Genomic DNA, 56468 nt, shown 5'->3' on the forward strand with positions numbered 1-56468 from the left:
GCATGGAAGTGAGGTGCAGCACTCGCCTGTGCCTCGTACGGCACGGTGAAACCGCCTGGAATGCAGAGAGGCGTCTGCAGGGACACCTGGACGTACCGCTGAACGAAGTCGGTCACGTCCAGGCGCAGGCGACCGCTGCCAGTCTGGCCGGGCAACACTTCGCCGCGTTCTATAGCAGTGACCTCCGTCGCGCGCAGCAGACCGCTGCCGCGGCGGGGCGCGCACTCGGGCTCGACGCAACGCTCGCACCCGAGTTGCGCGAACGTCACTACGGGGTGTTCCAGGGTCTCACCTACGACGAAGCACGCGAGCGCTTCCCCGTCGAATATGCGCGCTTCGACGCCCGCGACCTCGACTTCGCCTTTCCCGGAAACGGCGAAAGTCTCGGCGAATTCGCCACTCGTATTCATCTCGCCCTGACCGGCATCGCGAATCGCCACGCGGGTCAGCAGACCTTGATCGTCACTCACGGCGGCGTGCTCGACATCGTCCACCGCCTCGCCACCGGCAAATCGCTCGAGGCGCCGCGCGATTTCAAGATTCCCAACGCCGCCCTCAACTGGATCGAGTTCGACGGCCAGTCCTGGCGACTCATCGCCTGGGCCGATCTGCGGCATCTCGAAAACGCCCGCGACGAACTACCGAACGCCTGAGGCGGCGGGCTGCGCCGCCTCTCGCCCCGTAGCTTCGTGCCCGATCGCGGTGCATGCTAATATTCGCCTTTAATCCACCCCCTCGAGACCGTTTCATGTTCTCTGCGCAAGACACCCTCGCCAAGGTCGATCCCGAACTGTGGTCCGCAATCCAGTCGGAAAACCGCCGCCAGGAAGACCACATCGAACTCATCGCCTCGGAAAACTACGTTTCCCACGCCGTGATGGAAGCGCAGGGCTCCCAGCTCACCAACAAGTACGCCGAAGGCTATCCCGGCAAGCGCTATTACGGCGGTTGCGAGTACGTCGACATCGCCGAGCAGATCGCCATCGACCGCCTCAAGAAGCTGTTTGGCGCCGAAGCCGCCAACGTCCAGCCGAACTCCGGCTCGCAAGCCAACCAGGCAGTGCTGATGGCCTTCGCCAAGCCCGGCGACACCATCATGGGCATGAGCCTCGCCGAAGGTGGACACCTCACCCACGGCATGCCGCTGAACATGTCGGGCAAGTGGTTCAACGTCGTCGCCTATGGCCTGAACGAGAAGGAAGAAATCGACTACGACGCGATGGAGCGCCTCGCACGCGAGCACAAGCCGCGCATCATCATCGCCGGCGCGTCCGCGTACTCGCTGCGCATCGATTTCGAACGTTTCGCGAAAATCGCCAAGGAAGTCGGCGCGACCTTCTGGGTCGATATGGCCCACTACGCCGGCCTCATCGCTGCGGGCTACTACCCGAATCCGGTCCCGCACGCCGACGTCGTCACGTCGACCACCCACAAGACGCTGCGCGGCCCGCGCGGCGGCATCATCCTGATGAAGGCCGAGCACGAAAAGGCCATCAACTCGGCGATCTTCCCCGGCCTGCAAGGCGGCCCGCTGATGCACGTCATCGCCGCCAAGGCGGTGGCATTCAAGGAAGCGCTCACCCCGCAGTTCCGTAACTATCAGGAACAAGTCATCGCCAACGCCCGCGTCATGGCGCGCGTACTCGGCGAAGAGCGCGGCCTGCGCATCATCTCCGGCCGCACCGAGAGCCACGTATTCCTCGTCGATCTGCGCTCCAAGAACATCACCGGCAAGGCGGCCGAGGCCGTACTGGGCACCGCGCACATCACGATCAACAAGAACTCCATCCCGAAGGATCCGGAAAAGCCCTTCGTCACCTCGGGCATCCGTATCGGTTCGCCGGCGATGACCACCCGCGGCTTTACCGAAATCGAAGCGGAACAGGTCGCGCACCTGATTGCCGACGTGCTCGATGCCCCGCAGGACGAAGCCGTCCTGACACGCGTCCGTAGCAAGGTTGCCGAGTTGTGTGCACGTCACCCGGTGTATGGGAAATAAGTGAGCAGAGGGCTGACGCGCTTCAGCAGCCGGGGCATGCCGACAGCGTGCGGCACGCCCCGGTTTTTTGCTTGCGCGCCTGAACCTGTCAGGCCCTTGTAGCGATGAAATGCCCCTTCTGCGGCGACCCGAACACACAGGTCACCGACACACGTGAAAACGAAGACGGCGAGGTCGTTCGCCGCCGTCGCCGCTGCGCCAGCTGCGACAAGCGCTTTACGACCTATGAGCGCATCGATCTGAAGATGCCACACATCATCAAGCGCAACGGCATCCGCAGCGAATTCGATCACGACAAGCTCACCAGTAGCATGAAGCTCGCGCTGCGCAAACGGCCGGTCACGCTTGAAGCGCTCGAAGCCTCCGTCGACCGCATCGAAGCGAAACTGCTGTCGATGGGCGAACCGGAAGTGTCGAGCGAAAAAATCGGCGAACTGGTGATGCGTGAGCTGAAAAAGCTCGACAAGGTCGCGTACATCCGTTTTGCTTCCGTCTATCGGAACTTCGCCGACGTCGACGAATTTTCGGAAGTCATCCGCGAAGTGCAAGCCCGCCCCAAACGCAGCCGCAATGCCGAACCCGGCGACACCAGCACTGAAAATGACCTGTTCGGCAACTGACCACCGCGCGATGGCGCGCGCGCTGCAGCTAGCCGCACGGGGACTCGCAAGCACTACCCCGAATCCACGGGTTGGCTGCGTGCTCGTCAAGGACAGCCAGATCGTCGGCGAAGGCTGGCACCGCCGTGCCGGCGAAGCCCACGCCGAAGTCGAAGCCCTGCGCGCAGCCGGCGAGGCCGCGCGCGGCGCGACGGCCTATGTCACGCTCGAACCTTGTGTCCATCACGGGCGCACCCCGCCTTGCGCCGATGCATTGATCCAGGCCGGGGTCACGCGCGTTGTGGCCGCCATGGAAGACCCCAATCCGCTGGTCGCCGGCCAAGGGCTGGCCCGACTGCGGGACGCGGGCATTGCGGTGAGTACCGGCCTGATGGAAGACGAAGCCCGCGAACTCAACGTCGGCTTCGTGTCGCGCATGACCCGCGGTCGCCCGTGGCTGCGCCTCAAGGCAGCCAGCACCCTCGACGGCAAGACGGCCCTGAGCAACGGCGTCAGCCAGTGGATCACTGGCGAGGCTGCGCGCCGTGACGGGCATCGCTGGCGCGCCCGCGCGTGTGCGGTGCTCACCGGGATCGGTACGGTGCGCGAAGACGACCCGCAGCTCACGGTGCGCGCCGTGCCCTGCGAACGACAACCGATGCGGGTACTCATCGACGCCCGGCTCGATGTATCGCTGTCAGCAAGGCTGCTGCAGGATGGCAAGTGCCTGGTCGCCGCCGCGGTCGCAGATACTGAAAAAATCGCAGCCCTCGCTGATCGTGGCGTCGATGTCGTGCTGCTACCGAACGCTCACGGCAAGGTCGACCTGCCGGCACTGATGCTGGAACTGGGCCGCCGGGGCCTCAACGAAGTGCATGCCGAAGCCGGCTTCAAGCTCAACGGCTCACTGCTGCGCGAAGGCTGCGTGGATGAGTTCCTGCTCTACATGGCACCCATGCTGGTGGGAGATGCCGCGCAGGGGCTCTTCAACCTGCCGGAACTGAGCCAACTCGACAGGGCTGTGAGGCTCGATCTGCGCGACGTTCGCCGCATCGGCAGCGATCTGCGGCTGATCGCACGTCCCGTCCCGGCCTGAACCACCAAGCTGCCCGGGTCTGCCCACAACGGGCCCCGACCCGACGCTCAGTCGTCGCGCTGAGCGCAGACGACGCATGCGGGGTCACGCCCGAGCATCACACTGCGCCACTCCATCGCCAGTCCATCCAGCAGCAGCAGGCGCCCGTCGAGCGAAACGCCACATCCGACCAGCAACTTAAGCGCTTCGGCAGCCTGCGTCGCGCCGATAATGCCGGTCAATGGCGCAAACACTCCCATAACCGCGCAACGAATCTCCTCGACCTCCTGCCCCTCGGGAAACAGGCAGTGGTAGCACGGGCTCTCGGCCTGACGCAGGTCGAACACCGACACCTGCCCGTCGAAACGGATTGCCGCGCCAGACACCAGGGGTTTGCGATAACGCACGCAGGCACGATTGATCGCGTGCCGCGTTGCGAAGTTATCCGAACAATCGAGCACGACATCGGCGGCGGCCACCTGCTCATCGAGCGCCGCACCCTCAAGCCGCTCGGGAAGTGTTTCCACGCGCGCCTGTGGATTGAGGCGCAGCAGGGTATCACGTCCCGAGTCGACCTTCAGGCGCCCGACACCCTCGGCACTATGCAGAATCTGGCGCTGCAGGTTTGTCAGATCGACCGTATCACCATCGCACAGAACGAGCGTACCGACACCGGCTGCCGCCAGGTACATTGCCGCCGGTGAGCCCAGGCCACCAGCCCCGACCACCAGCACGCGTGACGCAAGAATTGCTTCCTGCCCCTCGACACCGATTTCGGGGAGCAGGATGTGTCGGCTATACCGGAGAAGCTGGTCGTCATTCATCGAAAAAATTCCACACCGCGCCGGGGGTAGTGCCAGCGCATCACCGCCCGACCCGTGCCGGGCTCACTTGTATTCGCGGAATTCGATCGGGGTATCGTCGTGATCACCGTGCAGGTGGTGCTCATACACCTGCACATAGACCTCGTTGGATTTCTTGATGAGCCGCTCGGGCGATTCAAGGTTGTGCCGCTGCGTTTCCTCGCAGAAATACACGACAGCACGGTAGATCTTCACGTAGAGAGAATTGTCGAGGTGAAACCCCGCCTCATGCAGGGCCCCCTCAATGATCTCGAGTGAGAAATCGAGTACCGAATACGACACGACCAGGACATCCAGGCGCTCGACATGCGGGGCGACATGCAACCCCTTGAGCATCCGCAGCGACTGGAGTGCTTGCCGGGCCTGGCGCGGAGGATACGCAGCAAAGCGGATCTCCCGCTCCTTGTGCAGGCCGGCACCGACCACGGGGTGATCGTGATGCCTGCCGGCCAGCTTGTAGGCGGTTTCCCTGCGCATCACGACTTCTCCCTTAGTCGATCATGGTTTTTTATTCTGGACGATTTGAAGGCCTTTGAGAAGGTTGACCGCCTGCCCAAGCTGATAATCATCCTTACCGGCGAATTCGAAGCGATGCGGCGAAGCGCCCTCGTCTTCGCCGACAGGCGCCGCCTTGCCGCCATCGGCGCCCGGCTGCGAGGTCGGCGGCGCAGGCTTGCGCTCGGCATCGGGATCCTTGTCGTTGCCGAGGTGACCATTGAGGTCCGCTTCACGCAGGCGCCGCGAAGAGCCGTTTGCGCTCTCCTCCACGATGATGTCCGGCTCGATCCCCTTGGCCTGGATCGAACGACCGCTCGGCGTGTAGTAGCGCGCAGTAGTCAGCTTGATCGCCGTGCTGCTGTTGAGCGGCAGGATGGTCTGCACCGAGCCCTTGCCAAAGGTCTGGGTGCCCATCACGACGGCGCGCTTGTGATCCTGCAGCGCCCCCGCAACGATCTCCGAAGCCGAGGCCGAGCCCGCATTCACCAGCACAACCATCGGCAGCGTGCGTGCGGCAGCAGGCAGGTTCTTGAGGAAGTCCTCGCGTGACCCGCGCAGATAATCCTCCGTGGCGGCACGATATTCGCGTTTGGCATCGTCGGTGCGTCCGTCGGTCGATACCACGACCGTATTGGTCGGCAGGAAGGCCGCGGCAACGCCTACCGCCCCGTGCAGCAGACCGCCCGGGTCATTACGCAAATCGAGCACCAACCCCTTCAGGTCGCCGCTCTTGGACAACTTGCCGAGGTGTTCGACGACAGACTGCGCTGTATTTTCCTGGAATTGCGCAACGCGGAGATAACCATAGCCCGGCTCGATCACCTTCGACTTGACGCTCTGCACCTTGATCACTTCGCGCGTGAGCTTCAACACGATGGGCTTTTGCTCTCCCTTGCGTGCGATCGTCAGCGTGATGTCGGTCTTGGGTTTACCGCGCATGCGCTTGACAGCGTCGTTGAGGTTCATACCCTTGACCGGCGTCTCATCGAGCTTGACGATCAGATCCCCGGCCTTGACCCCGGCACGATCGGCCGGCGTGTCTTCGATCGGCGAAATCACCTTGACGAAGCCGTCTTCCATGCCGACTTCGATCCCTAGCCCGCCGAACTCGCCGTGCGTACCGACCTGAAGTTCCTTGTAGGCCTCGGCATCAAGATAGGCCGAGTGCGGGTCAAGACCACTCAGCATGCCGCTGATGGCATGGTTGATCAGCTTCTTGTCCTCGACGGGCTCGACATAGCCCTGCTTGATCGCATTGAAAACATCGGCAAACGCGCGCAACTCCTCCACCGGTAGCGGGGCCTGCACGGCCTTGTCGGCGCTAGCGGAAAAATTGAGGCTGATAAGCACACCGGCAAACACGCCGGTCATGATCAGACCTGCTTTCTGAAGCTTGTTGCGCATGACCACTCCATCGAGGAAATATCGCCCGGCCCACGCCGGAAATGCTAATTGAACTGCACCCACTTCAAGGGATCGAGCGGCTGACCCCGGTGACGGATTTCAAAGTATAAACCCGATTCGCTCGCACCTCCGCTGGCACCCACGCTGGCAATCGGATCCCCCCCCGAGATGCTGTCGCCCAGTTCCTTGAGCAACGCATCGTTATTGCCGTAGATCGTCAGGTAGTCGCCACCGTGATCGACGATGATGAGATTGCCGTAACCACGCAGCCAGTCGGAAAACACCACCTCGCCGCCAGCTACCGCGCGAACCTGGGTTCCACCCGCAGCGCGGATGAACACGCCGCGCCACGTTGTACCTCCTTCCGCCCTTGGAGCACCAAAACGGCCGACGAGTTCGCCACGCACGGGAAATCTCATCTTTCCGCGCAGTTGCGTAAAACTCACACCGGTCGGGGTGGGGCCGGCGGCTTGCCGAATCTCCCCGACAACGGGCTCGGACCGCGGGGCGGCGGGCGCTCGTGATACCCCTTTCACGACTTCGGCACGCCTGGACGCCGACTCGGCCCGCGCAGCCTCGTCGCGTGCCGCTTTGGCCGCTGCTGCGGCAGCGGCCGCCCGCGCGGCCTCGCGCTCCGCCGCACGCCGGGCAAGCGCCGCGACCAGACGACCAAGGCGCTCCTGGTCCTGGCGCAAGGTCTGCTCCTCCTTGCGCTGGCTGCGTAACTGCTCCGCGAGACCCGCGACCGCTTCCTTGCGCCTTGCCTGCACGGTTTCGAGTTCCTTGCGCCGCACCTGCTGTTCCGCTTCGAGCGCGACGAGGCGATCGCGGCGCGCAGTAATCGATTCGCTGAGCTGAGCCTTTTCACGCAAGTCAGTGCGCCAGGTCTCGATCAATTCGAGCCGCGCCCTCCCGAGGTGCTCAAGATAGTAGGCATCGCGCGCAAGCTGGTTCGGGTCGCGAGTGGACAGAAACGGCGCGACGCCCCCACCTGCACCGTGCACGTAATGGCGCCGCACCCAGTCGGCCAGTTCGCTCTGGCGACTGCCGATGCGCTCCTCCACCGCCTGCCGCTCGGCCTCGAGCAGGGCGAGATTCCTTTCCGCCCCGACCCTGCCCGCGGAGAGGTGCTGCAGCTCGCGCTGCACCCGCGACACCGCACGCTCCGCCGCCGCCAGTTCGTCAGCTGCGCTGGAGCGAGACTCCTCGGTGTCCGCGATCTCCTTCTGCAGATCGCGGATGCGCTGCCTGACCTCTTCAAGATCGGAGCGCTTCTGCGCCACCTCCCCGTTCTCATTTGCATGCGCGGCAGCACCCGTGAGCAACACCAGTGCTGCCAGCGCATGGAAAAGGCTGCGCGAACCCAGGCAGGCGGACATCGTGACGAGCGCGCTCAGTTCTTGGCCTTGCCCTGCCCCGCAACAGCAGCCTCGGCTGCGCGGATGGTTTCTTCGTCAGCCAGGTAGTAGCTCTTGATCGGACGCAGATTGGCGTCCAGCTCGTACACCAGCGGTTGCGCAGAGGGGATGTTGAGCCCGACGATATCGGCATCGGGAATGTTGTCGAGATACTTGATCAGCGCACGCAGACTGTTCCCATGGGCGGCGATCAGGATGCGGCGACCGGCCAGGACGTTCGGCACGATGACCGTTTCCCAGTAAGGCACAAAGCGCGCCACGGTGTCCTTGAGGCATTCGGTGCGCGGAAACTGCGCACGCGGCAGCGAGGCATAGCGCGGGTCGCCGGTGTTGAGGCGCTCGTCGCCTTCGGCCAGCGGAGGCGGCGGAATATCGTAGGAACGGCGCCAGGTCAGCACCTGATCGTCGCCGAACTTGGCAGCGGTTTCCGCCTTGTTGAGACCTTGCAGGTCACCGTAGTGACGTTCATTCAGGCGCCATGTGTGCTCGACCGGCAGCCACAGCGAATCGAGTTCCTCAAGGACAATATTGAGGGTCTTGTTGGCCCGCTTGAGAACAGAAGTAAAGCCGAGATCGAAGGCATACCCTTCGCTTTTCAGCAACCGGCCGGCGGCCCGCGCCTCTTCGACACCGTATTCGGTGAGATCCACGTCGGTCCACCCGGTAAAGCGGTTTTCCTTGTTCCACGTGGATTCGCCGTGGCGAAGCAGAACGATTCTGTACATGAGCGCTCAGAGGAAATAAATGAAGTTGAAGGGAAGCCCACCGGGTATCAACGCCTCAACCGGAACCCCGCCGCACAAACGGCGGCAGCCAGCCCGCTCGACACAAAGGCGCCAAAGGCGCGCTTTAACGGGCCGGTGTATTTTATACTACTCGCCTGACCTGCACTTCCCGCCCATCGTGGACACCAGAACCATTATCGACCTCATTGACAAGCACGAGCACATTGAGACCGCCGCCCGGGCGCTCAAGGCAATCGCGCATCCGCTGCGATTGAAGATTTTATGTGTACTGGGCGAGCACGAGGTGTGCGTACAGGACATCGTCGAAGCCGTTGGCACCTCGCAGAGCAATATCTCGCAGCATCTCGCGATCCTGCGCGACAAGGGCGTACTGCAAACCCGCAAGGATGCCAATCGGGTTTACTACCGCATCTGCGACCAACGCACGCTGCAGCTGATCGCGCTGATGCGCGAAGTGTTCTGCGACGTCCCGCCGGGCAGGGGCTGAGTCCGCGTGGCGGTCGCCTGCCGCCAGACGCCCATCATCACGACAACAACGGAGCAAGCTTACGTGGAATTCCTGCAGCAAAACTGGTATTGGGCCGCGCTCGCGGTAGCGAGCGGAGGCTGGTTGCTGTTCGACTTTGCGCGCACCCAGGGTGACAAGTCGCAATTGTCTCCGGTCGAGGCAACGCTGCTGATCAACCGCGAGGACGCGGTGCTGGTCGACGTACGCGACCAGGGGGAATATGCAAAGGGGCATATCCCCAACGCCCGGCACATTCCGCTGGCGGATCTCGAGCGCCGCAGCAGCGAGCTCGAAAAATTCAAGGATCGCCCGATCGTCCTGTGCTGCGCCAGCGGCAACCGCTCTGGCGCTGCAGTGAGCGCGCTGAAAAAGGCCGGGTTCGAGAAGCTTTTCCAGCTGCGGGGCGGCCTGTTTGAATGGGAAAAGGCCGGGCAACCGGTCAGCCGCAAGAGGAAATGACGATGCAGCCGACCATTCGCATGTACGCCACCGCCGTATGTCCCTACTGCATCCGTGCCGAGCAGCTGCTCAAGCGCAAGGGCATCCAGGACATCGAGAAGATCCGCATCGACCAGGATCCGGTGCGCCGCGACGAGATGATGAGCCTTACCGGCCGCCGCACCGTGCCACAGATCTTCATCGGCAACGTGCATGTCGGCGGCTGCGACGACCTTTACGAACTCGAGCACCAGGGCAAACTCGACGGCATGCTGCAGCAGCCCTGAGCGCCCTGCTTCCAGACACTTTCATTCATCAATCACCTACCGACCAGGCCCTTACATGTCCGAAAACGCCCAAGCCTCCCAGCCAGTCTTCTCGATCGAAAAGCTCTACGTCAAGGATCTGTCGCTGGAAGTGCCCAACGCCCCACGAATTTTCCTGGATCGCGAGAACCCTCAGATCAACGTGCAACTGCGTACCGACGCCAGCAACGTTGACGAAGGCATTTTCGAAGTCACCCTGACGGTTACGGTTTCGGCCAAGCTCGCCGAGGATCGCACGGTATTCCTGGTCGAAGTGGCGCAGGCGGGCATCTTCCAGATCCGCAATATCCCGGAAGGCGACCTCGAGCCGGTGACGATGATCGGCTGCCCCAACATCCTCTTCCCCTACGCGCGCGAAGCCATCTCGGATGCCATTACCCGTGCCGGCTTCCAGCCGGTGGTGTTGGCTCCGGTGAATTTCGAGGCGCTCTATCAGGGCCAGCAGCAGCAGGCCGCCGCCCGCGAGTCGGGCGAACTGCCGATCCAGTAAAAGCCATGCCTATGAACGTCCGCGTCATCGCGCTTGCCGCCGCACTGGCCCTGCCAGCCGCCTTTGCGCACGCGATCGACTACCGCTCGGTCGCAGAGCCGGCAATCCTGTTCGACTCGCCGTCGGAGAAGGGCAGGCGCCTGTTCATCGTCACGCCGGGCACCCCGGTCGAGGTGGTCGTCAGCCTCGACAAATGGGTCAAGGTGCGCGATGCGGGCGGATCCATCAACTGGATCGAGCGCCGCGTACTCTCCGACAAGCGCACTGTCATGGTGACGAGCGCGCGCGCGATCGTGAAACAGCGTGGCGCCGTCGATGCCCCGCCGGCCTTCGAAGCGGTAAAGGACGTCGTGCTCGAAGTCACCGGCAGTGCTGCGGACGGCTGGCTCCCGGTGCGGCACAAGGACGGCGCGTCGGGATTTGTCCGCGTCACCGAGGTGTGGGGACTTTGATCACCAAGAGGATCGCAGTGTTCGGCGCCGGTGCCTGGGGCACCGCGCTGGCGCTGGCATTCAGTGCCCGGCACAACGTAATCCTGTGGGGGCGCGACGCCCGACACATCGACAGTCTTGTCGCAACACGCAGCAACACACGCTATCTGCCGGATGTTCCGCTGCCCTCAGCCCTCGATCTGACGGCGGATTTCGAGACCGCGGCACGTGGCGCGGACCTGCATCTGGTGGTCACTCCGTTGGCCGGCCTGCGTGACGCGGCGGGGAGACTGCGCCGCACCCGGCCTGATACCGCACTGATCTGGGCATGTAAAGGCCTGGAGGCGGGGAGCGGCAAGCTGCCTCACGAAATCGTCAGCGAAGAGCTCGGCCCGGGCGCCGCCTGCGGCGTACTCACCGGGCCGAGTTTTGCCGCCGAGGTCGCCCGCGGATTGCCCACCGCCGTGACGCTCGCCGCCAGCGACACCGGATTCGCCCAGGATTGGGCACGCATCCTGCACCAGCCGCGGCTGCGCATCTACGCAAACTCGGACGTCGTCGGAGCAGAGATCGGGGGGGCAATCAAGAACGTACTTGCGATCGCCGCGGGCGTTTCCGACGGCATGGGCTTCGGGCTCAACGCCCGAGCAGCGCTCGTCACCCGCGGACTGGCGGAGATCGCCCGCCTCGCCACGGCACTCGGCGGACGCGCGGAAACCCTGATGGGGCTTGCCGGCATGGGGGACCTGATCCTGACCTGCACCGGCGACCTGTCGCGCAACCGGCGCGTGGGCTTGGCACTGGCCCAGGGCAAGACACTGGATGAAATCCTCGGCGAACTCGGCCATGTTGCCGAGGGAGTATCGACGGCACGCGAGGTAGTCACGCTGGCGAGCCGGCATGGTGTGCAGATGCCGCTGTGCGCAGCGGTCGACACGCTATTGCACGGCAACCGCCTTGGACCACGCGAAGTCGTCGAGCAATTGCTGTCACGCGAACCGACACACGAATAGCCGCGCCACCCGGCACGCCGTCCGCTCTCGCCCGAGGCGGGGCGCCGCTGCGCCCACTCAGGCCGCGCCCGAAAATCCCAGCTGCCGCCACGCCTCAAAAACCACCACCGCGACTGCATTGGACAGATTCACACTGCGATTTGACGGGCACATCGGAATCCGCAGAGTGTTTGCCTCGGGCAGGGATGCCAGCACCTCGGCCGGCAGACCGGCGGTCTCGCGACCAAACAGCAGCACATCCCCTTCGCGGTATTCAATGCGATCGTAGCGCCGTGCCCCCCGCGTACTCAGCGCGAACATGCGACGACCCGCCAGCGCGCGCAGGCACGCATCCCAGTCGTCATGCACGCTCACACGCGCCAGGTCATGGTAATCGAGGCCGGCACGCGCCAGCTGCCGATCCGAAAGATCGAAGCCCAGCGGGCGAACCAGATGCAGATGCGCCCCGGTATTGGCCGCGAGGCGGATGGAATTGCCCGTATTGGGCGGAATTTCGGGCTGAAAGAGAACGATATCGAGCATGTCAGACTGGCAAAGGGGTGCGTGCTACCACGCGGTTTTCCACGCGGGCGGCGCCATGGGACTTGAGTGTACGGGCGAGTTCGTCGAGGGTCGCGCCGGTGGTCATCACGTCGTCGATGACCACCACTGTCTTGCCGCGAAAAGACACGTCACAGCGAAAAGCCCCGCGCATATTGACGCGTCGCTCGGTCCACGGCAAGGATGCCTGCGCAGCGGTATCGCGCACCCGGCACACACCGTCCAGTTCAAGCGGCAATTCCCATGCCCGCGCCAGCGGGCGCGCAATCTCCGCCGCCTGATTGAAGCCACGCTGTCGCAAGCGGTTGAAATGCAACGGCATCGGCACGATCACGACCTCACCTTCGGGCGGGCTCAGCGGCTGCAGCGCCTGCGCGAAGAAGCCCGAAACCGCGAGCCGGTGTCGATACTTGAGGGCGCGGACCAGCCGATCGACGGGAAACACATACGACAGGGCCGCAAAAGTCGCATCGAAGGCGGGCGCCTGACGCTGGCAACGCCCGCAGATCAGGCCGCCATCGACGGGAATGGCACATACCGGACAGGACGGCAATTGATGCGGCAAGGCGTCGAGACAGGTCGTGCAGACCAGGCCAGGACCAGCACGGTGGCCGCAAACGAAGCAATCATTGGGCAGCAATTTCTCGGCAAGGAGCCCCGAAGCATCGCGCAGCAGATCGAGCAGGTTTGACAAGATTTCAGCGAATGAAGGAACATGGGAAGCTTCGCATTACATCCCGGAACAGCTTTCATGACAATGACTTCCTCGTGCCAGAAACAAGACATCCCGGCCCCAGGCAAGGCCATTCACCGCAAGAAATGGGCCGTCGCTGAGGTCGAGGCACTGTACGAGCTGCCGTTCATGGACCTGGTGTTCCGCGCCCAGCAGGTGCACCGTGAACATTTCGACGCCAACGCCGTCCAGCGCTCGACGCTGCTATCGATCAAGACAGGAGGCTGCTCGGAAGACTGCAGCTACTGCTCGCAATCCGCACGCCACAAGACCGAACTCGAGCGCGAACAGCTGATGCGCGTTGCGGAAGTCGTCGAGCAGGCCAAGGCCGCGAAGGCCAAGGGCGCGTCACGCTTCTGCATGGGTGCCGCGTGGCGCAGCCCCAAGGAACGCGACATGGCGGCCGTGCTCGCCATGGTGCGCGAGGTGAAGGCGCTCGGGATGGAAACCTGCGTCACGCTCGGCATGCTCAAAGGCGACCAGGCCCTGCAACTGAAGGACGCCGGGCTCGACTACTACAACCACAACATCGACACGGCCCCCGAGTACTACGACAAGGTGATCACCACCCACACGCTCGCAGACCGTCTCGACACCCTTGACCAGGTGCGCAACGCCGGCATCAATGTATGCTCCGGGGGCATCGTCGGCATGGGCGAAGGACGCTCCGGTCGCGCCGGCCTGCTGGCCCAGCTCGCGAACATGGATCCGCCGCCCGAGTCGGTGCCGATCAACAACCTCGTCGCCATCCCGGGCACCCCGCTCGCCGGTGCCGAAAAGCTCGACCCGTTCGAATTCGTGCGCACCGTCGCCGCCGCCCGCATCATGATGCCGACCAGCATGGTGCGCCTGTCCGCCGGCCGCGAGCAGATGAGCGACGAACTGCAGGCGCTGTGCTTCATGGCCGGCGCCAACTCGATCTTCTACGGCGACCGCCTGCTGACCACCGACAACCCCGGCGCCGACCACGACGAGGCACTGTTCGCGCGGCTCGGCCTGCATCCGTTCTGAAAGACTGCGGGCACGCCCGATGGCCGATGACGCCGACTTCGCTCTCGAACGCCGGCTCCTGATCCGGCGCTTCGGCCGGGCCGCCGCGACCTACGACGAGGTCGCGGTGCTCGCCCGCGAGGTCGCGCGGCGCATGGACGAACGGCTCGACTACATCCGCATCGAGCCCAAGCGCATCCTTGACCTGGGCTGCGGCACGGGCACCGATTTCGATATGCTGGGCAAGCGTTTTCCCGCGGCGCAGCGCTTCGGTGCCGATTTTGCGCTGCCAATGCTTGAGCGGGCACGCGGCGAGCGCGGCCTGCTGAGTCGCCTGCGCGCGCTGGGCCGGCCCACACCGCCTGCCCTCGCCTGCGCCGACGCGACAGCGCTGCCGTTCGCACGCGCCAGCATGTCGCTGGTGTGGTCGAACCTGATGCTCAACTGGCTCGCCGACCCCTTGCCGGCGCTGCGCGAAATGCATCGCGTGCTCGAAGTCGACGGCATGCTAATGTTTTCCACGCTGGGCCCCGACACCCTGCGCGAATTGCGCGCCGCGCTGCCTGCCACGCGGGGCGAGCGCGTGCATCGCTTCATCGACATGCATGACCTCGGCGATGCGCTGGTACAGGCCGGCTTTTCGGACCCCGTCATGGACATGGAAGTGCTGACGCTGACCTACCCGGATGTCGATGAACTGCTGCGCGACCTGCGTCAGTCGGGCAGCGCCAACGCCAGCACTGAACGTCCGCGCGGACTGGCCGGAAAGGTCAGCTGGGATGCCGCACGCCAGTCCCTCACTGCGCTACGCCGCGAGGGCAGACTGCCCGCCACCTTCGAAGTGATACAGGGCCATGCATGGAAGGTTCAGCCCAAAACCACTGACGACGGCCGCGCGGTGATCCGTTTCCAGCCCCGCCCGGCAAAGGGGTAAGGGCGGCGTGAGCCACGTACCCGCAGGACCAGTATGGTTGTTCGACCTGGACAACACACTGCACAACGCCAGCGCACATATCTTCCCGCACATCAATCGCAGCATGACGGCCTACCTCGAGCAGCATCTGTCGCTGAGCGGCGAAGAAGCCAATGCGCTGCGCATCCATTACTGGCATCGCTACGGCGCCACGCTCACCGGCCTGGTGCGGCACCACGGCACCAACCCGCATCACTTCCTCGAAGCGACACATCGCTTCGACACGCTGCACGCCATGATGGTGTTCGAACGCGCCTTGGGCGCGCTGCTGCGCCGGCTGCCCGGCCGCAAGATCGTGTTCTCGAACGGCCCGCAGCGCTATGCCGAAGCCGTCCTCGACGCCATGGGCATGCGGCGGCATTTCGATGACGTGTATGGCATCGAACGGATGCGCTTCCAACCCAAGCCAGGCGTCCAGGCTTTCCGCCATCTGCTGCACGACCACCGACTCAAGCCGCAGCGCTGCATCCTGATCGAGGATTCGGCGGACAACCTGCGCACCGCCAGACGCCTCGGCATGAAGACCGTGCTGGTCGGCCGCGGCGCGAAAAGGCCGGCCTACGTCGACGTCAGGATCTCTTCCATTCTCGATCTGCGCCGCGCAGCCGGCCGATTGCTGCCCCGTTGACGGGCCGGGGCGGTGCCCTCAGAGCTCGGCCTTCAGCCAGCGCGCCGCATCCAGTGCGAAATACGTCAGAATCCCGTCTGCCCCGGCACGCTTGAACGCCAGCAAGGCTTCCATCACGCAGGCTTCCTCTGCCAGCCAGCCGTTCGCGATGGCCGCTTTCAGCATCGCATACTCACCACTGACCTGATAGACGTAGGTCGGCACCTGCAGTTCGGACTTCACCCGGCGCACGATGTCGAGATAGGGCATGCCGGGCTTCACCATGAACATGTCGGCCCCCTCGGCGATGTCGAGTGCGACTTCGCGAATCGCTTCATCCGAATTCGCCGGGTCCATCTGATAAGTGTACTTGTTACCTTTGCCGAGATTGCCGGCCGAACCGACTGCGTCGCGGAACGGGCCATAGAAGCTCGACGCGTACTTGGCCGAATATGCGAGGATGCGCGTGTGAATGCGGTTGTCGCCATCCAGCTCGGCGCGGATGCGTGCCACGCGCCCGTCCATCATGTCCGACGGCGCCACCACATCGGCCCCCGCCTGTGCATGGCACAGCGCCTGTTTCGCCAGGGCCTCGAGGGTCTCGTCGTTAAGCACGTAGCCGCGCGGATCGTCGGGGTCGATCAGGCCGTCCTGACCGTGGCTCGTATAGGGATCGAGCGCCACATCGGTAATCACGCCCAGTTCGGGAAAGCGCGCCTTCAGCGCCTGCACCACGCGCGGCACGAGGCCATCGGGATTCCATGCCTCTTCCGCACCCTGCGTCTTGCCCGCCGCGTCGATCACCGGAAACAGCGCCAGCGCCGGCACGCCCAGCGACACGGCCTCTTCGGCCACGCGCAGCAGATTGTCCAGCGACACGCGGGTTACACCCGGCATCGACGGCACGCTCTGGGTGACATTACTGCCCTCGAGCACGAACACGGGGTAGATCAGGTCATCCGCAGAGAGGCGTGATTCGCGCATCAGGCGGCGGGAGAAATCGTCGCGGCGCATCCGCCGCATGCGGGTCACGGGAAAATTTCCGGTAGGGCGCATGTTCAATCCAGTTCCAGTAACGAGTATATGACTAGAAACATCCGGTAACGAAATCAACGGGGAACTTCCCGGGAGGGCATCAACTCTTATTTTCCAGATGGTGATGAGCCATCTCCCGCTTCACCTCCCTGAGCGGGTGCCTTAATCCCGTTAAGGCGTTCGACCCCGGGCTTTATCCCCTTTAGCCCGGGGTTTTTTATTTTCCGGCCGCACGCAACTGCGCAGTGGTCGGGATTGCCGGCAGATCCTCCGTTGGCAAGTTCAGCCAGCCGGCGACCTTGTGCTCAACCTCTTCCATGCCGATCTTCTTCAGGCTCGAAAACAGCTGCACGCTGATTTGCGGCCCCAGTACAGCCACTTCGCGACGCACTGCAGCCAGCGTTGCGGCAGCTTCATTGCGCGATAGCTTGTCCGATTTGGTCAGCAGGGCATGAATCGGACGCCCGCTCGGCACGAACCAGTCGATCATCTGGCGGTCCAGCGGCGTCAACGGATGGCGAGAATCCATGATCAGCACCAGTCCGATCAGGTTTTCGCGCTTGCGTAGATAGTTCTCCAGCAGACCCTGCCACTGCCGACGAATGGCTTCGGGGACCTTGGCGTAGCCGTAGCCCGGCAAGTCCACCAGCACCGCGCCGCAGTCCAGACGGAAGAAGTTGATCAGCTGAGTGCGTCCCGGCGTCTTCGATACGAATGCCAATCGCGTATGATCGGCCAGCGTATTGATGGCACTCGACTTGCCGGCATTCGAACGCCCCGCGAATGCAATTTCAGGGCCGTTCGCAATGGGCAGATCACCTGATTTTGCGATGGAAATTTCAAATTTTGCGTTGCGGAATATGGGCATCGGGGAAACAGTCGGGAACGCGGATTGGTTTGCGGGATGGCCCACATTGCATCGCGCAAAACGGGGTACCTAGTATAGAATACCGCGTTTGCGATAACCACTCACGGCTTTCTGAGGACACCATGATCAAGCGTTCCCTGCTGCTCTCGCTGCTGCTGGTTGCAGGCGGCCTTCACGCCCAAGACCAGACTCCCGACCTCGCCAAGGCGAAACAGACCGCCGAGACTCTCTGCGCGGGATGCCATGGCGCCGACGGCAACAGCCCGATTCCGGTCAACCCTAAACTGGCGGGCCAGCATCCTGACTACCTGTTCAAGCAGCTGAAGAACTTCAAGGGCTGGAACGGCAAACCGGCAGAGCGCGAGAACCCGATCATGGGCGGCATGGTTGCCGCACTTGAAGAGGCCGACATGAAGGCGCTGGCGATCCATTTTTCGTCGCAAACCCTGCAGCCCGACGCGGCGAAGAACGCCGAACTGGCCAAGCTCGGCCAGAATATCTGGCGCGCCGGCATCCCGACCAAGGGCGTCCCCGCCTGTGCCGGCTGCCACGGCCCGGCCGGTGCCGGTTTGCCCGCTCAGTACCCGCGCCTCGCCGGTCAGTATGCCGATTACACTGAAACGCAACTGAAAGCGTTCCGCGACGGCGTGCGCAAGAACGACCCGGCGCAGATGATGCAGACGATCGCGCTGAAGATGACTGACCCGGAAATGAAAGCCGTCGCCGACTACGCTGCGGGCCTGCGTTAAGCGTCACTGACCTCACCAGTGGGAAATCCCGGAAAGGGGTGGTCTGACCACCCCTTTTTCTTTTCCACGAGGCCGCTCGGACCTCACCGTCCGACCCGAACACCTGTTTGCAGTGCAGCCATTCACCCGTAGCAGCAGATGAGACGATAATGGGCGCTCCAAGTACGCGCTCGCCGCGTGGCCACTGGGCCGTCGCATCAAGGAAGGAGAGTCATGGAACAGAAACCCGGGAGTCCTCGCGCCACCCGCTCGCCGAATCTCACTGCCGCCGAGGCACGCCGGGCGATCCTTGAACGCCTGGCGCCGGTCTCGGGCTGGGAGCGCGTCAACGTGCGCGGCGCCTTGGGCCGCGTGCTGGCCGAGGACGTGATCGCACCATGCAACGTTCCGGCGCACGACAACTCGGCCATGGATGGTTATGCCGTGCGCTTCACCGACCTGGACGCCGCGGGCGAAACCACGCTGAGCGTGGTCGGCACCGCGTTCGCGGGCAAACCTTTTTCCGGCATGGTGGGGGCCGGCCAAGCGGTCCGGATCATGACCGGGGCGCCGATCCCGCAAGGAGCCGACACCATCGTGGTACAGGAAGTGACGCGCTCCGATCAGGGCAAGGTCTTCATCCCGGCCGGCCAGCGCGCAGGACAGAACCTGCGGCGCGCGGGCGAGGATCTCGCTCTCGGGAGCGTGGCGCTGCCGTCCGGCAAACGCTGCGGACCGGCCGAACTGGGCGTGGTCGCTTCACTCGGAATCGCCGAAGTAACAGTCCGTCGGCGCCTGCGCGTGGCGTTCTTCTCCACCGGCGATGAACTCGCCTCAATCGGCAAGCCGCTGGCGCCAGGCGAAGTGTACGACAGCAACCGCTACACACTGTTCGGCGCACTCTCGCGTCTCGGCTGCGAATTGCTCGACATGGGCGTGGTGCGCGATGACCCGGCGGCCCTCGAGGCGGCGTTTCGCGAGGCGGCGTGCAGCGCTGATGTGATTCTCACCAGCGGCGGCGTGTCGGTCGGCGAGGCCGACTTCATTCGCGAACTCGTGAATCGACTCGGTGAAGTCGCCTTCTGGAAGATCGACATCAAGCCCGGCCGGCCCATGGCTTTCGGCCGCGTCGGCGACGCCTGGCTGTTCGGCCTGCCGGGAAATCCGGTGGCCGTGCTCGTCACCTTCTACCAGTTCGTGCAGGACGCCCTGCTCGCACTGTCGGGCGTATCCCCGCTGCCTGAAGCCGTGATGCTCGACGCCATATGCCGCGACACCATCCGCAAGCAAGCGGGACGACGCGAGTTTCTGCGCGGCCGGCTCACGTTGACCGATGGCCGCCAGACCGTGCAACTGGCCGGTGCGCAGGGCTCCGGGATTCTAAGATCGATGTCGGAAGCGAACTGCTTCATCGTCTTGGCCGAGGATCGCGGCGACGTGACTGCCGGCGAGGCGGTGCAGGTCCAGGTTTTCGACGGTCTCGTATAACGCAGCCCCCAACAGGACGAACACCCCATGACCCAGGACGAACTGAAGAAAGCCGCGGCCCTTGCGGCGCTTGACTATGTCGAGGATGGCATGATTGTCGGCGTCGGCACCGGCTCCACCGTGAACCACTTCATCGACGGGCTGGCGGCAGTCAAGGAGCGCATCGCCGGTGCGGTATCGAGTTCGGAAGCCAGCGCGCGGCGCCTTCAGGCGCATGGCATCGCGCTGTTCGATTTGAACGACATCACCGATCTGCCCCTATACGTCGACGGTGCCGACGAGATCGATCACGGATTTGCGATGATCAAGGGCGGTGGCGGTGCGCTGACGCGCGAAAAGATCGTCGCGGCGGTGGCCAGGCGCTTCGTCTGCATATGCGATGCGACGAAGCTGGTCAGCTGTCTTGGGGCTTTCCCGCTGCCGGTGGAAGTTGTTCCAATGGCGCGCGCATACGTCGAACGCGAACTCGCGCTTCTTGGCGGCCGCCCAATGCTGCGCGAAGGCTTTGTCACCGACAACGGCAACGTGATTGTCGACGTTCATGGGCTACGGATCACCGAACCACGGCAAGTCGAGAGCGAGATCAATCAAATCACCGGCGTCGTAACCAGCGGACTGTTCGCACGCCGCGGAGCCGATCTGCTGTTGCTGGCGACACCGAACGGCGTCGAGCGGCGCATCGCGATCGAATCGTAATACTCTCGCGCGTCACCGCAACATTAACGTCACATTCAACTGCTAGCCTCGCGCACTCCACCGGACCGGAACGATGACGATGAACAAGCACACGTATTCTCAATTTGATACCGAACTGGAAGCGATCCGGAAACGCCTGCTGGAGATGGGCGGACTGGTGGCGCAGCAGTTGACCCGCGCGATCGACGGCATCGGCACCAACGACATGCAGTTGCTTGAGCGGGTCATCGCGGATGACCGGCACGTGAACGATGAGGAAGTCGCGCTCGACGACGCCTGCATTCACGTGATCGCCCGTCACGCACCGACTGCGGGCGATCTGCGCATGGTGATGACGATGATCCAGATGATTACCGACCTCGAGCGCATCGGCGACGAGGCGAAGAAGATCGCCAAGGCGGGCCGTCAGATCGTCGACTCGGAATCGATCTTCGTGCCAAAGGTCGAATTGCGCCATGTCTCCAACATGGTGGTGGAGATGCTGCACGGGGCTCTTGACGCCTTTGCCCGCATGGACCCGTCCTCGTCGGCCGAGATCGTGCGCAAGGACAAGGAAGTCGACGCGATCTTCAAGGGCATCATGCGCCAGCTGATCACCTACATGATGGAGGACCCACGCCTCATCACCCGTTCGCTCGACGTGCTGTTCATTGCCAAGTCGATCGAACGGATCGGCGACCACGCCAAGAACGTGTCGGAATACGTGGTGTATATGGTCAATGGCCGCGATGTGCGCCACGAAGGCGTCGAAGCCCTGGAGCGGGCGGCCGGACCGCGCTGAAGGCGACGGCGCCGCATAGCCCGGCCAACAGAAAGCAAAAGGGATGGCCGCGGCCATCCCTTTTGCTTTCCCGAGCGGCGTCTCGCTGGGAAAATTCAGTTCGCGGGAGGCACGTAGCCACCGACGCTGTCGGCGCCGCCACCGAAGAAATGCTTTTCCATCTGCTCCGCGAGGTACTTGCGCGCGCGCGCGTCCATCAGGTTGAGCCGGTTCTCGTTAATCAGCATGGTCTGGTACTTGACCCACTGCTGCCAGGCTTCCTTCGAAACATTTTCGAAGATACGCGCACCAAGCGCACCCGGAACCGGGGGCAGATCCAGCCCTTCCGCTTCACGACCAAGCTTGATGCAATTGACCATACGGGCCATCTTTCAATCCCCTCTGCGATTGGGTTCATCGGAATCCGAAGTCCCCATTCTAGCGGATTCATCGCTGCCGCTCGCGGCCATGGTCCATTGATCGCGGCCACTGCTCTTGGAACGGTACATTGCCTGGTCGGCCACTGCGATCAGCTGTTCTGCGGTGCTGGCATGGTGCGGGAAGATCGCAATGCCGAGGCTTGCGGTCAGCCCTACGGAGCGGCCACCAAAGTCGAACCGCAAGGCCTCGATGACTTCGAGAATCCGTCGTGCAAGTTCGCACAGCTGGGTCTCTTCGGTATCCGGCACCAATACGGCAAACTCGTCTCCGCCAAGGCGGCAGAACATCTCGTTGCGCCGGATCACGTCTCCAACCGCACCCGCCAGTCCGACCAGCACCTCGTCCCCGGCCTGGTGACCGAATTCGTCATTGATGGGCTTGAAGCCGTCGAGGTCGATCGCCACCAAACCGACCTGGACACCGCGGCGTGACGCGTCCGCCAGCAGGCGAGTCAGCTCCTCGTGGAAACGCCGGCGATTGAACAGGCCCGTCAACGGATCATGCTCGGCCAGCTCTACCAGGCGCTCGGCCGTGCGGCGCTGCTGCGTCACATCCTCGTAGATCCAGACGCGTCCGATGCCACGCCGCCCCTGCACCGCCTCGACCACCGCGGCGATATCGGTGACGATGCGACCGTCGCGGAAATGCACTTCATAGGGCTCGCTGACGACAAAGGTTCGCAAGACCGCGTCGATGTGTTCGATGTAGGCCTCGGGTTGCTCGATCAGCTCCGCAATGCGGCTCTGCAATACCACGTCGCGCATGCCAATCAGGTTTTCGTCCGGCGGGAAGCCCCAGATATCGAGCATCGCCCTGTTGCAATAAAGCACCCGGTGATCGCGATCCATGAACAGGATGCCGAGTCGGATGACATTCAGCAGTGCGGACAACCGTTGGCGCTCATCATTGGAGCGAGCCAGATAACGTTCGCGCAGGGCCTGCGCACGACGCAGCTCGGTGACGGTTTCGAGCAGTTTGTATTCGGTTTCCTTGCGCGCCTGAATGTCCTCGGCGGACATGCGCAGTCCCGCCGGATGAGCGGAATGCTTGCCCAGCGGACGCCAATGACAGGCCACCCAGCAGATACGTCCATCCTCGCGCAGCAGACGCATCTCGAAGTCTTCGCCCGCACTGCCCTCGGCGACCCGCTGCGCCATGCGCAGGCAGTAGCGGCGATCCGATTCGTGCACCATCAAGGCCAGGGCATCGGGCGCAGCCAGGCAGGTTTCGGGCGTCCAGCCGGTCAGCCGCTCGATTGACGGACTGATCCACATAAGCCGACCGCTGACGTCGAACAGGGCTTCGACGCAGTACACGCCTTCCGCAATTTCACGCAATTGGCACACACCGGTCGTCGCGGCCTCGAGACGCGTCAGGTGGTCACATTCTGCAGTCACGAATGGGGCCTGCGTGAGACTGACGCGCGCATCCAGCGTATCGAGCCGCGAACCGATGGCAGCGGAGTCGCCCGCACGCAGACGGGCGCGATTCACCATGTGGCAGCGCGCGGCAAACCCGACCAGGCCGCCGATGGTCGCCATCACCAAGGCGATGCCAAGCCAGGCGCCAAGCGCGCCGGAATACATTCCCACCACCGCAGCGACCCCGGCGAGCAGGCTCGCGACGATGCCTGCGAGGAGAGGCACCAGTCGTGGGTCGGAGGAATCTTTCATGCTTGCGCTCCGGCGCCCCGGAACGCCGCGCACCATCCGCAAGACAATGCGCAGTAGGCGTTCATAGCGACTTGACGAACACCTTGGAGCGGCGCTGATAGTTGTACAACTCGCGCTTCTGCCGCGGCAATGCTTCGGGCCCGATTTCGCTGAAACCGCGCTCGCGGAACCAGTGTGCCGTGCGTGTCGTCAGGACGAACAGGCGTTCGAGACGCTGCGCGCGCGCGCGTAACTCGATACGGCGCAGGAGCTGGTCACCGAGGCCCGCGCGGCGATATTCGGGCGTCACGGCCAGGCAGGCGAGCTCCGCGGCGCGCTCATCGGAGAACGGATACAGGGCCGCGCAACCGACCAGCACCCCATCGTGCTCGATGACCGAAAAGCGATCGACCTCCTGCTCGAGCAGTTCGCGACCGCGCCGCACCAGCGTTCCGTCGGCCTCCATCGGCGATATCAGCGCAACCAGTGCGGCAACGTCCTCGACACCTGCATCACGCAAGCGGAACAGCGGATCACGCGACACCACCGTGCCAACACCGGCGTGGGTGAAGAACTCGAGCAGCAGGCCGCCGTCCTTATCGTAATCGATCAAATGCACGCGCGACACGCCGCGCCGCACGGCGCGAATCGCGCACGGCAGGTATAGATGCAGGTCCTCGGTCAGCCCTTCACCAGCCTTGAACATGCGCTCGGCTTCGTCCGCGGTCACGGAATCGATCAGACGTTGTTCCGAATCCAGCAGACCGGGCGCATCGCACAGATAGATCAGTTTTTCCGCCTTTACCGCGACAGCGACGGTTTCGGCGACTTCTTCCATGCTCAGGTTGAAGATCTCGCCGGCCGGCGACACGCCCAGCGGCGAGATCAGCACCACGTTCTGCTGATCGAGATCGGCGTTGATCTCCTCCGCGATGATCTTGCGCACCGCCCCGGTGTACTGGTAGTCCACGCCGTCGACCACCCCGACCGGCCGCGCAGTGATGAAGTTGCCACCGGTGACGCGCATGTAGCTGCCCGCCATCGGCGTATTCGGCAGGCCCTGCGACAGCAGGGCCTCGACCTCGATGCGCGTCACCGCCATCGCCGCCTTGACACATTCGAGCGCCGCTGCATCGGTCACCCGCAAGCCGTTGTGAAAGCGCGGCTCGAGACCGCGCCGCGCCACTTCCGCGTCGATCTGCGGACGCGCACCATGCACGAGCACCAGGCGGATACCTAACGCGGCGAGCAGATTGCAGTCATAGGCAAGGCTTTGCGCGCGGGCGCCCCCGGCGACTTCACCGCCAAAGGCAAGGACAAAGGTCCGCCCGCGGAAAGCATGAATATATGGCGCCGCGCCGCGCACCCACGCGACGAACTGTTCGGTCGAGGCGGCCATTTCGGTCGCCGCAGGGTTTGGGTTCGTAGTGCCGTTCAAGTAATCACCGTCTTGAAATCATGTGCCGCCGCGGAGGCTACCCGTGCGACGGTGTATTCGCTCGCCTCATTCTAGCGGAATAGTTTCGGAAACGCGCCGTGGCACCGCGATCCATTACCCGGCACGGGCAAGAGCGGATGCGAAGTCAGCTGCGTAATGCAGCCTCCAGGCGCTCGCACACCGCGCGCAGCACCTTGATGCGAGCGAACAGCTTGTTCTCCGCCTCGACCAGCACCCAGGGGGACGTTTCGGTGCTGGTGCGATCCACCATGTCGCACACGGCACGGGCGTAATCGTCCCAGCGCTCGCGGTTGCGCCAGTCCTCGGTGGTGATCTTGAAGCGCTTGTGCGCCTCGGCTTCGCGTTCCTTGAAACGCGCCAGCTGTTCGTCCTTGCCGATCTGCAGCCAGAACTTGACCACCACCACCCCGGCCCTGGCAAGCTGGTCCTCGAAATCGTTGATTTCGGAGTACGCACGCATCCAGTCCGCCTCGCTGCAGAAGCCCTCGACACGCTCCACGAGCACACGCCCGTACCATGAACGGTCGAAGATCTCGACCTTGCCCAGACGCGGCAGATGACGCCAGAAACGCCATAAGTAGGGCTGCGCTCGCTCCTCCTCGCTGGGGGCCCCGATCGGGATGATGTGATACAGCCGGGCGTCCAGTGCCGCCGTTACGCGCCGGATCGCTCCGCCCTTGCCCGCTGCGTCGGCCCCTTCGAACACCAGCACCAGCGAGCGCTCGCGGAACGCTTCGTCACGCGTCAACAGAGCGAGCCGTCCCTGATAGTGCTCCAGCAGCTCGCTGTATTCCTTCTTTTCCAGCGGCTGCCTGAGGTGCAGACTGTTGAGCAGGTTGCGTTCGTCCGGCGCAGGCGGCAGCGGTGGTGCAGTCTGGCGCGGCGACCAGTGCTTGGCGACAGCGTCCAGCCGCCGGCGCAACGCTTCGAGCAGGGTGCGCGCGACAAAGAGCTCGCGAAAACAGGAGTCCGTACCGTCCACGATCATCCATGGCGCATCGCCACTGCTGGTGTGACGCAAGGTGTGCTCAGCGACGGAGCGATACCGGTCGTATTGCTCGTAATAACGCCAGTCCTGCTCGGTCACGCGCCAGCGGGTGCGTGGATCTTTTTCGAGCGCTTTCAGACGCTTGCGCTGCCCATCCTTCGACAGATGAAACCACAGTTTGATAAGCAGCACGCCTTCGCGCGCCAACATCGCTTCGAAGCGGTTGATCTCGTCAAGTCGCTGGTCGAGATCAGCCTTCTTCGAAATCTTGTCGACACGCTCGCGAATCGGTTCGGTATACCAGTTGCCGAACAGGATGCCGATCCTGCCGCGCGGCGGCAATGCACGCCAGAAGCGCCACATGAAAGGACGCTCGGCCTCTTCCGTGGTGGGCGAATCGAAGGCCAGCGTGTGGATATGGCGCGGGTCCATCCACTCGTTGAGCAAGTTGACCGTTTCGCCCTTGCCGGCGCCGTCGATGCCATTGATCAGCACCACCACCGCGAACGACTTCAGCTCCAGCAGATCGAACTGTGCATCGAGCAATTGCGCACGCAGTTCCGGTTCTGCCGCGTCGTATTCAGCCTTGTCCGTCTTGTGGCCAAGCTCTGCTGATTCGAACATCGCGCGCCCCCGTCAGAAATCGCCCCACAAGGTCTGAAGCGCCGCGAGCGCTGCGAGCCCTGCCGTTTCGGTGCGCAGCACGCGCGGCCCGAGTCCGACACCAATGCAGGCCGCCGTGCGACACGCAGCCAACTCATCCTCCGCCCAACCACCCTCCGGCCCCACCAACAAATGCATCGCATCCACCGGCCGCGGCAGGCTGGCCAGTCGGTGCCCGGCAACGGGGTCGAACACCAGCCGCGGCCCGGCGTGGCCGCGGGCAAGATATTCGCGCAAGCCCGCGACGGGCTCGACCGTCGGTACGCGATTACGCCCGCTCTGTTCGCACGCCGACACGGCAATCTGGCGCCAGTGCTCGATGCGCTTCGCCGCCCGCTCGCCGGACAGCCGCAGCACGGAGCGTTCGGCCTGCACCGGCACGACCGCAGCGACCCCCAGCTCGACCGCCTTCTGAATGATCCAGTCCATCTTGTCGCCGCTTGCCAGTGCCTGCACCAGCACCAGTTGCAGCGGAGATTCGCGCTCCACGGCATGGTGCCCGCCGAGCTCGGCGAAACAGCTCTTGCCGCGCAGGCACAAGATTCCTGAAACCTCACCGCCATGGCCATCGAACAGCACCAAGGGGTCGCCTTCGCGAAGACGCAACACACGTGAAGCATGATGGGCCAGCGCCTCGGGCAACTGGATTTCGCCCGTATGGGGCAGCGGATCGGGAAAAAAGAAGCGCGAAATCATCGTGCTATTATAAGGAAAGCGTGATTCTGAAGAGGCCCGCAATGGTCGCACCGGCCATATTGCTCCACATGTTCGACTGTTCGTTCCGATATCACGAGGTTCCGCGCATTTTTGGCACCCGGCTCCCCGTGAAGGATGCGTCCGGCCGTGCGGTTTCAGTTGACGCCGCACGTGCGCGGCGCAGCGCCTGATGCCGACCGGAACGCAACGGCTGGCGCAGGCGCGGGCACTCGAATCACTGGTGCGCGAAATTGCCCGAGAGGTCATCCTTCCCCGTTATCTGAAGAGCGCGCGCAACCGAAAAGCCGATGGTTCGCTGTTCACCGAAGCAGATATCGAATCGCAGCGGCGTTTTACCGAAGCCCTGCCGCTTCTCGCGCCGGGTCCGGTGCTGGGCGAGGAGATGAGCGCGGCCGAACAGGCACATCTATGGAGTGCCGGACGGCGCGGCCTGTGGTGCATCGACCCGATCGACGGCACCACCAACTTCGCCAACGGCATCCCGTTCTTTGCCGTCTCGATTGCCTATCTGGTGGAACACGAACCGCGCTTCGGCGTCGTGTATAACCCGGTCACGGACGAGTCCTTTTACGCCGCGAAGGGTGCGGGTGCGTTTCTCAACGGCGTCGCCCTGCCCTTGCGTGCCGCTGCTCCCGGCCTGCACGATGCGGTCGCGGGTATCGACTTCAAGCGCATCAGCCATCACCTCGGCGATGAACTGGCGGTTCGTCCCCCCTATTTCTCGCAGCGCAATTTCGGCTCCAGCGCCCTCGAATGGTGTTTCGTCGCCGCCGGGAGGCTCGACGTCTACGTGCACGGCGGCCAGATGCTGTGGGACTACGCGGCGGGACGGCTTATCCTCGCCGAAGCCGGAGGCGAAGCTGCCGCGCTCGACGGTGGTTCGCTGACCGCGGGTCCGGCCGTCAAGCGCGGCATAATCGCGGCGGCCAATCCGACGCTCTTTGCCGAGTGGCGCAAGTGGGTGGCAGCCCACTCCTGAGACAAGCGGACGAGGCGCATCGCCCAACGCCATGCGGGCGCGCGACCCACGCTATTATTTTTCGTTTAGTTTATTTCCATACACTCACATGAACCCGCCCCCCTCGCCTGCAACCGGCATGCATGAGCGCCGCAAATTTCTGCGGGTGCGCGAAATTTTTGAACAGGCGTGCGAGTTGATCGCGCCGTTCTTTGCCAGGGAAAACCGCTGGGGTAATGCGACGCTGGATCACCTTGCCTACCGTGTGGTGCGCGAAAACTATCCGGAACTGTCGTTCGAGGAAGTGCACGTTCTGGTAATTGCCTCACGGCGCGTGTATGCCGAACTCGATGCCGAAAACCGAGTTCCGGGCAGCTAGCGGACTACAGGCCGCCCCCGGACAATTATTGCGCGGAACGCACCATGTCGACGAAGCATCCCATCATTGCCGTTACCGGCTCTTCAGGAGCCGGCACCACGACAGTCAAACACACGTTCGAGGCGATTTTCCACCGCGAGAACGTGAATGCCGCCGTCGTCGAAGGTGACAGCTTCCATCGCTACACACGTGACGAAATGCAGCGCCTGATAGAGAACGCCGAGCGTGCGGGCCAGCGCGGCATCAGCCACTTCGGACCGGAAGCCAACCTCGTCGAAGAGCTTGAAAACCTCTTCCGCGCCTATGGCGAATCGGCCACCGGACGCTGCCGCAGCTACATTCACGACGCCGAAAGCGCGGCGCGCCGCGGCCTGCCGATCGGGAGTTTCAGCGACTGGGAGGATCTCCCGGTCGGTACCGACTGCCTGTTCTATGAAGGTCTTCACGGCGCGGCCGTGACCGAAAAGGTGGATGTCGCCCGCCACGTCGATCTGCTGATCGGGGTCGCGCCAACGATCAACCTCGAGTGGATCCAGAAGTTGCATCGCGACACGCGCGAGCGCGGCTATTCACCGGAAGCAGTGCAGGACACGATCCTGCGCCGCATGCACGACTACGTGCATTACATCGTGCCGCAGTTCTCGCACACCCACATCAACTTCCAGCGCGTGCCGGTCGTGGACACTTCGAACCCTTTCATCGCCCGCGAAGTGCCGACCCTAGACGAATCCATGGTGGTAATCCGCTTCAAGGATCCGCGCGGTGTCGATTTTCCCTACCTGCTGCGCATGATCCACGATGCATTCATGTCACGTGCCAACACCATCGTGATCCCCGGCGGCAAGCTCGATCTGGCGATGCAGCTGATCCTCACGCCGCTGATCTGGAAGCTGATGGAGCGCCGGCGCCAGTGGGTGTAGGCCCAGCCATCCGATTGCGCGCAGCGCAATTGGCCTGAGGCCGCAGGCACTTAGCCCGTTTTGCAGCGCAACAAGCCCTACCCAAGCCCCACCGTTTTCGGCGATAATTCCGCCCTTTCCCCGCCCGCCAAACCCCGAGAAATCCATGCAGCCAGCCCGCAACGAGAATCCGCGCAACGTCCGGCCTCCGGTTTTCAACCCCGTCACCGGCGCGATTCGCGCACTTGCCATGGATGCGGTCCAGCAGGCCAATTCGGGCCATCCGGGCGCCCCGATGGGCATGGCGGAAATTGGGGAGGTACTGTGGCGCCATCACCTGCGCCACAATCCGGCGAACCCGCAGTGGGCCGATCGCGACCGCTTCGTGTTGTCGAACGGCCACGGCTCAATGCTGATCTATGCGCTGCTGCACCTGACCGGCTACGACCTGCCGATCGAGGAACTCAAGCGCTTCCGCCAGCTGCACAGCAAGACCCCGGGCCACCCTGAATACGGCTACACGCCGGGCGTCGAAACCACCACCGGCCCGCTCGGCCAGGGCATCAGCAACGCGGTCGGCATGGCGCTGGCGGAAAAGATGCTGGCGGCCGAATTCAACCAACCCGGCCACGCGATCGTCGATCATCACACCTACACCTTCCTCGGCGACGGCTGCCTGATGGAAGGCATCTCGCACGAAGTGTGCTCGCTCGCCGGCACGCTCGGCCTGGGCAAGCTGATCGCCTTCTACGACGACAACAATATCTCGATCGACGGCCATGTCGATGGCTGGTTTACCGACGATACGCCGAAGCGCTTCGAGGCCTACGGCTGGCAGGTGATCCGCGATGTGCAGGGGCATGACTCGGCGGAAATCGACGCCGCGATCCGTCAGGCCAAGGCCAACATCAGCCAGCCGACGCTGATCTGCTGCAAGACCGTCATCGGCGCCGGCGCGCCGAACAAGCAGGGCAGCCATGACGTGCATGGCGCCCCGCTCGGTGCCGCGGAAATCGCCACGACGCGCGAGCACATCGGCTGGACGCATGCACCGTTCGAAATCCCGAACGACATCTACGCCGCGTGGAATGCACGCGAACAAGGGGCTACGCTCGAAGCGGACTGGAACACCCGTTTCGCCGCCTATGCCAAGGCTTTCCCCCAGCAGGCCGCCGAATTCACCCGCCGCATGCGCGGTGAACTGCCCGCCGACTGGTCCGCGCAGGTCGACGCCGTCATCGCCAAGGTCATCGACAAGGCCGAGACGATTGCCACGCGCAAGGCCAGCCAGAACAGCATCGAAGCCTTTGCACCGGGCCTGCCGGAACTCGTCGGCGGCTCGGCCGACCTTGCTGGTTCGAACCTCACGCTGTGGTCGGGCTCGAAGGGCGTCACGAAGGACGCCGGTGGCAACTACATCTACTACGGCGTGCGCGAATTCGGCATGGCGGCGATCGCCAACGGCATCAGCCTGCACGGCGGCCTGATTCCCTACACCGCCACCTTCCTGATGTTCAGCGAGTACGCGCGCAACGCGCTGCGCATGGCGGCGCTGATGAAACTGCGCCAAATTTTTGTCTTTACCCACGACTCGATCGGCCTCGGCGAAGACGGCCCGACGCACCAGCCGGTCGAACAGACGGCGACGCTGCGCCTGATTCCGAACATGGACGTATGGCGTCCGTGCGATACGGTCGAATCGGCCACCGCCTGGGCCTGCGCGATCGAACGCAGGAACGGCCCGTCGTCGCTGCTGTTCTCGCGCCAGAACCTGCCCTTCCAGACGCGCAGCGCCGAGCAAGTCGCCGCGATCCGCCGCGGCGCCTACGTGCTCGCCGAAGCGCCGGCCACCGTCAATGGCGGCAAGCCGCAGGCGGTCATCATTGCCACGGGCTCGGAAGTCGCGCTCGCCGTCGCGGCGCAGAAAACCCTGGCCGAGTCCGGCATTGCCGCGCGCGTCGTGTCGATGCCCTCGACCAACGTGTTCGACCGCCAGGACAGTGCCTATAAGCTTGAGGTCCTCCCCGCTGGCGTGCCGCGCGTCGCGGTCGAAGCGGGCGTGACCGACGGCTGGCGCAAGTATGTCGGCCTCGAAGGCGCCGTGATCGGCCTCGACCGCTTTGGCGAGTCCGCGCCTGCCGGCGAGCTCTTCAAGTTCTTCGGCATCACTGCGGAAGCGGTGGCCGAAGCCGTGAAGCAGCTCGTGAATTAAAGCGTCGGCGCCCGCGATCCCGGCGCGGTCGGCGCCGCAGTCACGGGCGCCGGCGTTGCCGATTAAGTTGTGATGTTCGTATCCATGCTCCGGGAGAATCCTCGATGACCATCAAAATCGCCATCAACGGCTACGGCCGCATCGGTCGCTGCACGCTGCGCGCTGTCTACGAACTTGGTCTGCGCGACCAGTTCGAAGTCGTTGCGATCAACGCCTCCGGCGACCTGGCGACCAATGCCCACCTGACGAAGTACGACACCACCCATGGTCGCTTCGCCTTCCCGGTCGAAACCGAAGGCGACAACGTCATGATCGTCAATGGCGACCGCATTCCCTTCTTCTCCACCAAGGATCCGCTGGGGGTCAACTGGGGCGACCTGGGGGTCGACGTGCTGCTCGAATGCACCGGCGCCTATACCGCCAAGGCCAAGGCCGAAGTGCTGCTCAAGCAGGGCGCGAAGAAGGTCCTGATCTCGGCCCCCGGCGGCGACGACGTAGACGCGACCATCGTCTATGGCGTGAACCACGACATCCTGACCGCCGCGATGACCGTGGTTTCAAACGCCTCGTGCACGACCAACTGTCTCGCGCCGGTCGCCAAGGTACTGCAGGACAACATCGGCATCGAGAAGGGGCTGATGACGACCGTGCACGCCTACACCAACGACCAGGTGCTGGTCGACGTGCGCCACAAGGATCTGCGCCGTGCGCGTGCCGCAGCACAGAACATCATCCCGACCAAGACCGGCGCCGCGAAGGCCGTCGGCTTGGTGCTGCCGGCGCTGAAGGGCAAGTTCGACGGCTTTGCGCTGCGCGTGCCGGTGATGAACGTGTCGCTGGTCGACCTGACCTTCACCGCCAGCCGTGCGACCTCGAAGGAAGAGATCAACGCGCTGATGAAGGAAGCCTCGAAGGGCGCGCTGAAGGGCGTGCTGGCGGTCAATGAGGAATCCCTGGTGTCGATGGACTTCAATCACGACTCGCACTCGTCGGTGTTCGACGCGACTCAGACGCGCGTCATGGACGGCAACCTGGTCAAGGTGCTGGCGTGGTACGACAACGAATGGGGCTACTCTTGCCGCATGCTCGACGCCGCGCGCGTCCTGCATCAGGCCAAGTAAGCTCGCAACCCGACGCCCTGCCCTTCGCGCGGGGCGTTTTTTCATCTGGATGAAATCCATGCAAGTCAAGAAACTCGCCGATCTCGCCGTTTCCGGCAAACGCGTCTTCATTCGTGCGGACCTCAACGTGCCGCAGGACGAAGCCGGCAACATCGTCGAGGACACCCGCATCCGCGCTTCGTTGCCCTCCATCAAGTACTGCCTCGACAACGGCGCTGCAGTGATGGTGACCTCGCACCTGGGCCGTCCGACCGAAGGCGAATGTCGCGCCGAAGACACGCTGGCGCCGATCGCCGTGCGCCTGGGCGAACTGCTCGGCAAGCCGGTGCGCCTGATCCGCGACTGGGTCGACGGCGGCGTCGACGTCAAGCCGGGCGAAGTCGTACTGCTCGAGAACTGCCGCTGCAACAAGGGCGAAAAGAAGGACAGCGAGGAACTGGCGAGAAAGATGGCCGCGCTGTGTGACATCTACGTCAATGATGCCTTCGGTACCGCCCACCGCGCGGAAGCCACCACGCATGGCATCGCACGCTTCGCCCCGGTGGCCTGCGCCGGGATGCTGATGGGCGCGGAGATCGACGCGCTCACCAAGGCTACCGAGAATCCGGCCCGTCCGCTGGTGGCAATCGTCGGCGGAGCGAAGGTGTCGACCAAGCTCACGATTCTCAAGACGCTGGCCGAGAAGGTCGATCAGCTGATCGTCGGCGGCGGCATCGCCAACACTTTCCTGCTCGCGTCCGGCAAGCGCATCGGCGAGTCGCTCGCCGAACCGGAACTGGTCAAGGAAGCCCAGGCGATCATGGACCTGATGAAAGCGCGTGGCGCCGAAGTGCCGCTGCCTGTCGACGTCGTCGTCGCCGACGAAGTCTCCGCCCTCGCCCGCGCCAACCGCATCCCGGTGGACGAAGTCGGCCCCCACGACCGCATCCTCGACGTCGGCGCGAAAACCTCGGCCAAACTCACGGACATCATCGCCCACGCCGGCACCATCGTCTGGAACGGCCCGGTAGGCGTGTTCGAGCACAACCAGTTTGCCGGCGGCACCAAGATGATGGCATCGGCGATCGCCCACTCCGAGGCCTTCTGCATCGCCGGCGGTGGCGACACCTTGGCGGCGATCGCCAAGTTTCACATCGCCCAGGACGTCGGCTACATCTCGACCGGCGGCGGCGCCTTTCTGGAGTTCCTCGAAGGCAAGACACTGCCCGCCATCGAGGCGCTGGAAGCCCGCTTCAGGGACTGACACACGTCGCTGCAGCCCGATCGCACGATCGGGAGAAATGACGAACGGCCACCCGAGGGTGGCCGTTCATTTTGTTGCTCCGGGCGTACTCAGCCGCAGCGGCAGGTACCGCAACCGCCGCACTTTTGCTTGCGCGTAAGCAGATATTCCGCAATCTGCTCGCGATCGAACTCGAAATGGTCACTGCTCTCGTAGCCGATACCCGGCTGAAACGCCTGACCGTCAATCATGATGGTCAGTGCGTGCATGTCACTTGCAGGGTCATGGGCAACTGACAAATCGTAGCTGCCGCCACGCGGCAGGTTGTCGAGCAGGGAACGGGTAACGTCGTCGATCATTGGTGCTTTTCCTTCAGGGTCTCAAACAGCCATCGGGCACGCGTAAGCGCAATACCCGAACCGGCATGAATTTTCAGGGATTCAGGGCGCGCAGATATTGTCCGATGTCAACCCTCTGCATCTCAGCGCGTGTAATACCCCACCCCCACCAGCATGTCACCGACCTTGCGCAGGAAGGAGTGCTTGGTCTCGACCTTGTCTGTGACCGGGTTGCGCCATGCGTATTCGAGTTCGCCCTCGCCCTTGCGACCGACAATGTTGAGCATGTCCGCGACAATCGGCTTGCCTTTCGGATCACGCAGCAAGCGCCCGTCACTGCCGACCATCTTCGGGGTCGCGCCATGCGCGAGGAAGCGCTGCGTGTTGAAGTCGATCACGAACACGTACAGGTCATCCTGAATGTACCCGCCGTCGATCGCATTGAACGCCCCGATCGCTGCCTCGCCCCTTTCCTTCAACGCGGCCACCGCGCGGTCCAGCAGTTCCCTGGCCTGCGCGGGCGTCGCGCGCGGCACGTAGTAGCCAACCGCGATAATCCGCTCGCCGACCTTGCGGAACAGCGTGACTTTGGGTTCCTCGCGCTTGTCGACACGGTTGAGCCAGCGGTACTCCACCCGCCCCGATTCGGCCTGCGCCGCGGTGTCGAGCATTTCACGGAAGAACGCCTTGCCTGCGGCGTCCTTCATCGTCGCAACATTGCGCCCCACCAGGGCCACCGATGATCCGCCGCTGGCGAGCATCGTGCCGTCCAGCGCAAGGGCATAGACGTAGAGTTCGCGGTCGACAAAATCCGGGGAGCGGTTGAATTCCTCGAGCGCGGCATCGCCCACCGCGCGAAAACGCGCCACGGCCCTGTCGAGCAAGTGCTGGCTGCGCTTTTCGTCGGCGCGCTGCACGAGACTCGCCTGCCCCGCGGAGAACGCGGATTCGGCCGCTTGGGCGGGCAACAGCGCCATGCCGAGCAGGCACAGCGAAAAAATGCGAAGCGTTTTCATGGCGATTGAAAGTCCCGGTTGAATTGCTGCAGGCAAAACTATCGGAACTTGGAGTATTTGTCGAGAAGCACAACAGTGGCGAGCAATCCCGCTTCCCACTACAACCACTCATCCTGCACATTAGCCGGACTCCGCTGCATGTGTGGGACACGCATCCCGCACGGGTAGAATTGGCGCCACGACACGCGAACCGCTACGGAGACAGCATGCCCCGCCACACCAAGATCGTCGCGACTCTCGGCCCTGCCTCATCCGACCCGCAAGTGCTCGAACGCATGGTCCATTCCGGGATCGACGTCGTGCGGATGAATTTTTCGCACGGCAAGGCGGAAGACCATGTCGCCCGTGCGACGGCAATTCGCGATGCGTCCGCGCGCACCGGACGACCGGTCGGCATTCTCGCCGACCTCCAGGGCCCGAAAATCCGTGTCGGAAAATTTGCAGGTGACCGCGTGCACCTGCAGAAGGACGCGGAGTTCATCCTCGACGCGCGCTGCGAACTGGGCGACAGCGGGCGCGTCGGCTTGGATTACAAGAACCTGCCGAAGGACGTGAAGTCCGGCGACGTGCTGCTACTCGACGACGGGCGCCTCAAGCTGATTGTGACTCGCGTGGTCGGCGCGGAAATCCATACCCTGGTGCGCGTCGGCGGCGAGCTGTCCAACAACAAGGGCATCAATCGCCAGGGCGGCGGCCTGACCGCACCGGCGCTCACCGCCAAGGATATGGACGACATCAAGACCGCTGCGCAGATCGGCGTCGATTTCGTTGCCGTCTCCTTCCCCAAGAGCGCCGCCGACATGTACATGGCGCGCCAGTTGCTGGGTGCGGCGGGTTGCGACGCGCTGCTCATAGCCAAGATCGAACGCACCGAAGCGGTGGCCAATCTCGACGAAATCCTCGACGCATCGGATGGCATCATGGTCGCGCGCGGCGATCTCGCGGTGGAAGTGGGCGATGCGGCCGTGCCGGCCTTGCAGAAGAAGATGATCCGCGCCGCGCGCGACCGCAACAAGCTCACGATCACGGCGACACAGATGATGGAGTCGATGATCGGCAGCCCGGTACCGACGCGCGCCGAAGTGTCGGACGTCGCCAACGCCGTGCTCGACGGCACCGACGCGGTGATGCTGTCGGCCGAAACGGCCTCCGGCAAATATCCGGTCGAAGTCGTCGAGGCGATGAGCCGTGTGTGCCTCGAAGCGGAAAAATCGTCCGACGTCACGCTCGACCGCGACGTACTCAACCGCGTGTTCACGCGCATCGATCAGTCGATCGCGATGGCCGCGATCTGGACCGCCTGGCACCTGAAGGTCAAGGCCATCGCATCCCTGACGCAAACCGGCTCGACCGCGCTGTGGATGAGCCGCCTCAATAGCGGCGTGCCCATCTACGCGCTGACCCCTGAGGTTGCCGCACGCAACCAGATGACGCTGTATCGCGAAGTGTTCCCGCTGCTGATGTCGCAATCACACCAGGACCGTGACGTCCTGCTGTGGGAGGCCGAGCAGATCCTGCTCGACCAGGGCGTGGTGGAGCGCGGTGATCTGATCGTACTGACCATCGGCGAACCCATCGGCGCCTCCGGCGGCACCAATACGCTGAAGATCGTGCGCGTCGGCGAACACTCCGCCCCGCAGCTCACCGAGCAATAGAAGGTCGTCCGCAGGATCACAGCTGTTAGACTCGCGCGCTCGTGCAAAAGACTGCCTCCAGGTGCCCGCCATCGGCGGGAGAATCGGGAATGCGGTAAGGCGTCCCCCGTCCCGGGGCGCCGATTCCGCAGCGTGCCCAACGCTGTAAGGGGGACCGCCGCCGCAACATGCCACTGACCGACGGGTCGGGAAGGCGCGGCGCGGGATGATCCCGAGTCAGAAGACCGGCCAGGAGGAGAATTGCGGCGGGCAGGCCCGCTTGCCGTCCATCGTGCTTCAGAAGGGGAATCCATGAAGAACTCCACTCCGGGCCACCAGGCCCACCATCATTTTGACGACGCGGAACGCGCCGCCGTCTATCGCAACATCCTCGCCCGCCGCGATGTGCGCGGCCAGTTCCTGCCCGACCCGGTCGCCGACGACGTGCTCGCACGCATCCTCACGGCGGCGCACTTTGCGCCCTCGGTCGGCTTCATGCAGCCGTGGAGCTTCGTCGTAATCCGCAACCAGCACGTCAAGCAGCGCGTGCACGATGCCTTCACGGTCGCAAATGCAGAAGCGGTGCAGATGTTCGAAGGCAAGCAGCGCGAAGTGTATTCAGGCCTGCGCCTGCAGGGGATTCTCGAAGCTCCCGTGAATCTGTGCATCACTTGCGATCGCGACCGTGCCGGGCCGGTCGTGATCGGACGCACGCACATCAAGGCGATGGATATCTACAGCACCGTCTGCGCAGTCCAGAACCTGTGGCTCGCGGCCCGCGCCGAAGGCCTCGGCGTAGGCTGGGTAAGCATATTCCGGCAGTCGGCGATCCGCGAGATCCTGTCGCTGCCGGAGCGCATCATCCCCATCGCCTACCTGTGCGTCGGCCATGTCAGCCATTTTCTCGATCAACCGGAACTACAGACGGCGGGCTGGCGTCAGCGGCTGCCGCTTGACGAGTTGGTCCACTTCGACGGCTGGGGGGGAGATCGCCCCGACGGAGTGGTCCTGCGCGATGCACTGCGACGCGCGCAAGAGGATGCGTCCCGGGGAATCCCTCCGACCTAGGACAGGCGCCCTCACTACGCACTCCTGCATTGAGTACCGAAGGCCCGTCGAAAGTATTTCGATTGATTAGCGCCGTGCCCCCCTTGTTTGATCGCCGAGTCCGGCTATAAAAGAATATCGGACCCTCGAGCGGAGAATAAGAATCATGAACGCACAGCTCAAAATTCTCGCCCTTGCAGGCGCAGCGGCCCTCTTTTCCGGCTGCGACTCCATGCCGATCAAGATGGGCGATGCGGGCGCGAAAACGCCAGCGACCGGTGCTGCGGGGGGTGCAACGGCGGAAAACGCCAGCGGTCAGCTCGAACGCTGCGACCGTTCCTTGGGCACCATCGCCGTGATCGAAGACCAGAACGCCTCCTGGTACCACATCCTGTCGGGTCAGTACCGGCTGACCTCGACGGTCCCCGTGCTACGACTGCTGATACAGCAGTCGAACTGCTTCATCGTCGTCGACCGCGGCCGTGCGATGGGCAACATGCAACAGGAACGCGCGCTGCAGCAGAGCGGCGAACTGCGCGCCGGCAGCAATTTCGGCAAGGGGCAGATGGTCAGTGCCGACTATTCATTGACACCCGAGGTGCTGTTCAGCGAGCGTGGAACTGGCGGTCTCGGTGCTGCCGCCGGCGCGATAGGTGGGGGAGTCATCGGGGCGCTTGTCGGCAACATGAAAACTAATGAGGCCGCCACCATGCTGACGCTTGTCGACAACCGCTCGGGCGTACAGGTCGGCGCGGCCGAAGGCAGCGCCAAGAACACCGATTTCGGTCTTGGCGGCCTGATCGGCGGTGGCGGTGCGGCAGCCGGCCTCGGCGGTTACACGAATACCCCGCAGGGCAAGGTCATCGCGGGCGCTTTCATGGACTCTTACAACCAGCTGGTACGTGCGGTGCGCAATTACACGGCACAAAGCATGGGCGATCGCGGACTCGGGACGGGCGGCCGCCTGGGGGTCGAAGGAGCCTCGCAGCCGGTTGGTTACTCCGGTCGCACGATGGGGCTGCGCGATGCGCAGACGAAGCTCAACAAGCTCGGCTTTGACGCCGGCACACCCGACGGCAAGATGGGCGGCAAGACGCAGAATGCACTGCGTCAGTACCAGGCCGAACGCAACATCCCCGTCACCGGCCGCCTCGATCCGGCAACACAAGCCGAACTGCTCAAGTAAGCACGATCACCTCCCACGACGGCCCGGCCAAGCCCGGGCCGTTTTCTTTCTTGAAACCGTTGGCAACGCGCCCGGGACCCATCGCCCGCCGTCTGGCGGTAAAATGCGCGCTAAATCAAATCGCACACCTGCTGTGCCCGCAATCTACCCGGAGAAGTACCATGCCCCTCGTTTCCATGCGCCAGCTGCTCGATCACGCCGCCGAAAACCGCTATGGACTGCCGGCGTTCAACGTCAATAATCTCGAGCAGGTCCAGGCGATCATGGAAGCGGCCGCCGAGGCGGACAGCCCGGTCATCATGCAGGCCTCGGCCGGTGCGCGAAAGTACGCCGGCGAAGCCTTCCTGCGCCACCTGATCGACGCCGCCATCGAGGCCTACCCGCAAATCCCCGTGGTCATGCATCAGGACCACGGTCAGTCGCCGGCAATCTGCATGGGCGCAATCCGCTCGGGGTTTTCCAGCGTGATGATGGACGGTTCGCTGCTGGAAGATGGCAAGACGCCCTCCTCGTATGAATACAACGTTGCGGTAAGCCGCGAGGTGGCGAAGTTCTCGCACGCCATCGGCGTGACCGTCGAGGCCGAACTCGGCTGCCTGGGCTCGCTGGAAACCGGTCAGGCGGGCGAGGAAGACGGAGTCGGCGCGGAAGGCACGCTGGACCATTCGATGCTGCTCACCGACCCCGACCAGGCTGCCGACTTTGTCAAGCAGACCGACTGCGACGCGCTGGCGATCGCCATCGGCACCAGTCATGGTGCCTACAAATTCACGCGCAAACCCACCGGCGACATTCTCGCGATCGACCGCATCAAGGCCATTCACGCGCGCCTGCCGAACACCCACCTGGTGATGCACGGGTCGTCGAGCGTGCCGCAGGAGCTGCTGGAGGTCATTCGTCAGTACGGGGGCGACATGAAGGAAACCTATGGCGTGCCGGTCGAGGAAATCCAGACTGCGATCAAGTTCGGCGTGCGCAAGATCAACATCGACACCGACATCCGCCTGGCGATGACCGGTGCGATCCGCAAATTCCTTTTCGAGAACCCGTCCAAGTTCGATCCGCGCGAATTCCTGAAGCCGGCGCGCGAAGCCGCCAAGCTGGTGTGCAAGGCGCGCTTCGAGGCCTTCGGCTGCGCCGGCCAGGCAAGCCGCATCAAGCCGGTATCGCTGGAAAAAATCGCCGCGCGCTACAAGGCGGGAGAACTCACCCAGGTCGTTCGCTAACGCGACGGCCCATCCGCGATTCGTCGCCGCCCTGTACAGGGCGGCGCAGAGCGCGGCCGACTCCATGTCCAAAGCCAATCTGAAGCTGAATGTCGCGTTCGAGTTCGAGCTCGAGGCACCACCGGCCTTTCTCGAAGAGAGCCATGAAAAGCTGTGCAAGGCCATTCAGGAATTGCTCGGTGCGATGGTGCTGCAGGGGATGCCCACGATCACTGCGAAACAGCTCGGAAAGGCCGGGATCGCGGTCGTATCGCATCATCATCACATCGACGTACTGAACACCGCGGCGGCGCCGGTGCCGCGCGAGGCGCTGGTCGCGGCAGGTCCGCACCTGACGGACGACGAGCTCACCCAACTGGCACGGCGCACAGGCGGCAAGCTTCCGGTGCAGGAAGCCGAACGTGCCCGTTTCTTGCGCCGGCACGCGCTTGCGCTGGTCGGCGATTTTCGCATGGTGCCCTGCGTGGTCAGTGCCCGGCTGAGCTCCGGCAAGGATGCTGCACTCAACGGGCGTCTGAACCTGACCAACGGCAGCGTCCTGCTAAGCGACCAGGACCGTCAGAGCCGGCTTCAGGCGAATCAGCCGCCTCTGCTGATCGAGGTCAGTGGCACCGGCGTGCAGCTACGCGCCGGCTGCGCCGGCCACACCCTGAGCGGGCCGGTCATCGAGGTTGCGCTCGCCGAACTGGCCACGCACCGCGATCCACTGATCAGCCACTGGCAAAAAACGGCCTGACCGGCACGGCGTGGCCGCCGGTGCCGGGTTCGCCCCCCGGTTCCCCGGGGCACGCACCGGGGCCAAGCCGGCCTTCAGTAAGACTCGGCGTGCCCTTGCCACATATCGGGGTTGAAGCGCACGACCCGGTTACGTCCGTCGTCCTTGGCACGGTAGAGCGCCACGTCGGCAAACTTGACGGTCTGCCAGAAAGTTTCGCTGTCATCCGGAAACATGGCCAGGCCAATCGAAATGGTCTTCTGCAGAACGGCACCACCGACCTGGATCTTCATGTCGGCGACCGTGGCACGGATGTTCTCCGCCACCTTCAATGCATTCGCCGCCTCGGTTTCCTGCAGGACGATCAGGAATTCCTCACCGCCGAAGCGGATCACCATGTCCGAAGCGCGCACGGAATTCTTCAGCGTCCCCGCGAGCGCCTTGAGCACCACATCGCCGGCATCGTGGCCGTAGGTGTCGTTGACCACCTTGAAGTAGTCGAGATCAAGCAACAAGATTGCAATCTGGGTCTTGCGCCGGCGTGCGGAAGCGATCAGCGTATCGACGTACTCTTCCAGGAAGCGCCGGTTGTTCAGACCGGTCATTGCGTCCCGCAACGAGGATTCGCGCAGGGTCTCGGTCAGCCGCTTCGCTTCGAGCACCGGCGCCATCTCGCGCACATACACATTGACATAGGGAACCTGCGACTGGAAACGGGCCGCATCGGATTCGCGCACGACCAGCTGGATGATGCTGCCGACCGAACCCGACTGCATGATCGGCACACAGAAATGACGGCGCGGCACGCCACTGTCCTCGGGTTGCCGAAATGCGTAGCAAATGCCCGGCTGGCTCAACCCGTCGACCGGATGACCGGAACGCTTGGCGCGGCACATATCGCTGCGCACCAATATTTGCGGGTCGCACCAGCGGCAGGCGCCGCCAGCGTTGCCGTCTACGCTGAGTGGTTCAAGCTGTTTCGGGCCGGAGGTTTCGTAGATCGAAAATTCGCGCACGCCGAAGCTGTCGATCAGCACGCGACCGAAGCGGTCGAAAATCTCGGCCTTGGTTTCGTCTTCCTCGATGGCTTGCTTGAAGCTCGATGCATCGGCCAGCCCATTGACCATGTCGATCGCGACTTCCAGTTGGTTGTCGTCCTGGCGCAGCGTGCGGCCGGTGAGCTGCACCACGCGCTGGCTGATGCGCGCCAGGCCATCGTCAAGGAAGACGAGCAGGCTGTTGGTCTCTGTCGCGATCTGGCCGATTTCGTCGTCGGTACGCTTTTCCACGCGCCCCTTGAAGTCACCCTTCAAGGCACGTTGCACAGCCCGCTCGACCGCCTGCGCGGTGGACCCGACAGGCAGGATCAGGCGCCGCGCCAGGAGGATGGACAGCACCGAGAAGGCGGCCACGGTCAGGATGATCGATGCCACCGTCATCAAAGCCTGGCGCTTGAGTTCGGTCAGCGACAGCTCCATGGTAACAGCGCCGAGTACGGTTCCCTCGGCGACTTTATGACATTGCAGGCAGTTCGGCGTGCCGCGCGAGGAAGCGGCAAACGGGATGGTGCCGCGAAAGACCGAATCGCCACGCTCGTCGAGGATGACGTAGCGAGGCTGCCCGTCCGCAAGCACCAGCTTTTCGATCGCGTCGGCATGCATCTCGCGGGTCATGCCCGCGCCGAACTGTTCATTGACGAAGGGGGAGCGGATGACCCGGGCGGAGCGCAGCCCCTGAACCTCCATCAGCCGGTCGAGAAACTGCTCGCGCTTGTCGATCGTGCCATGAATCATCGCCTCGGTCAGATGCACCCGCACCATCTCCGCAGCAGTACGAACGTGCGCGGTTGAAGATGCGATCGAATAGCTGCGAAATGCATAAAGGCTAATTACCACCAGCATCACCAGGGTGCCCAGGGCGATGCCGCCAAACAGCAGAGTCATCTTGCGGTTGAGATTCATTCGTGCTCCTGGAGGCGCGATACATCGCGCCCACAGCTTCTTATATATTTAGTGGCGCGATTATGCCCCGAAAAATCTTGTAACACGCGTGCCAGGCCGATTCTTGACGTCTTTCGGACAGCGCATCGAAGGGTCGGATCGCGCGAACTCGCAGCATCCGACCTGGTCACATTCAACACCCTCCGGAGCGAGAATCATGACCCGTTCACTTTTCCCGGCAATCTGCGCCTTGATATTCATGCCTCAGGGGGCATTGGCGGTCGAGCCGGCCAGTGGCCCGGCGTTCCTCGATCATTCGATGCGCCGGCTGCATTCCGACGAAGTCCTGAACCTGCGCCAGCGCTACGCCGGATCCCCCTTGCTGGTCGTGAATACCGCCAGCCACTGCGGCTACACCGGGCAGTTCAAGGGACTCGAGACGCTCCACCGCCAATACAAGGACCGCGGACTGAAAGTGGTGGGCTTCCCCTCCAATGATTTCCGCCAGGAGGCAGCCGAAGAGGCCGAAGCGGCAAAGGTGTGCTTTGTGAATTACGGGGTGAGCTTCGACATGTTTGCGCCGATCAGCGTTCGCGGCAAGGATGCGCATCCGGTTTTTCGCGAACTGGCACGACAATCGGAGGCGCCACGCTGGAATTTCCATAAATACGTGATCGACTCCCACGGCCGGGTGGTCGCGACCTTTCCCAGCCAGGTCGAGCCGGACGCCCCCGAAGTGCGCGCGGCCATCGAGCGCGCGCTATGAGTGCAGCCAGCGGGGGCGCAGGATCGCCGACCGCCGGTGTATAGTCTCGCGCCAGTTACCTTGGAGCCTTCTGACATGCAATCGATTCGCATCGGCCTCATCGGCGCCGGCGAAACCGGCACCCCCCTGCTGCGCCAGCTGCTTGACGCTTCCTTCGTCGAACTGGTCGGCGTTGCCGATCTGTCGGACGCCCAACCGGGCATCCGGCTGGCAAAGGAACGTGGCGTGCGCACCACCAACGACTTCATGGATCTGGCCCGACTGGGCAATGGCGTAGACATCATCATCGATGTCACCGGTGTCGCAAAAGTGCGCGAGCAGTTGCGCAACCATTTCCAGGAAACCGGCAATCACCACACCATCATCATGCATGAACTGATCGCGGTGCTGTTGATGTCGCTCTCGCAGGGCAAGCTCGTTTCGACCAAACACGGCTCGATCGACTACGACTGAGTCGCGCGTCACGTCGCTTGCCACGCATCCGAGCCGCAGGTCGCAGGGTGGCAGGCACGCATGGCGCAGTCCATCTCCGAGTCCGCCTCTGCCATGCCCCTCTCCGCCACACAGATCACGCTGTTGCTCTTCGCATGGGGCGTGTACGCGGGGATTCATTCGCTGCTGGCCTCCGTGGCCATCAAGCACCGGGTCGCGCAACGCTGGCCGGGCGCCATGCGCAGTTACCGACTCGCGTTCAATGCACTGGCTGCTTTGCTGCTGTTGCCGCCACTGTGGCTCACCTTCGCCTTCAGCGGCCCCCTGCTATGGCGCTGGTCGGGCGCCTGGGCGTGGCTGGCGAATGCGCTGGCCTTCGCGGCGATTGCCGCTTTCGGCTGGACGAGTCGCCACTACGACATGCAAAGCTTTACCGGGCTGACGCAGTGGCGCGCGCGTGAGGCGGTGGCGGACGAAGACGCGCAACTGCGGATTTCACCGCTGCATCGCTACGTCCGTCATCCCTGGTACTTCCTCGGGCTGGTGATCCTGTGGACGCGCGACATGGATGCTGCACGCCTGATCTCGGCGCTGTGCATCACCGCCTATCTGTGGCTTGGCTCGCTGCTCGAGGAGCGCAAGCTGCTGCAAATTCACGGTGCTGCCTACGCACGTTATCGCGAGCGCGTCAGCGGACTTGTGCCCTTCCCCGGGCGGACCCTGAGCAAGGCCGAGGCCCAGGCGCTCGCCGAATGCGGCAAGGCGGGACGGGATGCCGGGTCTTTGAGGAAACCGGGCGGCGGAGTATAGTCCGCGAAAAATCCCTATTTGTTACGGGTTATTACAGTTTCGCCTTCGGCGCCGAACGGACGGATCTATCGGGTCTGCCGTTTTGCGCGCGTCCACGTCCAGGACATCCAGATTCGATGACTCCAATCAAGACCATTCGCGGACTCCTGCTGATTGCAGCGGTGGTGTTTTCGACGGCGCTCGTGGCCGCAACACACTACGTCGTATCCAGTCTCTTCGAACGTTCGGTGCGCGAAGAGGCGATGCGCGATGCCAACACCTTTGCCGAGATGACCTTCCAGTCGATGTTCCAGCTGATGCGCACGGGTTGGTCGCGCAATCAACTGGAGGAATTCATCCAGGCGATCCAGCGCTCGGTGGACAAGACCCAGCATCAGATCGAGATCTATCGTGCGCCGCGCGTGACCGAACTGTTCGGAGAAATCCGGCAGAGGGAGATGGACGCCGCGATTCTCCGGGTGATCGCCGACGGCCAGAGCCAGCGTCTCGACAAGGGGCCGGAAGTGCGCTTCATCCATGCACTGCGCGCAGAGGCCGAATGCCGCCAATGCCACACCAACGCCAGCCCCGGCGAGGTGCTCGGCGTCATCGATGTCCGCCAGGACATCACCCCGTTGCTCGAGGCCGGCAACCGCCAGTTCCTTTTCGCATTCGCGCCAATCATCCCGGTGGCGATCATCGCAACGCTGTTGATGGTGGCCTACATCCGCCGCCGCCTCAATCGCGCCATTGGCGTGTTTGCGACCAACATCCGTTCGATCAACAGGCTGGCCGACCTGCGGCAGCTCGAGAACGCGACGCTGGACTTCGGTTTCGACGAATTCAGTCCCGTCGCAGCCGAAGTCAAACAGCTTACCGAGCGTGTGCGCAGCATTGCCGTCGACAAGGAAATGCTCGAGTTCGAGATTCGCCTGCTGGAGAAATTCATTCTCACCTCGGACGTGGTGAAGGACTGGCGCGAATATGTGAATCGTCTGCTCATCGACATCGACGGCGTCATGCCGGCCTATGCGCTGTTCTCGATATTCAAGATCGGTGACGACATCTTCGATCTCGAAGTGTTCTGGCGCTATACCCCGACAGCCGAGAGCAAGCGGCTGTTCGAAGACACCGTCAAGGAGTCGCTGAGCCGCAATCCGTATTTCGCCGGCGGCTACGCGGTCAGCATCGAACACAACATCGCCGACAACTCGCGTGCGGCACCCGAACTGGTGCGTACCGATATCGAGGTGCAGACCAAGTCGCTGCTTGTCGAAGCGCCCAAAATCGGCGGCATCGTCGGCATCGGCATGCAGGCTCAGGCAGGCAGCGACACGACGCGCTGGCTGGTCGTGGAGAGCATCCTGTCGACGCTGCTCAACGTGGTCGGATCAGTGAAGGCGATCGACAAATACACCAAGGAACTCGAGTACTACGCCACGCGCGACCCGCTGACCAACCTGTACAACCAGCGTGTGTTCTGGGAACTGCTCGACAGCGAGGCGACACGCTCGGGACGTCACGGTTACAAGTTCGGCCTGCTGATGATCGATGCCGACAACTTTAAGTCGGTTAACGACACCTACGGGCACGGCTTCGGCGACATACTGCTGCAGGAAGTCGCCGCCGCGATACGCCATTCCATCCGCGAAGACGATCTGCTGGCACGCTATGGTGGCGACGAATTCGTCGCGATCCTGCCCGAAACCGATCTCGACGGCACCGTCGAAGTCGCCCAGCGCATCGTGGATGCGGTCACGGCACTGTCGATTGAAGCTCCCGACGGCGCGCGCGTCACCGGGTCGCTCTCGATCGGCATGGCCGTCTATCCCGATCATGCGGTCGAGACCAAGGATCTGTTCCTGTTCGCCGACAGCATGATGTATCGCGCCAAGGCCGAAGGTAAGGGACGTCTCGCCGTGCCGACCGAGCAGGATGTGGTCGAAGTCTTCCGTTCGCTGTCCGAGAAGAGCATGCTGATTCTCGCGGCCGTCGAAGCGCGTGGCGTGATCCCTTTCTATCAGCCGATCATCAACCCGAAAACCGGTGTGGTCGAAGCGCTCGAGGTGCTGGCGCGCATCCGCCTCGAAGACGGCTCACTGCTCGTTGCCGACGCCTTCGTCGCGATTGCCGAGAAAATGGGGCTGATGCACAAGCTCGACTACATCCTGATGGAACGGGCCCTCGCCGACGCCAGCAAGGCGAACTACCAGGGCCTGCTGTTCCTCAACATGTCACCGCGCGCACTGGTGCTCAACGACTTCATCCAGGAAACGCGGCGCATTGCTGCGGAATCCGGTTTTGATCCCGCGCGCATCGTGTTCGAAATTACCGAGCGCGAAACCATCAAGAACATGGCGCTGCTCGAACGCTTCATCAACACCCTGCGTGCCGAAGGATTCCGCCTGGCGATCGACGACTTCGGTTCGGGCTTCTCGTCCTTCCACTATGTCAAGCGCTTCCCCATCGACTTCCTCAAGATCGAGGGCGACTTCATCCTCGGCATGAAACACAACGACAAGGACCGTGCGCTCGTGCGCAGCATCGTCGCGCTGAGCCGCGACCTCGGTATCCGCACCGTCGCCGAATACGTCGAGGACGACGAAGTGCTCGCGAAGGTGGTCGAACAGTCGATCGACCTCGCACAGGGCTATCACATTCGCCGACCGACGCCGTCCATCGCCGAAGCGCTCGATGTGCATTTGTTCTGAGGCCTGACCGGGGTTTTGCTCCGAGGTTTTACAATTCGTTATGCTTGCCACACTCCCGGGACCGGCAAAGCGCGCAGAATGAAAGGCCTCTGACAACCCGAACAATGGAGGCCTTGATGAAAAAGACATCGCTTGCTATCGCAACAGCATCCTTGCTGGCCCTCGCCGGCTGCGCGCAGAACCCTTTCTACGGTGAACATGCCCAGACCACTCGCGGCGCGGCAATCGGTGCCGGCGCGGGCGCGGTGCTCGGCAACGTCGTCGCGGGCTCGGGCGACAGGACCAAGGGCGGCCTGATCGGCGCAGCCATCGGCGCGACGGTCGGCGGCCTCGTCGGTCGACAGATGGACAAGCAGGAAGCGGAACTGCGCAACCAGATGGCCGGCACCGGCGTCGAAGTCCAGCGCCAGGGTGACACGATCCGTCTGCAGGCGCCTGAAAACATCACTTTCGATACCAACCGCGCCGATGTCAAACCGCAGTTCCAGCCGGTATTGAACCAGCTCGCACAGAGCATCCGCCAGTACCCCGGCACCGTGGTGCAGGTCGAGGGACATACCGACGCCACCGGGTCGGCCACCTACAACCAGACCCTGTCGGAAAACCGGGCCGAGGCAGTACGCAGCCACATGATCCAGCGCGGTGTCGAATCGAACCGACTGGTTGCAGTCGGTTACGGCATGACGCGCCCGGTCGCCGACAACGGTTCCTTGCAGGGGCGGGCGCAGAACCGGCGCGTTGAAGTACTGATCGTGCCGACGCAGGATCAGGCCCAGCAACCGATGCAACAACCCGCAACGCAACCGTCACGTTATTGACTCATCGCGAGCCATCCCTGTGGCGCATCCGCGACGCCCCGTACGACGGGGCTTTCGCCGCGGTCGGGGGACCGGTACCCTAGCAGGATCCCCCCGATTTGCGCGCCCGCCATGCCCCTGTTCGACGAGCACCCGCAACGCCAAGCCCTCAATAGCGAGCTTCACGCACGGCCTCCGGTCACGCTGGAAACGCCGGAGTTCGTCACCTACCTCGCCTTTTTCCACGTCAATGGCAGTGCTGAGCGGGAAGCTGCGCACCTGTGCCAACTGGCCGAACAACTCGCCTTGCCGGCGCCGGACACCACGTCAGGTCACGTTTTCCTCGATGCGGGAGGATTTCGCCTCAAGTGGGAACGTCACAGCGAATTCACCAGCTACACCTTTGTGCGCCGTATCGACACTACCGACGCCGCAGCTGAGCATGCCCTGCTGGAAATCCCGGCCGGCTGGCGCAAGGAAATCCCCGGCAAGCTGATCGTCGCGACCCACATCGAGCTGCGCAGCGTCGGCGAGGTCGCGCCCGATACGGTGCTTGCACAACTATCGCCGACCGGCATGACCACCGTGGCCTCGCAGGTGGCGGACGGCGCTGGCTGGGTGTTTACCGACTTTCAGATCGCCGACGGTTTCTCGCGCTTCCTGCTGCTCGACGCTTCCCTTACGCCGCGCCAGGCAGGTCGCACCGTGCAGCGCCTGCTGGAAATCGAAACGTATCGCATGATGGCCCTCCTCGCCTTTCCGGTCGCCAAGGACATCAGGCGCTTGCTGGCGCGCTCCGAAGACGAACTTGCCGACCTCATGGACAGCATGGGCAGCGCCGGCTCGCCTGAAGACGAGCGCATCGTGCTCGGCCGCCTCACCCGGCTCGCCGCTGATGTCGAGCGCTCGGTAGCCCGTACCACCTTTCGCTTTGGCGCGGCGGCGGCGTACTACCGGCTGGTCCGGCAGCGCATCGAAGACCTGCGCGAAGTCCGGCTGAGGGGGTTTCCCACCGTGCGCGAGTTCATGGAACGGCGCCTTGCGCCGGCCATCGACACCTGCGCCACGATCGCCCGGCGACAGGAGGATCTCTCCAGCCGCATCGCGCGCAACTCACAGCTGCTGCGCACGCGGGTCGATGTCGAGCTCGAGCGCCAAAACCAGGAACTGCTCGCCCAGATGAACCGCCGTGCGAAACTGCAGCTGCGCCTGCAGGAGACGGTCGAAGGTCTGTCGGTGGTGGCAATCACCTATTACGGCTCGCAGCTTGTGCAGTACCTCGCCAAGGGTGCGAAGGAATACATCTCCCCGGCGACACCCGAAGTCGTGACGGCGGCGTCGATCCCGCTCATTGCCGGCCTGGTGGCACTCGGCCTGCGCCGGATGCGACGTCAGCTCGCCGCCGAAGATGGCGACGCCGGGCATTGAGCAAGCTGCCCTATAATTGCGTTTTGCCCTGAAAGAGCTTCCATCGTGGCCACTCCCCTGTTCGAATCCTCCATCAAGAGCCTGCCGTTGCTCGGCCGCGGCAAGGTGCGCGACATCTACGCGGTCGACGCCGACAAGCTGCTGATCGTCACCAGCGACCGCCTGTCGGCGTTCGACGTGATCCTGCCGGATCCGATTCCGGACAAGGGACGCGTGCTGACCGCGATGGCGGGCTTCTGGTTCGCCCGGCTCGGCCATATCGTGCCGAACCAGCTCACGGGCATCGACCCCGAATCGGTGGTCGCTGCCGACGAACGCGACCAGGTACGTGGCCGCGCACTGGTGGTCAAGCGCCTGAAGCCGCTGCCGATCGAGGCCGTGGTGCGCGGCTACGTGATCGGTTCAGGCTGGAAGGACTATCAGGACACCGGCGCGATCTGCGGCATCAAGCTGCCCGCGGGGCTCAAGCAGGCGGCCAAGTTGCCGTCACCGATCTTCACCCCGGCTTCCAAGGCCGACGTCGGTGATCACGACGAAAACATTTCCTTCGAGGAAGCCCAGACGCGCTGCGCCGCCGCACTGACCGACGTGCTCGCCGGCACCGGCAAGAACGGCGCGCAACTCGCCGCGCAAGCGCGTGACGCAGCGATCGCGCTGTACACCGAAGCGTCAAATTACGCCGCCGGACGCGGCATCATCATCGCCGACACCAAGTTCGAATTCGGCATCGACGTAGCCGGCACGCTGCATCTGATCGACGAGGCGCTGACGCCGGATTCGTCTCGCTTCTGGCCCGCCGACAGTTACCGTGAAGGCATCAGCCCGCCGAGCTACGACAAGCAGTATGTGCGCGACTACCTCGAAACGCTCACGTGGAACAAGAAGGCACCCGGCCCGTCGCTGCCGGCGGAAGTGACCACCCGTACCGCAGCGAAATATCGCGAAGCCTATGAACGCCTGACGGGCGCAACGCTGGACTGAACAAGCACTTCGCCCATGCGGCTGCGCCCTGCCTGAAAGCTCGCCTTTCGCGCAGGGCGCAATGTCGTGCTGGCTGTCCCGAATCCGTCCTCCCGATCCTCGGCAGAAACCCCGTCGCCGACAGGTATATACCGGTAGCCGTGACCCAGATCATGGAAACCATGCGATGCCTTGTTGGCAGCTTGCTGATGGGTCGGTAGAATCGGCCCGGATTGCTACTCCCGTGACATACCGCACACTGCGCTCGCGAATATGACGATTGTGGAATCCGGGGTTTCATCCGTCTGTTCCCGCCACCCGCAAGAATTCGAGTCTGGCGTGCTGCCAAATAAATACCTCATGATGACTAGTGGCAACTCCACCCGAGCATGCCGGGACATCGCCAGCTCACGTAGGCTGCGCAACGATCTGCACCGGTCCGGAATCTCGGCCTGCCGCGGTTTTACCCTCATAGAACTGATGATTGCCGTTGTCGTGGTTGCAATCCTCGCGGCTATCGCGATCCCGTCCTACTCCGAGTATATCCGTCGCAGCCGGATTACCGAGGCGACCAACGAACTCGCCACCCTGCGCATTCGTCTGGAACAGTATTACCAAGACAATCGCAATTACGGGTCGACCGCCAGCTCATGCGGGGTGGGCGTCGCATCGACTGATTCCTTCGTTTTCAGTTGCAGCAACAACGGCGCAGACAGCCAGCAGTTCCTTGCCACGGCAACGGGCAAGGGCGCTGTCGGCATGGCCGGGTTCAGCTTCACTGTCGATCACAACAACAACCGCCAGACGACGGCATTTCCCGGAGCCAGCGGCTTGCCACTCAATTGCTGGATCACTCGGCAAGGCGGGACATGCTGAAATACCCCGTGCGTCGCGCGAATATCGCAGGCTTCACCCTCATCGAAGCCATGACCACGATTTCGATTCTGATGATTATCGTAGGACTCGCGGGCCCCAGCTTCGAAATGATGCTGGCGAGATTCCGCGTCCGCAGTGGGGCGGACACGGTAATGGCCGGCCTGCTGCTGGCACGATCAGAAGCGCTGCGCCGCAACCAGCCGGTCAAATTTACGCTCACCGCCGGCTCGACCGACTGGACCATCGCGACCGTCAACCCGGTGAGCACCATTCAGGCGGCTCCGGGTGGCGGAAACGCACGACTCACCACCACGACCAATGCCAACCAGACAGCCGTGACCTTCGTCTCGTCCGGTCTGGTGGACACCTCCGTGGCACGCCTGGCGCAGATCGATGTCAGCGCCGGCATAGCGGGAATAAACGACTGGAGAATCGAGATCCATAACGGCGGCCAAACCCGTCTGTGCGACCCCACGCTGACCGTCGCAAATGACCCGAAGAAATGCTGACCACAAAACAGTCGCCGCATCCGCATGCGGGTTTCAGCCTCATCGAGGGTCTGATCGCAATTCTTGTCTTCTCGTTTGGCGCCCTTGGCCTGATCGAGATGCAGGCACGGGCCGTGCAGTTCAGCATGGACGCGCAGGACCGCGCAAATGCCGCGTTCGTCATCAACAAGCTGATTAGCCAGATTTCGCTCCAGGACACCACGACGGGAAACCCCGACCCCTCATCGGACTTCCTGTTGGGCAAGACGGCCTGCAGCGCGGGCGTTTCCACAATTCATCCTGCCGCCGTCTGGGCATCGGACGCGTGCGCCATGTTCGACGGCGCGAGCATCACCATCGCGCGGCCGGATGGTGTCACTACCGGATTCCTCACCGTCACGCTGGAATGGAGCGGGCGTTACAAACAGGCGCATGCAGGCGGTGCCGTCAGGGATTCGCGCAGTCTTTCCGTCACCAGCCGATTCCAGTGGCAGGGGCCGACGTCATGAGCGGTTTCGGTACTTCGTCTGTTGCACGGCCCGCGCGGCAAGGCGGATTCTCACTTGTCGAGCTGATGATCGGCCTTGTGATCGGGCTGATCATCACGATGGCGATCACCTCATCGATCAGCGCCATTGGCAAGCAGTTCCGCATTACCGGATCCGGAGTAAGTGCGGCGGAGGGCGCGCAGCTGGGGCTCGACATACTTGACCGCAACACGAGAATGGCCGGCGCAGCCGTCTTCAGCAGCGCGGTCGCGGCGATGTGCCCGAGCATCAATATGTACAAGGGCGGCACCACCGTTTTCGACGGAACGCCTACCGGCAATGCCTATCCGGCGGTCAGAATCACCGACGGGGGAAGCGCCGGATCGGACACGATCGACCTGCTCCTCACCCCTCCGAAGCTCAGCGGGGGCTTGGTCGTGGCGGTCACCAAGGAGATGCCGATCTCATCGTCGGTGATCAAGGTAACCGAGCCCCGCGACCTGCTTCAGGCCAATGATCTTGTGATGGTCGCGCGTCCCCTGCCCAACACCACGGACCCCTGCACCCTGATCCAGATCACCGACATCACCGGCAAATGCAGTGACGGCACCAACGGTTGCAACGTCAACCACGGCTCGGGGGAGGCATCCGAATACAACCCGCCCAATCCCAAGAAGGCATTCACGTCAGCGCCGGATTACCCGGTCGGCTCGGTGCTGATCAAATTCGACGAATTCAGCTACACGCGCTTCAGCGTTCAGTGCAATAGCCTGCTGCGCCATGATGCCTTGGTCACGCCTTCGTGCACCGGAACGCCGTCCTACCGTGACAGCGAACTGGCCGGGGATATCATGATGCTCAAGGCGCAGTACGGCATTGCCAATGCCGATAGCGATGCGATAAGCACATGGAAATCCGCTGCGACGACCACCGCCGACGAGCTCGCACGGGTCAAGGCGATCCGCGTCGCAATCGTCGCCCGCAGCCAGGAATCCGACAACTCGGTCGTCACCGGTACGGCGCCCGTAGTGTTCGACGGCGGGCTGACGCTCGACCTGTCCGGAACCAGCGTCCCCAGCGGCAAGACGTGGCAGAACTTCCGCTACCGGATACATGAAACCGTGACGCCGCTGAGGAACGTCGCATGGAATCGCTAAACCGGCGGATTCGCCCGCGTGAGACAGCTTACCGGCAGAAGCGGCAATCCGGCGTGGTGCTGATCATCGCCCTCATCGTTCTTGCGCTGATGAGTTACGCCGCGGCGTCAGTCATTCGCTCGACCGATACCGGCACGCTGGTTGCGGGCAACCTCGCCTTCCGGCAGGCCACGATGCACGCGTCGGACATTGCCCTCGACCAAGCCTGGGAAGACCTTGTCCCGGGCAGCTACGCGTCCAGGAGCAACTATTTCAGTACGCAGCAGACCGCTTCTCCCAATTTTTCGAGCGCGGCGACAATCGCCGCAGACGGCGTGTGGGACACCGCTGCCGTTCCCTGCATGGACGAGCGGGGCAAGACTGTCGATTGCACTGCCGACACCGGGGGCTTCCGCATCCAGTACGTCATCGAGCGCCAGTGCGATTCGTCGCCCGATCTCGGCAGCGCCGACAGCATCAAGGCGCGGTGCAATCTGGATCCGGCCACCGCGGCAAAAACAGCGCCCGACGAGCTTGGCATCTACTTTCGCGTCATCACCCGCGCACGCGGACCGCGCGGCACCGTCAATTATTACGAAGCCATGATCGTCGGCCCCGCCGTGTGACCCCTACCCTGCCAGTCCGGAGAAGACCGTGAGGCCCCTGATTCGTCGAATCACGACCCTGCTTGTGCTTGGCGCAGCCCTGACGGGATCATTCACACCATCGGCGATGGCAGCCGCCACCGACATTGCGGACATCCCCATGGCGGTACGCAACAATGTGCCGCCCAATTTCATGCTCATGCTCGACAACTCGGGCTCGATGAGCAACATCGTTCCCGACTCGCCTTTCGAAGCTGACCCGAAGAATGTTCCCTCATACCTTGGGGGAGCCTGTACCGATCGCAACAAGCTGATCCTGACGGACAACGCCGTTTCCCTGCGGATCGTAAGCGGTGCGCCCAAGGTCGAGCTCGCGAGCCCCGTCGGTTCCGGCGGCACGGCAACCAGTTGTACCAATGGATGTGCCGTGGGAACCGCGAGCGGCGAAGTGTGCTTTGATGACAATGCGACGTATACCAGGGTTCGTCTGCTGACCACCGGCTCCTGCGGCAGCAATTGCACGACCGCATCCGGTGCGAGCTATCTGCCCGCGGCCTATACGGGGCGCTACCTGAACTGGTACTTCCGCAACGGCAGCCAGACCGGCTGGACCGATCGCAAACCTGGAACCCAGACCCGACTCGAAATGGCCAAGGCGGGCGCCAAGGCCGCACTCGATACGGTTCCCCTGAAAAGCGCCACGACCGCCACCAAAGCCCGGTTCGGCCTTGCGACCTACAATGGCACCACCGGCGGCGTGCTTGCCCAGGGCGTGGCCGACCTGGACGCGACACAGCTCGGCACGCTGAAGACCCGCATCGACGCGCTGAGCGCCACCGGCAGCACACCGATCGCCGAAACCCTGGCGGACATCGGCCACTACTTCACGCGGGGCTACACCGGCAATCTCACGATCCACCCGGGCGCCACCGGCCAGGCCACGGTCAGCGTCGCCAACCTTTTCCGGCAGGGATCGACCTCACCCCACACGCTTAGCGGCGCATCGGGCAGTTGCACGGGCAGCGCGTGCCCGGTGCAGTACTGGTGCCAGAGGTCCTACGCCATCCTGATGACCGATGGCAGGCCGCAGGAGGACCAGGATCTCAGCACCAATGCCTACCTCTGCGACTATGACGGCGACAGCGGCACCTGCACCACAAACGGGGCCAAGGCCTTCGATCAGAAAACCGGTGCCGCGGCAAGCAGCCATAACGGACACAAAGGTGGCCCCCACAGCTACGAATCGGCGGGCAGCGACTATCTCGACGATGTCGCGCAGGCACTCTTTGAAATCGATCTGCGGCCCGACCTGACGGCGCCAAGCGGAAGTACCAAGCCCGGTAACAACGTCCGCACCTATACCGTCGGATTTGCCGACGAGCAGGCGAAGAACGATCCGCTGATGCAGGAAGCGGCAGCCCAGGGCGGGGGATTATTTTTGACCGCGGACAACGCCGACACGCTGAAGAAGGCCTTTGTCAGCGCCATCGGCAGCGCGCAGGCCAAGGATGCCGCTGCAGCGGCTGTCGCGGTGACGAGTTCCGTGCTGGCCGAAAACAATACAAGCTACGCCTCCAGCTACAACCCGGGCTACTGGACGGGGGATCTCGAAGCGTTCTCGCTGGACAAGGCCACCGGGCTCCCGATCAAGAGCGGACAGACTGATGACGCCCTCTGGTCTGCGCAGGCGAAACTCGATGCCCTGATCAGCCCGCAGACCAGCCGCAAGATCGTTTCGTACAATGGATCCAATGGAAGCGCCTTTACCGCCGGCAATTACCGCAATGACAGCATCGGGCTGACCGACAAGGTCATCGACTATCTGCGCGGCGACCGGACCCACGAAGGGGGCACCACCGCGCCGATTTTTCGCGTCCGCCAGAGTCTGCTGGGAGACATCATCAACGCCGAATCGGTGATCGTCACGTATAGCGGCACCACGGTCGTGTACCA

58 protein-coding genes and 1 riboswitch (1 of these 59 running past the window's edge) are annotated in these 56468 nt (G+C 63.5%); of the genes, 41 read left to right on the plus strand and 17 right to left on the minus strand.

Annotated elements, in window-relative coordinates; genetic code table 11:
* Window positions 1-2 precede the first annotated feature (2 nt).
* From GPA25_RS00005 to ribD, 4 genes are all read left to right on the plus strand, one after another.
* On the plus strand, window positions 3-653 hold the full coding sequence (locus GPA25_RS00005; protein ID WP_169258301.1) for a histidine phosphatase family protein: 651 nt from the start codon (window positions 3-5) through the stop codon (window positions 651-653).
* A 95-nt stretch (window positions 654-748) separates the two neighbouring features.
* A complete protein-coding gene (gene glyA / locus GPA25_RS00010) occupies window positions 749-1999 on the plus strand; it encodes a serine hydroxymethyltransferase (RefSeq protein ID WP_169258302.1) in 1251 nt (416 codons plus the stop codon).
* Window positions 2000-2103: 104 nt separating this feature from the next.
* On the plus strand, window positions 2104-2619 hold the full coding sequence (gene nrdR, locus GPA25_RS00015) for a transcriptional regulator NrdR (protein WP_169258303.1): 516 nt from the start codon (window positions 2104-2106) through the stop codon (window positions 2617-2619).
* The gene (gene ribD / locus GPA25_RS00020) at window positions 2600-3694 is read left to right on the plus strand and encodes a bifunctional diaminohydroxyphosphoribosylaminopyrimidine deaminase/5-amino-6-(5-phosphoribosylamino)uracil reductase RibD (protein WP_169258304.1); all 1095 of its coding nucleotides are present in this window, start codon (window positions 2600-2602) and stop codon (window positions 3692-3694) included. The genes nrdR and ribD overlap by 20 nt, the downstream gene beginning before the upstream one ends.
* Before the next feature lie 47 nt (window positions 3695-3741).
* Here the strand turns inward: ribD and GPA25_RS00025 are convergent, their stop codons facing one another.
* The 5 genes from GPA25_RS00025 to gpmA form a co-directional block, all read right to left on the minus strand.
* Window positions 3742-4497 carry a HesA/MoeB/ThiF family protein gene (locus GPA25_RS00025; protein WP_169258305.1) on the minus strand — a complete coding sequence of 252 codons (756 nt, stop codon included), beginning with the start codon at window positions 4495-4497 and terminating at the stop codon, window positions 3742-3744.
* A 63-nt stretch (window positions 4498-4560) separates the two neighbouring features.
* Entirely contained in the window at window positions 4561-5013 is a 453-nt protein-coding gene (locus GPA25_RS00030; RefSeq protein ID WP_169258306.1) for a hypothetical protein, read from the minus strand.
* Between the two features lie 21 nt (window positions 5014-5034).
* On the minus strand, window positions 5035-6438 hold the full coding sequence (locus GPA25_RS00035; protein WP_169258307.1) for a S41 family peptidase: 1404 nt from the start codon (window positions 6436-6438) through the stop codon (window positions 5035-5037).
* A gap of 44 nt (window positions 6439-6482) precedes the next feature.
* A complete protein-coding gene (locus tag GPA25_RS00040) occupies window positions 6483-7817 on the minus strand; it encodes a murein hydrolase activator EnvC family protein (protein WP_169258308.1) in 1335 nt (444 codons plus the stop codon).
* A 14-nt stretch (window positions 7818-7831) separates the two neighbouring features.
* A complete protein-coding gene (gene gpmA / locus GPA25_RS00045) occupies window positions 7832-8581 on the minus strand; it encodes a 2,3-diphosphoglycerate-dependent phosphoglycerate mutase (protein ID WP_169258309.1) in 750 nt (249 codons plus the stop codon).
* 178 nt (window positions 8582-8759) lie between these two features.
* Between gpmA and GPA25_RS00050 the strand changes: the two genes are divergently transcribed.
* The 6 genes from GPA25_RS00050 to GPA25_RS00075 all read left to right on the plus strand — a co-directional run bounded on the left by GPA25_RS00050 (window position 8760) and on the right by GPA25_RS00075 (window position 11808).
* Window positions 8760-9089: a metalloregulator ArsR/SmtB family transcription factor gene (locus GPA25_RS00050; protein WP_169258504.1), complete on the plus strand. Its 330-nt coding sequence runs from the start codon at window positions 8760-8762 to the stop codon at window positions 9087-9089.
* Window positions 9090-9152: 63 nt separating this feature from the next.
* On the plus strand, window positions 9153-9569 hold the full coding sequence (locus tag GPA25_RS00055) for a rhodanese-like domain-containing protein (RefSeq protein WP_169258310.1): 417 nt from the start codon (window positions 9153-9155) through the stop codon (window positions 9567-9569).
* Window positions 9570-9571: 2 nt separating this feature from the next.
* On the plus strand, window positions 9572-9835 hold the full coding sequence (grxC, locus tag GPA25_RS00060) for a glutaredoxin 3 (protein WP_169258311.1): 264 nt from the start codon (window positions 9572-9574) through the stop codon (window positions 9833-9835).
* Window positions 9836-9890: 55 nt separating this feature from the next.
* Window positions 9891-10364 carry a protein-export chaperone SecB gene (gene secB, locus GPA25_RS00065; protein ID WP_169258312.1) on the plus strand — a complete coding sequence of 158 codons (474 nt, stop codon included), beginning with the start codon at window positions 9891-9893 and terminating at the stop codon, window positions 10362-10364.
* Between the two features lie 5 nt (window positions 10365-10369).
* Window positions 10370-10816 (plus strand): SH3 domain-containing protein, encoded by a 447-nt coding sequence (locus GPA25_RS00070; RefSeq protein ID WP_169258313.1) that lies wholly within the window; start codon window positions 10370-10372, stop codon window positions 10814-10816.
* Window positions 10813-11808 carry an NAD(P)H-dependent glycerol-3-phosphate dehydrogenase gene (locus tag GPA25_RS00075; RefSeq protein ID WP_169258314.1) on the plus strand — a complete coding sequence of 332 codons (996 nt, stop codon included), beginning with the start codon at window positions 10813-10815 and terminating at the stop codon, window positions 11806-11808. The genes GPA25_RS00070 and GPA25_RS00075 overlap by 4 nt, the downstream gene beginning before the upstream one ends.
* A gap of 57 nt (window positions 11809-11865) precedes the next feature.
* Here the strand turns inward: GPA25_RS00075 and GPA25_RS00080 are convergent, their stop codons facing one another.
* Window positions 11866-12330: a tRNA (cytidine(34)-2'-O)-methyltransferase gene (locus tag GPA25_RS00080; protein WP_169258315.1), complete on the minus strand. Its 465-nt coding sequence runs from the start codon at window positions 12328-12330 to the stop codon at window positions 11866-11868.
* Between the two features lies 1 nt (window position 12331).
* Window positions 12332-13042: a ComFC family protein gene (locus GPA25_RS00085; protein ID WP_246265127.1), complete on the minus strand. Its 711-nt coding sequence runs from the start codon at window positions 13040-13042 to the stop codon at window positions 12332-12334.
* 57 nt (window positions 13043-13099) lie between these two features.
* Here GPA25_RS00085 and bioB point away from each other — a divergent pair, with 57 nt between their 5' ends.
* From bioB to GPA25_RS00100, 3 genes are read left to right on the plus strand one after another with little or no spacing between them, the layout of a single operon-like run.
* Window positions 13100-14092 (plus strand): biotin synthase BioB, encoded by a 993-nt coding sequence (bioB, locus tag GPA25_RS00090; protein WP_169258316.1) that lies wholly within the window; start codon window positions 13100-13102, stop codon window positions 14090-14092.
* A gap of 19 nt (window positions 14093-14111) precedes the next feature.
* Entirely contained in the window at window positions 14112-15005 is an 894-nt protein-coding gene (gene bioC, locus GPA25_RS00095) for a malonyl-ACP O-methyltransferase BioC (RefSeq protein WP_169258317.1), read from the plus strand.
* Window positions 15006-15012: 7 nt separating this feature from the next.
* The gene (locus GPA25_RS00100) at window positions 15013-15672 is read left to right on the plus strand and encodes a pyrimidine 5'-nucleotidase (RefSeq protein WP_169258318.1); all 660 of its coding nucleotides are present in this window, start codon (window positions 15013-15015) and stop codon (window positions 15670-15672) included.
* 18 nt (window positions 15673-15690) lie between these two features.
* Here the strand turns inward: GPA25_RS00100 and hemB are convergent, their stop codons facing one another.
* Both hemB and yihA read right to left on the minus strand, forming a co-directional pair.
* The gene (hemB, locus tag GPA25_RS00105) at window positions 15691-16707 is read right to left on the minus strand and encodes a porphobilinogen synthase (RefSeq protein ID WP_169258319.1); all 1017 of its coding nucleotides are present in this window, start codon (window positions 16705-16707) and stop codon (window positions 15691-15693) included.
* 196 nt (window positions 16708-16903) lie between these two features.
* Window positions 16904-17554: a ribosome biogenesis GTP-binding protein YihA/YsxC gene (yihA, locus tag GPA25_RS00110; RefSeq protein ID WP_169258506.1), complete on the minus strand. Its 651-nt coding sequence runs from the start codon at window positions 17552-17554 to the stop codon at window positions 16904-16906.
* A gap of 122 nt (window positions 17555-17676) precedes the next feature.
* On the opposite strand from yihA, the gene GPA25_RS00115 reads away from it, so the two are divergent.
* The 4 genes from GPA25_RS00115 to phoU all read left to right on the plus strand — a co-directional run bounded on the left by GPA25_RS00115 (window position 17677) and on the right by phoU (window position 21247).
* Complete coding sequence (locus tag GPA25_RS00115) at window positions 17677-18303, plus strand: c-type cytochrome (protein ID WP_169258320.1); 627 nt, start codon at window positions 17677-17679, stop codon at window positions 18301-18303.
* A 213-nt stretch (window positions 18304-18516) separates the two neighbouring features.
* A complete protein-coding gene (moeA, locus tag GPA25_RS00120; protein WP_169258321.1) occupies window positions 18517-19770 on the plus strand; it encodes a molybdopterin molybdotransferase MoeA in 1254 nt (417 codons plus the stop codon).
* Window positions 19771-19797: 27 nt separating this feature from the next.
* Entirely contained in the window at window positions 19798-20466 is a 669-nt protein-coding gene (rpiA, locus tag GPA25_RS00125; protein WP_169258322.1) for a ribose-5-phosphate isomerase RpiA, read from the plus strand.
* Between the two features lie 79 nt (window positions 20467-20545).
* On the plus strand, window positions 20546-21247 hold the full coding sequence (gene phoU, locus GPA25_RS00130) for a phosphate signaling complex protein PhoU (protein WP_169258323.1): 702 nt from the start codon (window positions 20546-20548) through the stop codon (window positions 21245-21247).
* Between the two features lie 95 nt (window positions 21248-21342).
* Here the strand turns inward: phoU and GPA25_RS00135 are convergent, their stop codons facing one another.
* The 5 genes from GPA25_RS00135 to GPA25_RS00155 form a co-directional block, all read right to left on the minus strand.
* On the minus strand, window positions 21343-21615 hold the full coding sequence (locus GPA25_RS00135) for an oxidative damage protection protein (protein ID WP_169258324.1): 273 nt from the start codon (window positions 21613-21615) through the stop codon (window positions 21343-21345).
* 3 nt (window positions 21616-21618) lie between these two features.
* Complete coding sequence (locus tag GPA25_RS00140) at window positions 21619-23340, minus strand: sensor domain-containing diguanylate cyclase (RefSeq protein ID WP_246265134.1); 1722 nt, start codon at window positions 23338-23340, stop codon at window positions 21619-21621.
* Between the two features lie 61 nt (window positions 23341-23401).
* Window positions 23402-24718 carry an amino-acid N-acetyltransferase gene (gene argA / locus GPA25_RS00145; protein WP_169258325.1) on the minus strand — a complete coding sequence of 439 codons (1317 nt, stop codon included), beginning with the start codon at window positions 24716-24718 and terminating at the stop codon, window positions 23402-23404.
* Window positions 24719-24902: 184 nt separating this feature from the next.
* Entirely contained in the window at window positions 24903-26390 is a 1488-nt protein-coding gene (gene pap / locus GPA25_RS00150) for a polyphosphate:AMP phosphotransferase (protein WP_169258326.1), read from the minus strand.
* Window positions 26391-26402: 12 nt separating this feature from the next.
* Complete coding sequence (locus tag GPA25_RS00155; protein ID WP_169258327.1) at window positions 26403-27125, minus strand: 16S rRNA (uracil(1498)-N(3))-methyltransferase; 723 nt, start codon at window positions 27123-27125, stop codon at window positions 26403-26405.
* A gap of 190 nt (window positions 27126-27315) precedes the next feature.
* Between GPA25_RS00155 and GPA25_RS00160 the strand changes: the two genes are divergently transcribed.
* The 6 genes from GPA25_RS00160 to GPA25_RS00185 all read left to right on the plus strand — a co-directional run bounded on the left by GPA25_RS00160 (window position 27316) and on the right by GPA25_RS00185 (window position 33958).
* On the plus strand, window positions 27316-28125 hold the full coding sequence (locus GPA25_RS00160; protein ID WP_169258328.1) for an inositol monophosphatase family protein: 810 nt from the start codon (window positions 27316-27318) through the stop codon (window positions 28123-28125).
* Window positions 28126-28156: 31 nt separating this feature from the next.
* Complete coding sequence (locus tag GPA25_RS00165) at window positions 28157-28483, plus strand: hypothetical protein (protein WP_246265137.1); 327 nt, start codon at window positions 28157-28159, stop codon at window positions 28481-28483.
* A gap of 44 nt (window positions 28484-28527) precedes the next feature.
* Window positions 28528-29403 (plus strand): phosphoribulokinase, encoded by an 876-nt coding sequence (locus tag GPA25_RS00170; protein ID WP_169258329.1) that lies wholly within the window; start codon window positions 28528-28530, stop codon window positions 29401-29403.
* 145 nt (window positions 29404-29548) lie between these two features.
* Complete coding sequence (gene tkt, locus GPA25_RS00175; RefSeq protein ID WP_169258330.1) at window positions 29549-31594, plus strand: transketolase; 2046 nt, start codon at window positions 29549-29551, stop codon at window positions 31592-31594.
* 104 nt (window positions 31595-31698) lie between these two features.
* Window positions 31699-32715: a type I glyceraldehyde-3-phosphate dehydrogenase gene (gene gap, locus GPA25_RS00180; protein ID WP_169258331.1), complete on the plus strand. Its 1017-nt coding sequence runs from the start codon at window positions 31699-31701 to the stop codon at window positions 32713-32715.
* 58 nt (window positions 32716-32773) lie between these two features.
* Window positions 32774-33958: a phosphoglycerate kinase gene (locus tag GPA25_RS00185; protein WP_169258332.1), complete on the plus strand. Its 1185-nt coding sequence runs from the start codon at window positions 32774-32776 to the stop codon at window positions 33956-33958.
* Between the two features lie 89 nt (window positions 33959-34047).
* Here the strand turns inward: GPA25_RS00185 and GPA25_RS00190 are convergent, their stop codons facing one another.
* Window positions 34048-34296: a hypothetical protein gene (locus GPA25_RS00190; RefSeq protein WP_169258333.1), complete on the minus strand. Its 249-nt coding sequence runs from the start codon at window positions 34294-34296 to the stop codon at window positions 34048-34050.
* 122 nt (window positions 34297-34418) lie between these two features.
* The gene (locus GPA25_RS00195) at window positions 34419-35291 is read right to left on the minus strand and encodes a cache domain-containing protein (RefSeq protein WP_169258334.1); all 873 of its coding nucleotides are present in this window, start codon (window positions 35289-35291) and stop codon (window positions 34419-34421) included.
* Window positions 35292-35497: 206 nt separating this feature from the next.
* On the opposite strand from GPA25_RS00195, the gene pyk reads away from it, so the two are divergent.
* From pyk to GPA25_RS00220, 5 genes are all read left to right on the plus strand, one after another.
* Window positions 35498-36946, plus strand: a complete 1449-nt coding sequence (pyk, locus tag GPA25_RS00200) for a pyruvate kinase (protein ID WP_169258335.1) — start codon at window positions 35498-35500, stop codon at window positions 36944-36946.
* 42 nt (window positions 36947-36988) lie between these two features.
* A riboswitch (cobalamin riboswitch) is annotated at window positions 36989-37193 on the plus strand.
* Window positions 37194-37237: 44 nt separating this feature from the next.
* Entirely contained in the window at window positions 37238-37993 is a 756-nt protein-coding gene (gene bluB / locus GPA25_RS00205) for a 5,6-dimethylbenzimidazole synthase (protein WP_169258336.1), read from the plus strand.
* A gap of 145 nt (window positions 37994-38138) precedes the next feature.
* Window positions 38139-39158, plus strand: a complete 1020-nt coding sequence (locus GPA25_RS00210) for a peptidoglycan-binding protein (protein WP_169258337.1) — start codon at window positions 38139-38141, stop codon at window positions 39156-39158.
* Window positions 39159-39319: 161 nt separating this feature from the next.
* Window positions 39320-40384, plus strand: a complete 1065-nt coding sequence (gene fba / locus GPA25_RS00215; RefSeq protein ID WP_169258338.1) for a class II fructose-bisphosphate aldolase — start codon at window positions 39320-39322, stop codon at window positions 40382-40384.
* A gap of 64 nt (window positions 40385-40448) precedes the next feature.
* Complete coding sequence (locus tag GPA25_RS00220; RefSeq protein WP_169258339.1) at window positions 40449-41120, plus strand: hypothetical protein; 672 nt, start codon at window positions 40449-40451, stop codon at window positions 41118-41120.
* A 74-nt stretch (window positions 41121-41194) separates the two neighbouring features.
* Here GPA25_RS00220 and GPA25_RS00225 read toward each other — a convergent pair whose 3' ends face one another.
* On the minus strand, window positions 41195-43060 hold the full coding sequence (locus GPA25_RS00225) for a GGDEF domain-containing protein (protein WP_169258340.1): 1866 nt from the start codon (window positions 43058-43060) through the stop codon (window positions 41195-41197).
* A gap of 196 nt (window positions 43061-43256) precedes the next feature.
* On the opposite strand from GPA25_RS00225, the gene GPA25_RS00230 reads away from it, so the two are divergent.
* The 13 genes from GPA25_RS00230 to GPA25_RS00290 form a co-directional block, all read left to right on the plus strand.
* Window positions 43257-43805, plus strand: a complete 549-nt coding sequence (locus tag GPA25_RS00230; RefSeq protein ID WP_169258341.1) for a glutathione peroxidase — start codon at window positions 43257-43259, stop codon at window positions 43803-43805.
* A gap of 75 nt (window positions 43806-43880) precedes the next feature.
* Complete coding sequence (locus GPA25_RS00235; protein ID WP_169258342.1) at window positions 43881-44258, plus strand: oxidoreductase; 378 nt, start codon at window positions 43881-43883, stop codon at window positions 44256-44258.
* Window positions 44259-44318: 60 nt separating this feature from the next.
* Window positions 44319-45047, plus strand: coding sequence for a methyltransferase family protein (locus GPA25_RS00240; RefSeq protein WP_246265140.1), 729 nt, complete (start codon window positions 44319-44321; stop codon window positions 45045-45047).
* A gap of 116 nt (window positions 45048-45163) precedes the next feature.
* Entirely contained in the window at window positions 45164-47737 is a 2574-nt protein-coding gene (locus tag GPA25_RS00245) for a putative bifunctional diguanylate cyclase/phosphodiesterase (RefSeq protein WP_169258344.1), read from the plus strand.
* A gap of 116 nt (window positions 47738-47853) precedes the next feature.
* On the plus strand, window positions 47854-48555 hold the full coding sequence (locus tag GPA25_RS00250; protein WP_169258345.1) for a YiaD family glycine zipper/OmpA-like lipoprotein: 702 nt from the start codon (window positions 47854-47856) through the stop codon (window positions 48553-48555).
* Between the two features lie 111 nt (window positions 48556-48666).
* A complete protein-coding gene (locus GPA25_RS00255) occupies window positions 48667-49962 on the plus strand; it encodes a DUF3422 family protein (protein ID WP_169258346.1) in 1296 nt (431 codons plus the stop codon).
* Between the two features lie 45 nt (window positions 49963-50007).
* The gene (locus GPA25_RS00260; RefSeq protein WP_169258347.1) at window positions 50008-50943 is read left to right on the plus strand and encodes a phosphoribosylaminoimidazolesuccinocarboxamide synthase; all 936 of its coding nucleotides are present in this window, start codon (window positions 50008-50010) and stop codon (window positions 50941-50943) included.
* A gap of 252 nt (window positions 50944-51195) precedes the next feature.
* The gene (locus tag GPA25_RS00265) at window positions 51196-51798 is read left to right on the plus strand and encodes a type IV pilin protein (RefSeq protein ID WP_281357670.1); all 603 of its coding nucleotides are present in this window, start codon (window positions 51196-51198) and stop codon (window positions 51796-51798) included.
* Entirely contained in the window at window positions 51792-52307 is a 516-nt protein-coding gene (locus GPA25_RS00270; RefSeq protein WP_169258348.1) for a GspH/FimT family pseudopilin, read from the plus strand. The genes GPA25_RS00265 and GPA25_RS00270 overlap by 7 nt, the downstream gene beginning before the upstream one ends.
* Window positions 52301-52795: a prepilin-type N-terminal cleavage/methylation domain-containing protein gene (locus tag GPA25_RS00275; protein WP_169258349.1), complete on the plus strand. Its 495-nt coding sequence runs from the start codon at window positions 52301-52303 to the stop codon at window positions 52793-52795. The genes GPA25_RS00270 and GPA25_RS00275 overlap by 7 nt, the downstream gene beginning before the upstream one ends.
* Window positions 52792-53931: a PilW family protein gene (locus tag GPA25_RS00280; RefSeq protein WP_169258350.1), complete on the plus strand. Its 1140-nt coding sequence runs from the start codon at window positions 52792-52794 to the stop codon at window positions 53929-53931. The genes GPA25_RS00275 and GPA25_RS00280 overlap by 4 nt, the downstream gene beginning before the upstream one ends.
* Window positions 53919-54536 (plus strand): pilus assembly PilX family protein, encoded by a 618-nt coding sequence (locus tag GPA25_RS00285; RefSeq protein WP_169258351.1) that lies wholly within the window; start codon window positions 53919-53921, stop codon window positions 54534-54536. Before GPA25_RS00280 ends, GPA25_RS00285 begins: the two co-directional genes overlap by 13 nt.
* Before the next feature lie 28 nt (window positions 54537-54564).
* Window positions 54565-56468 carry the 5' portion of a PilC/PilY family type IV pilus protein gene (locus tag GPA25_RS00290; RefSeq protein ID WP_169258352.1) on the plus strand. The gene runs 1387 nt beyond the window's last position, so the window shows 1904 of its 3291 coding nt (coding positions 1-1904); its start codon is at window positions 54565-54567; its stop codon lies beyond the right edge, outside the window.

Source organism: Aromatoleum diolicum, from assembly GCF_012910955.1.
Lineage (GTDB): Bacteria > Pseudomonadota > Gammaproteobacteria > Burkholderiales > Rhodocyclaceae > Aromatoleum > Aromatoleum diolicum.

Coding starts and splice junctions, on each gene's coding strand:
- GPA25_RS00005 (WP_169258301.1), top strand. CDS start 3: ATGGAAGTGAGGTGCAGCACTCGCCTGTGCCTCGTACGGCACGGTGAA.
- glyA (WP_169258302.1), top strand. CDS start 749: ATGTTCTCTGCGCAAGACACCCTCGCCAAGGTCGATCCCGAACTGTGG.
- nrdR (WP_169258303.1), top strand. CDS start 2,104: ATGAAATGCCCCTTCTGCGGCGACCCGAACACACAGGTCACCGACACA.
- ribD (WP_169258304.1), top strand. CDS start 2,600: ATGACCTGTTCGGCAACTGACCACCGCGCGATGGCGCGCGCGCTGCAG.
- GPA25_RS00025 (WP_169258305.1), bottom strand. CDS start 4,497: ATGAATGACGACCAGCTTCTCCGGTATAGCCGACACATCCTGCTCCCC.
- GPA25_RS00030 (WP_169258306.1), bottom strand. CDS start 5,013: ATGCGCAGGGAAACCGCCTACAAGCTGGCCGGCAGGCATCACGATCAC.
- GPA25_RS00035 (WP_169258307.1), bottom strand. CDS start 6,438: ATGCGCAACAAGCTTCAGAAAGCAGGTCTGATCATGACCGGCGTGTTT.
- GPA25_RS00040 (WP_169258308.1), bottom strand. CDS start 7,817: ATGTCCGCCTGCCTGGGTTCGCGCAGCCTTTTCCATGCGCTGGCAGCA.
- gpmA (WP_169258309.1), bottom strand. CDS start 8,581: ATGTACAGAATCGTTCTGCTTCGCCACGGCGAATCCACGTGGAACAAG.
- grxC (WP_169258311.1), top strand. CDS start 9,572: ATGCAGCCGACCATTCGCATGTACGCCACCGCCGTATGTCCCTACTGC.
- secB (WP_169258312.1), top strand. CDS start 9,891: ATGTCCGAAAACGCCCAAGCCTCCCAGCCAGTCTTCTCGATCGAAAAG.
- GPA25_RS00070 (WP_169258313.1), top strand. CDS start 10,370: ATGCCTATGAACGTCCGCGTCATCGCGCTTGCCGCCGCACTGGCCCTG.
- GPA25_RS00080 (WP_169258315.1), bottom strand. CDS start 12,330: ATGCTCGATATCGTTCTCTTTCAGCCCGAAATTCCGCCCAATACGGGC.
- bioB (WP_169258316.1), top strand. CDS start 13,100: ATGACAATGACTTCCTCGTGCCAGAAACAAGACATCCCGGCCCCAGGC.
- bioC (WP_169258317.1), top strand. CDS start 14,112: ATGGCCGATGACGCCGACTTCGCTCTCGAACGCCGGCTCCTGATCCGG.
- hemB (WP_169258319.1), bottom strand. CDS start 16,707: ATGCGCCCTACCGGAAATTTTCCCGTGACCCGCATGCGGCGGATGCGC.
- yihA (WP_169258506.1), bottom strand. CDS start 17,554: ATGCCCATATTCCGCAACGCAAAATTTGAAATTTCCATCGCAAAATCA.
- GPA25_RS00115 (WP_169258320.1), top strand. CDS start 17,677: ATGATCAAGCGTTCCCTGCTGCTCTCGCTGCTGCTGGTTGCAGGCGGC.
- moeA (WP_169258321.1), top strand. CDS start 18,517: ATGGAACAGAAACCCGGGAGTCCTCGCGCCACCCGCTCGCCGAATCTC.
- rpiA (WP_169258322.1), top strand. CDS start 19,798: ATGACCCAGGACGAACTGAAGAAAGCCGCGGCCCTTGCGGCGCTTGAC.
- phoU (WP_169258323.1), top strand. CDS start 20,546: ATGAACAAGCACACGTATTCTCAATTTGATACCGAACTGGAAGCGATC.
- GPA25_RS00135 (WP_169258324.1), bottom strand. CDS start 21,615: ATGGCCCGTATGGTCAATTGCATCAAGCTTGGTCGTGAAGCGGAAGGG.
- GPA25_RS00140 (WP_246265134.1), bottom strand. CDS start 23,340: ATGAAAGATTCCTCCGACCCACGACTGGTGCCTCTCCTCGCAGGCATC.
- argA (WP_169258325.1), bottom strand. CDS start 24,718: ATGGCCGCCTCGACCGAACAGTTCGTCGCGTGGGTGCGCGGCGCGGCG.
- pap (WP_169258326.1), bottom strand. CDS start 26,390: ATGTTCGAATCAGCAGAGCTTGGCCACAAGACGGACAAGGCTGAATAC.
- GPA25_RS00155 (WP_169258327.1), bottom strand. CDS start 27,125: ATGATTTCGCGCTTCTTTTTTCCCGATCCGCTGCCCCATACGGGCGAA.
- GPA25_RS00160 (WP_169258328.1), top strand. CDS start 27,316: ATGCCGACCGGAACGCAACGGCTGGCGCAGGCGCGGGCACTCGAATCA.
- GPA25_RS00165 (WP_246265137.1), top strand. CDS start 28,157: ATGCGGGCGCGCGACCCACGCTATTATTTTTCGTTTAGTTTATTTCCA.
- GPA25_RS00170 (WP_169258329.1), top strand. CDS start 28,528: ATGTCGACGAAGCATCCCATCATTGCCGTTACCGGCTCTTCAGGAGCC.
- tkt (WP_169258330.1), top strand. CDS start 29,549: ATGCAGCCAGCCCGCAACGAGAATCCGCGCAACGTCCGGCCTCCGGTT.
- gap (WP_169258331.1), top strand. CDS start 31,699: ATGACCATCAAAATCGCCATCAACGGCTACGGCCGCATCGGTCGCTGC.
- GPA25_RS00185 (WP_169258332.1), top strand. CDS start 32,774: ATGCAAGTCAAGAAACTCGCCGATCTCGCCGTTTCCGGCAAACGCGTC.
- GPA25_RS00190 (WP_169258333.1), bottom strand. CDS start 34,296: ATGATCGACGACGTTACCCGTTCCCTGCTCGACAACCTGCCGCGTGGC.
- GPA25_RS00195 (WP_169258334.1), bottom strand. CDS start 35,291: ATGAAAACGCTTCGCATTTTTTCGCTGTGCCTGCTCGGCATGGCGCTG.
- pyk (WP_169258335.1), top strand. CDS start 35,498: ATGCCCCGCCACACCAAGATCGTCGCGACTCTCGGCCCTGCCTCATCC.
- bluB (WP_169258336.1), top strand. CDS start 37,238: ATGAAGAACTCCACTCCGGGCCACCAGGCCCACCATCATTTTGACGAC.
- GPA25_RS00210 (WP_169258337.1), top strand. CDS start 38,139: ATGAACGCACAGCTCAAAATTCTCGCCCTTGCAGGCGCAGCGGCCCTC.
- fba (WP_169258338.1), top strand. CDS start 39,320: ATGCCCCTCGTTTCCATGCGCCAGCTGCTCGATCACGCCGCCGAAAAC.
- GPA25_RS00220 (WP_169258339.1), top strand. CDS start 40,449: ATGTCCAAAGCCAATCTGAAGCTGAATGTCGCGTTCGAGTTCGAGCTC.
- GPA25_RS00225 (WP_169258340.1), bottom strand. CDS start 43,060: ATGAATCTCAACCGCAAGATGACTCTGCTGTTTGGCGGCATCGCCCTG.
- GPA25_RS00230 (WP_169258341.1), top strand. CDS start 43,257: ATGACCCGTTCACTTTTCCCGGCAATCTGCGCCTTGATATTCATGCCT.
- GPA25_RS00235 (WP_169258342.1), top strand. CDS start 43,881: ATGCAATCGATTCGCATCGGCCTCATCGGCGCCGGCGAAACCGGCACC.
- GPA25_RS00240 (WP_246265140.1), top strand. CDS start 44,319: ATGGCGCAGTCCATCTCCGAGTCCGCCTCTGCCATGCCCCTCTCCGCC.
- GPA25_RS00245 (WP_169258344.1), top strand. CDS start 45,164: ATGACTCCAATCAAGACCATTCGCGGACTCCTGCTGATTGCAGCGGTG.
- GPA25_RS00250 (WP_169258345.1), top strand. CDS start 47,854: ATGAAAAAGACATCGCTTGCTATCGCAACAGCATCCTTGCTGGCCCTC.
- GPA25_RS00255 (WP_169258346.1), top strand. CDS start 48,667: ATGCCCCTGTTCGACGAGCACCCGCAACGCCAAGCCCTCAATAGCGAG.
- GPA25_RS00265 (WP_281357670.1), top strand. CDS start 51,196: ATGACGATTGTGGAATCCGGGGTTTCATCCGTCTGTTCCCGCCACCCG.
- GPA25_RS00270 (WP_169258348.1), top strand. CDS start 51,792: ATGCTGAAATACCCCGTGCGTCGCGCGAATATCGCAGGCTTCACCCTC.
- GPA25_RS00275 (WP_169258349.1), top strand. CDS start 52,301: ATGCTGACCACAAAACAGTCGCCGCATCCGCATGCGGGTTTCAGCCTC.
- GPA25_RS00280 (WP_169258350.1), top strand. CDS start 52,792: ATGAGCGGTTTCGGTACTTCGTCTGTTGCACGGCCCGCGCGGCAAGGC.
- GPA25_RS00285 (WP_169258351.1), top strand. CDS start 53,919: ATGGAATCGCTAAACCGGCGGATTCGCCCGCGTGAGACAGCTTACCGG.